Source organism: Sporosarcina sp. P29, assembly GCF_002743265.1.
In the GTDB taxonomy this organism is placed as follows: Bacteria; Bacillota; Bacilli; order Bacillales_A; family Planococcaceae; genus Sporosarcina.
Window position 1 is genome coordinate 1 of the sequence record NZ_PDYX01000011.1, and the last position, 57671, is coordinate 57671.

62 protein-coding genes, 2 pseudogenes and 1 riboswitch (1 of these 65 running past the window's edge) are annotated in these 57671 nt (G+C 41.2%); of the genes and pseudogenes, 56 read left to right on the forward strand and 8 right to left on the reverse strand.

Annotated elements, in window-relative coordinates:
- Window positions 1-116 (forward strand): annotated as a pseudogene (locus CSV68_RS10520) (chemotaxis protein CheV); the annotation flags it as partial.
- Window positions 117-211: 95 nt separating this feature from the next.
- Here CSV68_RS10520 and CSV68_RS10525 read toward each other — a convergent pair.
- Window positions 212-391: a hypothetical protein gene (locus CSV68_RS10525; protein WP_099635405.1), complete on the reverse strand. Its 180-nt coding sequence runs from the start codon at window positions 389-391 to the stop codon at window positions 212-214.
- Between the two features lie 465 nt (window positions 392-856).
- On the opposite strand from CSV68_RS10525, the gene CSV68_RS10530 reads away from it, so the two are divergent.
- From CSV68_RS10530 to CSV68_RS10715, 34 genes and pseudogenes are all read left to right on the forward strand, one after another.
- Window positions 857-3118 carry a sensor histidine kinase gene (locus CSV68_RS10530; protein WP_158233510.1) on the forward strand — a complete coding sequence of 754 codons (2262 nt, stop codon included), beginning with the start codon at window positions 857-859 and terminating at the stop codon, window positions 3116-3118.
- A 127-nt stretch (window positions 3119-3245) separates the two neighbouring features.
- Window positions 3246-3815, forward strand: a complete 570-nt coding sequence (locus CSV68_RS10535; RefSeq protein ID WP_099635403.1) for a hypothetical protein — start codon at window positions 3246-3248, stop codon at window positions 3813-3815.
- Between the two features lie 129 nt (window positions 3816-3944).
- Complete coding sequence (locus CSV68_RS10540) at window positions 3945-4538, forward strand: hypothetical protein (protein WP_099635402.1); 594 nt, start codon at window positions 3945-3947, stop codon at window positions 4536-4538.
- A gap of 357 nt (window positions 4539-4895) precedes the next feature.
- A complete protein-coding gene (locus CSV68_RS17335; protein WP_199175025.1) occupies window positions 4896-5072 on the forward strand; it encodes a hypothetical protein in 177 nt (58 codons plus the stop codon).
- A 59-nt stretch (window positions 5073-5131) separates the two neighbouring features.
- Window positions 5132-5509: an LptM family lipoprotein gene (locus tag CSV68_RS10550; protein WP_099662097.1), complete on the forward strand. Its 378-nt coding sequence runs from the start codon at window positions 5132-5134 to the stop codon at window positions 5507-5509.
- Between the two features lie 82 nt (window positions 5510-5591).
- On the forward strand, window positions 5592-6149 hold the full coding sequence (locus CSV68_RS10555; protein ID WP_099662098.1) for a GNAT family N-acetyltransferase: 558 nt from the start codon (window positions 5592-5594) through the stop codon (window positions 6147-6149).
- A gap of 80 nt (window positions 6150-6229) precedes the next feature.
- The gene (locus tag CSV68_RS10560; RefSeq protein ID WP_233192903.1) at window positions 6230-6538 is read left to right on the forward strand and encodes a hypothetical protein; all 309 of its coding nucleotides are present in this window, start codon (window positions 6230-6232) and stop codon (window positions 6536-6538) included.
- A 238-nt stretch (window positions 6539-6776) separates the two neighbouring features.
- A complete protein-coding gene (locus CSV68_RS10565; RefSeq protein ID WP_099662099.1) occupies window positions 6777-7676 on the forward strand; it encodes a DMT family transporter in 900 nt (299 codons plus the stop codon).
- Between the two features lie 201 nt (window positions 7677-7877).
- Window positions 7878-8210, forward strand: coding sequence for a cell division protein FtsK (locus tag CSV68_RS10570; protein ID WP_099662151.1), 333 nt, complete (start codon window positions 7878-7880; stop codon window positions 8208-8210).
- 1114 nt (window positions 8211-9324) lie between these two features.
- Window positions 9325-9645 carry a PadR family transcriptional regulator gene (locus CSV68_RS10580; protein ID WP_099662101.1) on the forward strand — a complete coding sequence of 107 codons (321 nt, stop codon included), beginning with the start codon at window positions 9325-9327 and terminating at the stop codon, window positions 9643-9645.
- Between the two features lie 19 nt (window positions 9646-9664).
- Window positions 9665-10003 (forward strand): DUF1048 domain-containing protein, encoded by a 339-nt coding sequence (locus tag CSV68_RS10585; protein ID WP_099662102.1) that lies wholly within the window; start codon window positions 9665-9667, stop codon window positions 10001-10003.
- A 432-nt stretch (window positions 10004-10435) separates the two neighbouring features.
- Window positions 10436-11827 carry an L-cystine transporter gene (locus CSV68_RS10590; protein ID WP_099662103.1) on the forward strand — a complete coding sequence of 464 codons (1392 nt, stop codon included), beginning with the start codon at window positions 10436-10438 and terminating at the stop codon, window positions 11825-11827.
- 233 nt (window positions 11828-12060) lie between these two features.
- Entirely contained in the window at window positions 12061-12759 is a 699-nt protein-coding gene (locus CSV68_RS10595) for a CPBP family intramembrane glutamic endopeptidase (RefSeq protein WP_099662104.1), read from the forward strand.
- 962 nt (window positions 12760-13721) lie between these two features.
- Window positions 13722-13964, forward strand: a complete 243-nt coding sequence (locus tag CSV68_RS10610; protein WP_099662106.1) for a phosphatase — start codon at window positions 13722-13724, stop codon at window positions 13962-13964.
- A 102-nt stretch (window positions 13965-14066) separates the two neighbouring features.
- Window positions 14067-14228 carry a hypothetical protein gene (locus CSV68_RS17185; RefSeq protein ID WP_158233511.1) on the forward strand — a complete coding sequence of 54 codons (162 nt, stop codon included), beginning with the start codon at window positions 14067-14069 and terminating at the stop codon, window positions 14226-14228.
- 120 nt (window positions 14229-14348) lie between these two features.
- Window positions 14349-14555, forward strand: a complete 207-nt coding sequence (locus CSV68_RS10615) for a hypothetical protein (protein WP_099662107.1) — start codon at window positions 14349-14351, stop codon at window positions 14553-14555.
- Between the two features lie 216 nt (window positions 14556-14771).
- Window positions 14772-15236, forward strand: a pseudogene (locus CSV68_RS17640) (SMI1/KNR4 family protein); the annotation flags it as partial.
- 763 nt (window positions 15237-15999) lie between these two features.
- Window positions 16000-16290 (forward strand): hypothetical protein, encoded by a 291-nt coding sequence (locus CSV68_RS10625; RefSeq protein WP_099662109.1) that lies wholly within the window; start codon window positions 16000-16002, stop codon window positions 16288-16290.
- Window positions 16291-16421: 131 nt separating this feature from the next.
- Complete coding sequence (locus CSV68_RS10630; protein WP_099662110.1) at window positions 16422-16652, forward strand: ATP-dependent Lon protease; 231 nt, start codon at window positions 16422-16424, stop codon at window positions 16650-16652.
- 700 nt (window positions 16653-17352) lie between these two features.
- The gene (locus CSV68_RS10640; protein WP_099662111.1) at window positions 17353-17553 is read left to right on the forward strand and encodes a hypothetical protein; all 201 of its coding nucleotides are present in this window, start codon (window positions 17353-17355) and stop codon (window positions 17551-17553) included.
- A gap of 446 nt (window positions 17554-17999) precedes the next feature.
- On the forward strand, window positions 18000-18242 hold the full coding sequence (locus CSV68_RS17190; RefSeq protein ID WP_099662112.1) for a hypothetical protein: 243 nt from the start codon (window positions 18000-18002) through the stop codon (window positions 18240-18242).
- Between the two features lie 134 nt (window positions 18243-18376).
- Window positions 18377-18796 carry a YrvL family regulatory protein gene (locus CSV68_RS10655; RefSeq protein ID WP_158233512.1) on the forward strand — a complete coding sequence of 140 codons (420 nt, stop codon included), beginning with the start codon at window positions 18377-18379 and terminating at the stop codon, window positions 18794-18796.
- 111 nt (window positions 18797-18907) lie between these two features.
- Window positions 18908-19246, forward strand: coding sequence for a hypothetical protein (locus tag CSV68_RS10660; protein ID WP_099662114.1), 339 nt, complete (start codon window positions 18908-18910; stop codon window positions 19244-19246).
- A gap of 97 nt (window positions 19247-19343) precedes the next feature.
- Window positions 19344-19646: a hypothetical protein gene (locus tag CSV68_RS10665; protein ID WP_039044266.1), complete on the forward strand. Its 303-nt coding sequence runs from the start codon at window positions 19344-19346 to the stop codon at window positions 19644-19646.
- An 84-nt stretch (window positions 19647-19730) separates the two neighbouring features.
- Window positions 19731-19994, forward strand: a complete 264-nt coding sequence (locus CSV68_RS10670; RefSeq protein ID WP_099662115.1) for a hypothetical protein — start codon at window positions 19731-19733, stop codon at window positions 19992-19994.
- Window positions 19995-20092: 98 nt separating this feature from the next.
- Window positions 20093-20335, forward strand: coding sequence for a hypothetical protein (locus CSV68_RS10675; protein WP_099635397.1), 243 nt, complete (start codon window positions 20093-20095; stop codon window positions 20333-20335).
- A 117-nt stretch (window positions 20336-20452) separates the two neighbouring features.
- Window positions 20453-20860, forward strand: a complete 408-nt coding sequence (locus CSV68_RS10680) for a hypothetical protein (RefSeq protein WP_099662116.1) — start codon at window positions 20453-20455, stop codon at window positions 20858-20860.
- A 369-nt stretch (window positions 20861-21229) separates the two neighbouring features.
- Window positions 21230-21406: a hypothetical protein gene (locus tag CSV68_RS17340; protein WP_199175026.1), complete on the forward strand. Its 177-nt coding sequence runs from the start codon at window positions 21230-21232 to the stop codon at window positions 21404-21406.
- A 100-nt stretch (window positions 21407-21506) separates the two neighbouring features.
- Window positions 21507-21722 (forward strand): hypothetical protein, encoded by a 216-nt coding sequence (locus CSV68_RS10690; RefSeq protein WP_099662118.1) that lies wholly within the window; start codon window positions 21507-21509, stop codon window positions 21720-21722.
- A 619-nt stretch (window positions 21723-22341) separates the two neighbouring features.
- Window positions 22342-22833 (forward strand): DUF4825 domain-containing protein, encoded by a 492-nt coding sequence (locus CSV68_RS10695; protein WP_158233513.1) that lies wholly within the window; start codon window positions 22342-22344, stop codon window positions 22831-22833.
- 106 nt (window positions 22834-22939) lie between these two features.
- A complete protein-coding gene (locus tag CSV68_RS10700; RefSeq protein ID WP_099662120.1) occupies window positions 22940-23986 on the forward strand; it encodes a threonine aldolase family protein in 1047 nt (348 codons plus the stop codon).
- 71 nt (window positions 23987-24057) lie between these two features.
- Window positions 24058-24324 carry a hypothetical protein gene (locus CSV68_RS10705; protein WP_099635377.1) on the forward strand — a complete coding sequence of 89 codons (267 nt, stop codon included), beginning with the start codon at window positions 24058-24060 and terminating at the stop codon, window positions 24322-24324.
- A 611-nt stretch (window positions 24325-24935) separates the two neighbouring features.
- Complete coding sequence (locus tag CSV68_RS10710) at window positions 24936-25589, forward strand: VTT domain-containing protein (protein ID WP_099662121.1); 654 nt, start codon at window positions 24936-24938, stop codon at window positions 25587-25589.
- A gap of 317 nt (window positions 25590-25906) precedes the next feature.
- The gene (locus CSV68_RS10715) at window positions 25907-26509 is read left to right on the forward strand and encodes a protein kinase family protein (protein ID WP_099662152.1); all 603 of its coding nucleotides are present in this window, start codon (window positions 25907-25909) and stop codon (window positions 26507-26509) included.
- A gap of 79 nt (window positions 26510-26588) precedes the next feature.
- On the opposite strand, the gene CSV68_RS10720 is transcribed toward CSV68_RS10715, so the two are convergent.
- On the reverse strand, window positions 26589-27434 hold the full coding sequence (locus tag CSV68_RS10720) for a DegV family protein (RefSeq protein WP_099662122.1): 846 nt from the start codon (window positions 27432-27434) through the stop codon (window positions 26589-26591).
- 255 nt (window positions 27435-27689) lie between these two features.
- Window positions 27690-28742, reverse strand: a complete 1053-nt coding sequence (locus tag CSV68_RS10725) for an FUSC family protein (RefSeq protein ID WP_099662123.1) — start codon at window positions 28740-28742, stop codon at window positions 27690-27692.
- A gap of 243 nt (window positions 28743-28985) precedes the next feature.
- On the opposite strand from CSV68_RS10725, the gene CSV68_RS10730 reads away from it, so the two are divergent.
- On the forward strand, window positions 28986-29240 hold the full coding sequence (locus CSV68_RS10730) for a GlsB/YeaQ/YmgE family stress response membrane protein (RefSeq protein WP_099635373.1): 255 nt from the start codon (window positions 28986-28988) through the stop codon (window positions 29238-29240).
- An 81-nt stretch (window positions 29241-29321) separates the two neighbouring features.
- On the opposite strand, the gene CSV68_RS10735 is transcribed toward CSV68_RS10730, so the two are convergent.
- Window positions 29322-30056 (reverse strand): MerR family transcriptional regulator, encoded by a 735-nt coding sequence (locus CSV68_RS10735; protein ID WP_099662124.1) that lies wholly within the window; start codon window positions 30054-30056, stop codon window positions 29322-29324.
- A gap of 166 nt (window positions 30057-30222) precedes the next feature.
- Here CSV68_RS10735 and CSV68_RS10740 point away from each other — a divergent pair, with 166 nt between their 5' ends.
- The 3 genes from CSV68_RS10740 to CSV68_RS10750 all read left to right on the forward strand — a co-directional run bounded on the left by CSV68_RS10740 (window position 30223) and on the right by CSV68_RS10750 (window position 31793).
- Window positions 30223-30732 carry a YfiT family bacillithiol transferase gene (locus CSV68_RS10740; RefSeq protein ID WP_099662125.1) on the forward strand — a complete coding sequence of 170 codons (510 nt, stop codon included), beginning with the start codon at window positions 30223-30225 and terminating at the stop codon, window positions 30730-30732.
- Between the two features lie 249 nt (window positions 30733-30981).
- Window positions 30982-31308, forward strand: a complete 327-nt coding sequence (locus tag CSV68_RS10745) for a YnfA family protein (RefSeq protein ID WP_099662126.1) — start codon at window positions 30982-30984, stop codon at window positions 31306-31308.
- A gap of 62 nt (window positions 31309-31370) precedes the next feature.
- The gene (locus tag CSV68_RS10750; RefSeq protein WP_099662127.1) at window positions 31371-31793 is read left to right on the forward strand and encodes a PaaI family thioesterase; all 423 of its coding nucleotides are present in this window, start codon (window positions 31371-31373) and stop codon (window positions 31791-31793) included.
- Between the two features lie 30 nt (window positions 31794-31823).
- Here CSV68_RS10750 and CSV68_RS10755 read toward each other — a convergent pair whose 3' ends face one another.
- On the reverse strand, window positions 31824-32657 hold the full coding sequence (locus CSV68_RS10755; protein ID WP_099662128.1) for a cytochrome c oxidase assembly protein: 834 nt from the start codon (window positions 32655-32657) through the stop codon (window positions 31824-31826).
- Window positions 32647-33150 (reverse strand): DUF2243 domain-containing protein, encoded by a 504-nt coding sequence (locus CSV68_RS10760; RefSeq protein WP_099662129.1) that lies wholly within the window; start codon window positions 33148-33150, stop codon window positions 32647-32649. Before CSV68_RS10760 ends, CSV68_RS10755 begins: the two co-directional genes overlap by 11 nt.
- Before the next feature lie 553 nt (window positions 33151-33703).
- Here CSV68_RS10760 and CSV68_RS10765 point away from each other — a divergent pair.
- The 5 genes from CSV68_RS10765 (at window position 33704) to CSV68_RS10785 (ending at window position 40675) form a co-directional block, all read left to right on the forward strand.
- Window positions 33704-34825, forward strand: a complete 1122-nt coding sequence (locus CSV68_RS10765; protein WP_099662130.1) for a glycerate kinase — start codon at window positions 33704-33706, stop codon at window positions 34823-34825.
- 64 nt (window positions 34826-34889) lie between these two features.
- On the forward strand, window positions 34890-36311 hold the full coding sequence (locus tag CSV68_RS10770; RefSeq protein WP_099635068.1) for an alanine/glycine:cation symporter family protein: 1422 nt from the start codon (window positions 34890-34892) through the stop codon (window positions 36309-36311).
- A 364-nt stretch (window positions 36312-36675) separates the two neighbouring features.
- Window positions 36676-36852: riboswitch (cobalamin riboswitch) on the forward strand.
- Between the two features lie 198 nt (window positions 36853-37050).
- Entirely contained in the window at window positions 37051-39234 is a 2184-nt protein-coding gene (locus tag CSV68_RS10775) for a ribonucleoside-diphosphate reductase subunit alpha (protein WP_483315679.1), read from the forward strand.
- Window positions 39222-39659: a flavodoxin gene (locus CSV68_RS10780; protein ID WP_085428032.1), complete on the forward strand. Its 438-nt coding sequence runs from the start codon at window positions 39222-39224 to the stop codon at window positions 39657-39659. The genes CSV68_RS10775 and CSV68_RS10780 overlap by 13 nt, the downstream gene beginning before the upstream one ends.
- Window positions 39638-40675, forward strand: a complete 1038-nt coding sequence (locus CSV68_RS10785; protein WP_085428033.1) for a ribonucleotide-diphosphate reductase subunit beta — start codon at window positions 39638-39640, stop codon at window positions 40673-40675. The genes CSV68_RS10780 and CSV68_RS10785 overlap by 22 nt, the downstream gene beginning before the upstream one ends.
- 557 nt (window positions 40676-41232) lie before the next feature.
- Here the strand turns inward: CSV68_RS10785 and CSV68_RS10790 are convergent.
- A complete protein-coding gene (locus tag CSV68_RS10790; RefSeq protein ID WP_369823537.1) occupies window positions 41233-42777 on the reverse strand; it encodes a succinyl-CoA:acetate CoA-transferase ScpC in 1545 nt (514 codons plus the stop codon).
- Window positions 42778-43175: 398 nt separating this feature from the next.
- On the opposite strand from CSV68_RS10790, the gene CSV68_RS10795 reads away from it, so the two are divergent.
- From CSV68_RS10795 to CSV68_RS10845, 11 genes are read left to right on the forward strand one after another with little or no spacing between them, the layout of a single operon-like run.
- A complete protein-coding gene (locus CSV68_RS10795; RefSeq protein ID WP_099662132.1) occupies window positions 43176-46850 on the forward strand; it encodes a nitrate reductase subunit alpha in 3675 nt (1224 codons plus the stop codon).
- Window positions 46840-48456, forward strand: coding sequence for a nitrate reductase subunit beta (gene narH, locus CSV68_RS10800; RefSeq protein WP_099635074.1), 1617 nt, complete (start codon window positions 46840-46842; stop codon window positions 48454-48456). The genes CSV68_RS10795 and narH overlap by 11 nt, the downstream gene beginning before the upstream one ends.
- A complete protein-coding gene (narJ, locus tag CSV68_RS10805; RefSeq protein ID WP_099635075.1) occupies window positions 48449-49018 on the forward strand; it encodes a nitrate reductase molybdenum cofactor assembly chaperone in 570 nt (189 codons plus the stop codon). The genes narH and narJ overlap by 8 nt, the downstream gene beginning before the upstream one ends.
- Complete coding sequence (gene narI, locus CSV68_RS10810; RefSeq protein WP_099635076.1) at window positions 49011-49706, forward strand: respiratory nitrate reductase subunit gamma; 696 nt, start codon at window positions 49011-49013, stop codon at window positions 49704-49706. Before narJ ends, narI begins: the two co-directional genes overlap by 8 nt.
- A 30-nt stretch (window positions 49707-49736) precedes the next feature.
- Window positions 49737-50216: a GAF domain-containing protein gene (locus CSV68_RS10815; RefSeq protein WP_099662133.1), complete on the forward strand. Its 480-nt coding sequence runs from the start codon at window positions 49737-49739 to the stop codon at window positions 50214-50216.
- Window positions 50197-51279 carry a sensor histidine kinase gene (locus CSV68_RS10820; RefSeq protein ID WP_099635078.1) on the forward strand — a complete coding sequence of 361 codons (1083 nt, stop codon included), beginning with the start codon at window positions 50197-50199 and terminating at the stop codon, window positions 51277-51279. Before CSV68_RS10815 ends, CSV68_RS10820 begins: the two co-directional genes overlap by 20 nt.
- Window positions 51260-51910, forward strand: coding sequence for a response regulator (locus CSV68_RS10825; protein ID WP_099635079.1), 651 nt, complete (start codon window positions 51260-51262; stop codon window positions 51908-51910). Before CSV68_RS10820 ends, CSV68_RS10825 begins: the two co-directional genes overlap by 20 nt.
- A gap of 14 nt (window positions 51911-51924) precedes the next feature.
- Complete coding sequence (locus tag CSV68_RS10830; protein ID WP_233190486.1) at window positions 51925-52458, forward strand: hemerythrin domain-containing protein; 534 nt, start codon at window positions 51925-51927, stop codon at window positions 52456-52458.
- 57 nt (window positions 52459-52515) lie between these two features.
- A complete protein-coding gene (locus CSV68_RS10835; RefSeq protein ID WP_099662134.1) occupies window positions 52516-54027 on the forward strand; it encodes an MFS transporter in 1512 nt (503 codons plus the stop codon).
- 42 nt (window positions 54028-54069) lie between these two features.
- Window positions 54070-55089, forward strand: a complete 1020-nt coding sequence (locus CSV68_RS10840) for a ThiF family adenylyltransferase (protein WP_099662135.1) — start codon at window positions 54070-54072, stop codon at window positions 55087-55089.
- Between the two features lie 12 nt (window positions 55090-55101).
- Entirely contained in the window at window positions 55102-55620 is a 519-nt protein-coding gene (locus CSV68_RS10845; RefSeq protein ID WP_099662136.1) for a MogA/MoaB family molybdenum cofactor biosynthesis protein, read from the forward strand.
- A 256-nt stretch (window positions 55621-55876) separates the two neighbouring features.
- Here the strand turns inward: CSV68_RS10845 and moaC are convergent, their stop codons facing one another.
- Window positions 55877-56368 carry a cyclic pyranopterin monophosphate synthase MoaC gene (gene moaC, locus CSV68_RS10850; RefSeq protein WP_099635084.1) on the reverse strand — a complete coding sequence of 164 codons (492 nt, stop codon included), beginning with the start codon at window positions 56366-56368 and terminating at the stop codon, window positions 55877-55879.
- Between the two features lie 71 nt (window positions 56369-56439).
- Here moaC and CSV68_RS10855 point away from each other — a divergent pair, with 71 nt between their 5' ends.
- Window positions 56440-57671: the 5' portion of a molybdopterin molybdotransferase MoeA gene (locus CSV68_RS10855; RefSeq protein WP_099662137.1), read on the forward strand. The gene runs 25 nt beyond the window's last position; only the first 1232 of its 1257 coding nucleotides appear in the window; it begins with the start codon at window positions 56440-56442; its stop codon lies beyond the right edge, outside the window.

Below are 57671 nucleotides of genomic sequence, written 5' to 3' on the forward strand. Positions count from 1 at the left end.
CTTCACTCATCACAGATGACCTGAAGCATAAAGGGGACAGTGTCGGAGCGGACGATCAAGTCAGTAAGCCGGAAATCGCAGAATTGGTATTGAAGATTGATAAGTATATATTGTAAGAATGAGAGACTTCCGTTGGATACGGGGGTCTTTTTTTCATGCGCAGAGTAAAACACGCCACTTTCCGGTACTGGAAAGTGGCGTGTTGAGGATGTTATTTATCGTTGTCTTTTTTCACTTGATCGTCTATCGGAACATATTCTCCCTTAAGTCCATCTTTCTCGATGTCGTAGTACTTGTCTGCACCTACTCCACCTTCATCAATCATTCTTGAAATACCTTTCGTGCGCATTTCATGTTCTTTAACAATTCTTTTACGGTCGTCTTTAGTCATGTTCGTCTCCACCTTTTATTAAAATGTATTTTTCAGGATAAATGTGTACATTTGCAGGTGTGTCTACCTGTTAATTATTCTTCGTTGATTTGCCTTCGGGTACTTCGATGACTTTTTCTGCTGGCGGCACTTTTTTAATATCATAATACTTATCCGCGCCCATCCCGCCTTCACCGATCATTTAGGAAATCTCTCTCGTGCGCATTTCGTTTGTCTTCATAATTTCTTTTCTGTCGTCTTTAGCCATTTTTAATTCCTCCTTTAAAATAAAATACGCTTTTACTCTTTGGGGAAATAGAATGTGTGACTGTACTCTGTGTTGAATCTTCTCTTCTATTTTAACACAAATACGTCAAGGATTGGTGAAATGGAAGCACTCCACTAGAATATTAACAGAAGATTGTGTTACCAGAAGACAATGGAATGAAAGTAATGATATATTTAAAGGGAAATGGGGTGCTTATGATGAACAATATACAAAGAAAAAAGAGTATTCCTCATATATATGTTAAAAACAATGAAATCTCTAACGTAAGTGATGGATTCCTGGAGTTAACTGGATACGAGGAAAGGGACTTCGTCGGATTATCCCTTATAGATTTAGGAGTATTACTAAAATCAGAACATCAACTATCCATCCAAGCTATTGAAGATGTAGCACGTGGCTATATTTATACACATGATTTATTGCCGAAAGAAGTGGCAATAAGCGTTAGTACGCTGGATTCTGGTGTTGAATTATATTATTTCGAGAACTTGGAAAGTCCTTCATTGTATTTCACGTTAGATAATTTCGGTAGCGAGGCAGCCAATAAGAATGGTTCTGTCGCGATTTTTAGCTATCCCGAAGGAATTCTTCTGCAGCATGATGAGAACTATATAGATGTCTTATCGTCGATGAATAGTAATTCCGACAACGTATTAGGTAATCACGCCGAATTTCCAGCCGCCATCATGGATGTACTTTCTAAGGGCGTGTCCCTTCATGAATTTGAAGTAGAGGCTGTCGGGGATGGGGGAATGTCGACGTATTGGGATATCAATATAAAAATGATTAACGGAGAACGGGATCGCCAATTTACCGTCATTTCCTTTTATGATGTAACGGAGAGGGCCAATATGAGAAAGTGTTCCGAAAAACAGCATGCAGATGTGGAACTGGTTCTGGGGAATATGTCAGATGCGATTAATATATTGGATAAGGACGGAAACTACGTGTATGTAAACAATACGGGTAAAGACTTCCTATCTCGATATCTACCGTCGTATAACATGAATATACAATCTATTTCGAGTAAAGTAATATGTGTGGCGCGTGAATTAAATGATGAAAATGGGGAAAGGATACTGTTTGAAAATACCCCTGAACAGCGAGTATTACGTGGTGAAAGGTTAAGCAATCATAAAATTATTGAAACGAGCGAATGGCCTACGACGTATTATTCATGTGAGGGCCTACCCCTTTATGACAAGCAAGGGAATATAGACGGCGGTATTCTGATTTACAAAGATATAGAGCTTAATCATAAAGTCGCGGAATATCAAGCGCTACGAGAGAACATGGACGTGTCTCCAATTTTTTATATGTCCTTTTCTCCGGGTGACTATAAAATCAATTATATTAATCAACATACATTCCAATTTTTAAAGAAACAACGAAAAAATATCTCCACAGAACTAGATATAATCGGGAGATCTCTTTTTGATTTCTATAGAGTAGATAATTTACAAGGCGTGAAAAATGGAATTCAGACTTCTATAGAAACTAAAAGTCCTTTTGTACACAAACATCAAGCCATGTTAGGTGGAGTGGTGAAGTACACAAAAACCATATTCCATCCTATATATACTTGTGACAATATAGTAGAGAAGATTGTCGCGATAGGGTTTGATATTTCAGATGAGGAAATCGCAAAAGAAAACATGGAGAAACTACTCACAATGCAAGAAGAAATCTTCATTAATATATCTCATGAACTAAAAACACCGTTAAGTGTCATATTCAGTAGCGCACAATTATTGAACTTGTATTTGGAAAATGATTCTCTCGAAGAATATAGGGAAGAAATACTCAATATCAATAAGGCGACGATACAAAATTATTATCGACTCATAAAATTGGTGAATAATATTTTGGACATTTCCAAGTTGGAATCGGAAGTGTATGAATTGGTCACATACAATCATAATATAGTAGAGATTATTGACGAGATTGTAGAATCGGTTTCAGACTATACGAGTTCTCAAGATATTCAACTCCTGTTTGACCCCGATGTGGAGGAGGTAATTATGGCATTGGATGTCTATAAATTCGACAGGATTCTACTCAACCTAATTTCAAATGCAATTAAATTTTCTGCAATAGGTAAACAGATACTAGTGAAATTGGCAGTAACCGACCACCATACTGTCAGGATCTCCGTCATTGACGAAGGAATCGGGATCGAGGAAAAAGATTTACAGGAAATCTTTAAAAAGTTCATCCAATTAAATCAGAATTTCAATCGTCTATCTGAAGGCACGGGACTTGGTTTACCTTTAGCAAAATCTTTAGCTGAACTACATGGCGGCACACTGCATGTTGAAAGTGTTTTCGGTGCGGGCGGTACATTTATTGTTGAGCTACCCATCGAGAATTCTACCTATAACGGAAGTGTATATGAGCTAAATAGTGAGATGGATAGGGCGGAGAGAGTGAGATACGAATTCTCGGATATTTATTTCTAGAAGAATTCGTTTTTTAGTAGCTTTAAATTCTTTAGTAATGAGTCTGTGTTCTATACTCTAGAATGTATAAAATATCTCGCTAATGATTAAGTTGATTTCATGAACAGGGGCAATTCTTTAACGAGGATTGCCCCTTTTTCAGCTACAGGAAAAGTTTTGGAAGAGTGAAACGAAAGCAAGAGCTGATTCGTCTAAATTTCAAGAGGTGGAAACCAAAATTTTACTATTTGGAAAGGATGAAAAAATGAAATCCAAATTTATCATGATAGTTCTATCACTTGGTCTTTTACTTACAGGGTGTACTAAAAGTAGTCAAAGCGTCGTTAACAGTCCGGAAGATGCTTTAAAATCAATAGAGAGTGGGAACGAAGAAAGAGAAATACATGTGTATGGTTCATATAAAGTTAGCGAAGAATTGGAGTTACTTATTTTTAGGGGTGTAATGAATGATCAGGATATTTGGGTAGCTGACGTTCATAAAGTGGACGGTCAATGGGTAGCTAAAGGAATCGTTCAAATGAATGGCCCCTTTAAGGAAAGTGATGACATTCAAACTCTGCTTCTACGTGACGAATTTGGACTTCCTTTGGATTATGAATTGGGGTATATCAAAAGCAATGTACCCGTCCCTGAGGATTTACATGTGTTTGAGATCGAAGGGATCTCTGATTGGAAAATATGGATTAAAGAAATTTAAATAACATTGAAACGAATAGGTGGTAAACGGCTTTGATAAACGAATACGATCCATGCTGCGGTCAGGACGAAATATACTATAACCATCTGAATAAACAAGTGCAATAGTGTGAAGATAAAGGGGATTTATATGAATACAAAACGTAAAAGGAAGGTATGGGGGATAGGTTTCGGAGTATTTATTGTACTTGGTATAGCTTTCATATCTTGGTATTATCCATTATCACCTTTTAGCATCCATCAAAGTTTTACCTATCATCCTAGTTCGGAAACGCATAATGGTAAAACCTACGAAGAAGAGGTTGGTCAGTTTAAAGCCGCCTATGAGAAAGATCTAGATAAGGATGTAAAAAGTGAAAATCACAATCCTACGGTATATCGAACTCAATATATTCTTCCGACTTTTGAACAACAATGGTTGCTTGGGACCGAATCCAAAACAATTGATAAAGATCAACTGGATCAAATACTTCTCGATGTACAACAGGCAAGAAATACCCTGTTAAGCCTTGTTTCTGAAGGAGATTATTCCAGAGAAGAAAGAGTATACCTGGTGGATAGCATAAACGCACTCCTTAAATTGGAAGATAGTGTTAGAATGATAAGAAACGGAAAGTATTTTTCCAGAAGCGATTTGCAAAGGATGTTAGGTACTGTACGTGGAGATTTTCGAGCAAGTTTTAATCACTATACCACCGTTTTTTATGATGTATCTCACAAGTGAGAGTACGAAGCAATCGGCCAGGTTAAAGAATTTCTTTTATATAAATGGAGCAGAAGGTGTATGAGTAGTGGAAATCTTTAAACAAAGAATTAAAGCAAGCTTTTTTTATGTAATCATATTTTTGGCAATCTATATTCCATATAATTTTATAGCAAATAATGTTTTGATAGAAAAAGAGGTTTTGATGTTAGCGATTTCAACGGGGCTGATATATAACTTCATTATAATTCCATATATAGTAAATGAACGCCCCCCAAAAAAATGTGAATAGGATAGAAAATTACTCTGTTCGGGAACATTTCATTAATAAGATTTGTGCTTCAAGCGGGCCAATTAATCTACTTGGGGGCGTTATTATTGAGAAGAGGAAGTATAGGCATGGCTTTATTTACAGGTGCATTTGTACTGATAGTCATGCTTGTTATGGAGTATTTAATCCCCAATATCCATACGATAATAAAGATTATCGTTGTTGGTTTATCAGCTATGATAGGTGGCATGATCGGCAATAAGTTTTTTCCTAATAGGCAGTAATATTGTGTAATTGGGCTAGGTTCTTTAAATAACACTAAACTAATGAGGGAGTGAAATTGGTGAAGAAATTATTTTTAATAATGTTCTTTGCTTTTGCAATCTTATCTCTATCAGCCTGTGCACAGAAAAAGTTAAGCTTTGAGGAAGTGGATACTGTTCCTCAAAAAGTAAAGAAAGCAATAAACCCTGATGATCAACTTCAAATGATTAATAAAAATGGTAAAATATCTTACATTGTTTTTCAATCACAAGAAGATGTTAAAGCTAGTTTGGAAGCAGTAGATAAAACAGCACTTATCAAGTTGGATGAAGTGGATGCGAACGATAATAAACTAAAGCAATATATATACACGTTAACAACAGACGAGTCCGTTGATACTATTGATATCCAAGTTAATGGTAAATCAACGCCTTATCCTATGACTAGTATAGACTAATGGGGTTTTAACAGCACAATGCTTGTGCTTCAATCGGGCAAATTTACTTAATTATATATTTTCCATTCAGGGGTGTTTAAAAATGATAGAAGTAGATGAATTCCCAGTGCTTGAAACAGATAGATTGATTTTAAGACAAGTAACTAACGATGATGCAAAGAACCTTCTAACGTATTTTTCTGATACTGATGTGATGAAGTACTATGGATTAGAACCATTTAAGTCAATTGACGATGCATTGGCTGAAATTTCATGGTATCAGTCAATTTTTGAAAAAGGAACTGGCATTAGGTGGGGAATCTCGTTAAAGGGATCGGATGAGATAATCGGTAGTTGCGGTTTTTTAAATAAATCTGTTGAGCATTCTCGGATTGAAATCGGTTATGAGTTAAGCAAAGAGTATTGGGGGAAAGGTATTGCAGGTGAAGCATTGGAATCGGTAGTTAAATATGGATTCCAAAACTTACAGTTAGAACGAATTGAAGCACTAGTCGAACCTGCTAATTTAGCATCGCTGAAATTGCTAGATAAATTGGGTTTTGAAAAAGAAGGATTATTAAGACATTATGAATTTACTTGTGGCAAATTCGATGACTTATATATGTATTCCATTTTAAAATCTGATCTTGTCACTACTTAAAGAATATTAATTTCAATAATCGGGCCAGATTGAGAAAAAAAGATTCTTAAAAGGATTTCTATACTTTAAGGGGTGAAAAAATGAAAAAAGGCTTGGGAGCAGGCTTGGAAATGATTCGTATCGCATTTATATTATTAATTATTGGAGCTCTATTAAGTGGCCTTGTGAAATTAATCTATACAAGTTTTGGAGCAAGTGTAGATGATACTAATGGCGCTTGGCTAGTAGGAGTAGCCATCCTAATTATTCTTTTTGTTTTGTATAGAAACAAGCTGCAGTTCTCTGGATTTTACAAAGGCGATAAAAATGTAAAACTACCAAGAAGTATAAGCGCCATTCTAGTTTCAAGCTCTATATTAATGTTAATTATTGCTCCCATTATCCGCTAACGGGCGCGTTTGTGTTATAAGCGATTTCGTCTATATCATAATCGGGCCATTTTATTCGTTAATACAGCTATAAATGGCTTTATTAATTTATTCTAGAAGGAGTTGAGACAGATGTTTTACGCTCCACTTTTTGAAAATGATGTACCAGCTGCATTCTCCCGCTCTTGACGGAGAGAATGTAAAGTGTACTTCTCTCCGTTAAGGCGCTTATAAAAAGCTTAAAAACGGAGGGTGCGGAATGAAAAATACATTTATTGGTTCATTATATCTAATTTTAGCCTCTAGCATTTGGGGAGGCATGTATGTTGTCGTTAAAGTTGTGGTGGCAGTCATACCACCGGTTGAACTTGTTTGGATAAGGTATGTGATTGCTCTTCTTGCTTTAGTCACGATTGGACTGTTAACCAAACAGAATTGGAAGATAAAAAAACAGCATATTGGCCTTATAGTTGCGATTGCAGTTATAGGGTATGCGGTCTCTATTGTTGCCCAGGAAACAGGAACAATGCTTACTACTGCACAAATGGGCGCGATTATAACCTCTACAACACCAGCATTCATGGTTGTATTCGCTAGTTTAATCCTGAAAGAGCGCCTGACTATCAGAAAATTTGTTTCGGTGTTTCTGGCGACTGTTGGTGTGATTGTGATTGTTGGGGTCGATAATCTGGATATGTCCAGTATGCTTGGTGGTCTATCGCTTATTATAGCAGCGTTGACATGGGCACTCATGTCCGTGCTTATAAAACGTCTGCCCCATGATTATTCTCAAATCGTTGTCACAACATATGCGACTTTAATCGCTGTGATTATTTTAACTCCCTTTGTTATTCCAAGATTGCCTGAGATTAATATGAGTGATCTGGTCAGACCAGAGATTTGGGGAGGTTTAATTTATCTGGGGATTATATCTACAGCCATTGCATTTCTGCTGTGGAATCGTGGTCTACAAAAGTTAAATGCATCCAGTGGTGGTCTCTATTTTTTCTTCCAACCAATTGTGGGAGCTTTACTAGGATGGCTGATACTTGGCGAAACGCTTACTTTCACCTTTTGGATTGGATCCATCTTAATTCTCTTTGGTGTCTTGATTGTTATTAAAGACGAACATGGAAATCATCCTGAGAAAGCTTATTAAAAACGGATAACTGGGAACACAGATATTTAAAGGTATCTGTGTTCTTCTAGTTAATCTTTATCAGCTGAGTATTTATAGCTTTTATTCAATTTCACTATCGGGTGCGTTTGTGAGATGAGGATTGTGCCTGAATCGGGCCAAATTGTGTAAAATGGTTATTCAATGATAGAGGTTGAAGTAACGGGAAAGCAGGATCGGTTTATGAAGGCATTTAAAAAAATAATTAAATTCCTAAATAGAATGAAAGACATAGATAGAGAAGGTCTTTCGGATAAAGAAAAAGAATACTTGGACAGAATTCCAACACAAAATCCATATGGACTAATAGGAATGATTCTCGGAGGAATTGCTTTTACTTTTGGATCACAGTACGGCTTTATTCCCGTTATTACATTGGCCTTTTGTGTAGTGACTATATTTACTTTTGATAAAGAAAAAGAAGATAATCCTTGGCCTTTTTATGTAGGCATTATACTTTCATTGATCGGCTTAAATATGTTTATTAATGGGGAATTACATGAGCTGATATTTTAATATCTTTTTTCCGAAAGGCTTCTTTCCCATAGGTCATGCCTATCTTATTTAGGTACACTATTGGCTAACGATGGACTAACAACTTATTAAATAAACGGGCTCGGTTAAATGAATAAGAATCGTATCATAATCGGGTGATTAGATGGTTGATAAAAATTTAAGCTATATAACTGACTAGCAATCAGTCTGATTATTTTGATTATTAATATAGACGGTTATTACCATCAAGTTTTAGTTTCAGGAAAGAAATGCACCAAACGACAATTAAGAGAAAAGTATAAAAAAGCAAAAGAATTAACGTATGACAGTAGGGATTTTCCTGCAATATTTTGTACGCTCCATAACTTTGAGGGAATCTTTTTTGATGTTAAGTTGGAAGTCGATTTTGTTATTGATACCGATACAGATAGAATTTATTCACCAACGTATTAGATCAACGGGTTCAAACCACTATCCCACCTATGGGTGCGATTATAACACGAGGTTTATTTTTGTCACTTAGTTGTTCATTAGCAGTTGGAGGAACGTTTGTGACTATAGGTAGCGTGCTGATTGTCTATACCGTCTTAAACCTAATGTTCTTCGTGCAATAAGGAAATACAGAATTCCTTATTGCACGAGGTGGAGAGCATGCAAGTGAGACACTGAAGCAGATAGAACGGTGGAGTGTTGGGATTACAATTAAGCTGTTCATTGTCGCGTTCGGTTACGTTTTCTCTCTAGTGGATATGATACGAAATGCACCGCCAGGATCAGCACCATTTATCACCAGGTAAGCGCTATAGGTGTCCTGTTTTAGTCAATGAGTTAGACACTTCATTATCAATTATATAAAGTACATGAAGAAATCCGGCCAAATCAATAATTGGCGGGATTTTTTCATGGATTTAATACCGTGGCTGCTCATCGTGAGAAGGAATAGTTTCAAGTGTTCGTTCATCAATAAAGATATCGTGAAATTCAAAGAGTTAAGGGGAAGCAAAATAATTAATAGGAGAATTACGATATTCATTTGACGAAATACACTATTCTATATTAATATTAAGGTAGTTAGTGGTACCGAATACCGGCGATACAGAGTACTGAAATAATAACTAATCAAGTGGAGGTAGGGATGGGAAATATTACCGAAATGTTAAAAGGTGTTCTTGAAGGGTGTGTGCTGGAGTTCATTAGCCGTGGCGAAACGTACGGATATGAAATTACGCAACAGCTTCGGGAACTGGGATTTACTGATGTAGTTGAAGGCACGGTGTATACGATTACTATGAGACTTGAGAAAAACAACTTGGTGAACATCGAGAAAAAACCATCCAATATGGGACCGCCTAGAAAGTTTTACACACTCAATGATGCGGGTCGAGAGCAACTTACACTATTTTGGGCTAAGTGGGAATTTGTCTCGAATAAAATGAACGAACTACAATCAAACTAAATTAAAAAGGAGATAGAAGATGAATATTTTTGAGAGAATTATTGGCAGTTTTGATGACAAGAGAGAATGGAAGGCTATGAAGGCGCGTGTGAAGGAACTACCGAGTGAGTACCGTAACGCTTACAAAGCAATCGAAAAATATCTATCGGCGTGTGGTGGCCTGACTGACTGGAAAGATATCAGCCGTATTTTTGGTAGCATTCTCGATCTCTTCGAAGAAGGTGCAGCGCAAGGAAGGAAAGTTACGGAACTCACTGGTGAGAATGTAGCCGATTTCTGCGATGAATTAGTGAAGGACGCAAATACTTGGACGAACAAGTATCGAACGAAGTTGAACGATACGATTCATCGTGGTTAACGTAACACATTAGAAAAAAAGATTAGTGACACTTTGAGATGGAGCTTCACATCTTATTCATATGTAATTCGATTAACGTGCTACGTATCTACTTTTAACAACAAGTCGTAACTTCTTCCACAATTCAAGTTCGAGTCAAGCTGTTGTAACTATGTCGATTTCGATTCAGTATTTGAGTAGCCAGACGTTTATGGTCAATGTATAAACTTTCAAGGGGATGCCGACGTTGGTATTTCCTTTTTTATTGGATTTTTCGATGAATCCCATACATAACATAAAGTGCTTTGTCATGTTGCTAAACTGTTGTGAGTAGTGCAAAGGATTGTCTAATTCAATTACCCTTAAATCATACTTGACGAATAAGGATTAAGGGGATAAAGTATAATTTATAGTAAATTCTACAATAATATAAAAATAGAGGAGCATGGTATGATGAATACTTTTTTACTCATTGTGAACATTGCGGGCCTATTATTACTAGTCGGCCTATTATATAGAATGAATCGCAAAAAGGTTTCATTTTCAAAACGTGTTTTTACGGGGCTAGGGCTCGGGATTGGCTACGGACTTATTTTACATTTTGCATATGGTACAGAATCTGAGATCCTCAAGCAGTCGATGCCGTGGTTTAACTTAATCGGGACCGGCTATGTTAAATTACTGCAAATGATTGTTATGCCACTTGTTTTTATTTCCATCTTAGCAGCCTTTACGAAAGTGACGATTGGAAAAAACTTTGGTAAAATGGCGGGGACGATTTTAGGTATGCTCGTCGGTACAACTGCGATTGCTGCGATTGTGGGAATTTCAGTCACGCTTCTATTTGGACTGGACGCTTCTGAAATTGTACAAGGAGAAGCAGAAGCGGCGCGTGGGCTTTCTATGGAAGAGAACTACGAAACTGTAGCTGATCTTTCATTACCTGAAAAACTCATTGATTTATTACCTGCCAATCCTTTCCTAGACTTCACGGGAGCGCGTCCAACTTCAACAATTGGCGTCGTTATTTTTGCGGCATTCCTTGGGTTTGCTTACTTAGCGATTACAAGAAGAGATGAAGAAAATGCGGTCACGGTAAAAAAAGGAATTGACGCGATGTACGCGTTGATCATGGGTGTTGTACGAATCGTTCTTCGTTTGACGCCATATGGTATTTTAGCGATCATCGCGCGAACTGTAGCGACGTCTGACTTTATGGCGATTTACAGTCTCGGGAAGTTTGTTCTTGCTTCGTATGTCGCCTTACTCGTGATGTTCGGCATTCATTTGCTCATTATTACATTATCGGGATTAAATCCAGTGACGTATGTGAAAAAAGCAGGAGAAGCGTTGATATTTGCTTTCACATCACGCTCAAGTGCGGGCACATTACCGTTAACGATTCATGCACAAACCAACCGTTTAGGCGTACCTGAAGGAATCGCAAACTTTTCTGGATCATTTGGTTTATCGATCGGGCAAAATGGTTGTGCAGGGATTTACCCAGCGATGCTCGCTGTCATGATTGCTCCATCGGTTGGTATAAATCCACTGGACCCAACATTTTTAGTAACATTAATCGCGGTCGTTGCGGTTAGCTCATTTGGTGTAGCGGGTGTTGGGGGAGGCGCGACATTTGCCGCAATTCTAGTATTGTCGGCATTAAATCTTCCTGTTGCACTCGCAGGGTTATTGATTTCGGTTGAACCATTGATTGACATGGGCCGTACTGCGGTAAACGTCAGTGGTTCGATGACAGCGGGTGTCACAACAGCCCGCGTGACGGGTGAACTTGATACGGAAATGTATAATGAATCACTTGAAAAACAAACAGTAGAAGCGTAATTTAAAGTAATCCCGCAGGAGACGGCATTGTCTCCTGCGGGATTTTTTTAATGAAATGAATATCGGATTAGAACGCCAGGTCGAACTGGATAAAATGGAATTATTTGATTTATGTAAGATGTTTTTTGGGAAATTCTGTTATACTAGTAGAAAAATAAGTGTAGATTCACAGATCCGCAAGAGTGCCAGGACCGTGTATTAAGAAAAACAAGCTGTTTAAGGGGAATTAGGTTATGAATACACCAGAGTGGAAACAAAATGATGCATGGACATGGAAGGAATTTATTTTGCTATTATTACTCGAATTTGTATTCGTCATGGTAGCTGTTAAATATGGTATGCAGTCACTATATCAATTCTGGTTTGATCATACACTATACTCAGGAACGGTGACTGGATTAACAATTGCAGTTGTGCTCATGTTAGGTTTATATTTTATTGCGTTGAAACCACAAAATTTGTCATGGAGAGATGTTGGAGTAAAAGGGTTTCCTGCATCGTATTGGTGGAGGATTCTAATGTGGCTATTCATAACCATTGTGTTAAGTGTGGCTGTCGTACTTTTAACTAGCCTGGTCGGAAATGATGTAGATAACAGTAAAACGGAGAGCCTGCAACAAAATGTAAACGTAATTACGGTTTTTATAGCCTTTGTTTCCGCTGGTATCATATCGCCTATATACGAGGAGATTTTTTATCGAGGGTTTATTTATCGTTGGCTAAGAGTCAGACTTGGAATGGGCTGGGGGATTGTGTTCAGCTCACTGATCTTTACGGCTGCTCATTTTCCAACGTTAAATGCGATGCCTGTAAATTTTATCACTGGTGTTGTATTTGCTTGGACCTATGAAAAGACAGGTTCTATTATTCCGGCAATAATTATTCATGGCATATTTAATACAATTGCAGTTTTACTAACAGCAATGGGCTGAATTATGGTTTTACTAGTAACTGGGGGGAATTCTCGAAGAAGGATTGCACTTGTTTTCGGTAATTGGTCCAGATTAGTAAGTTATGGGAGGATATATCTTGAATACAATAATACTAGTTACATTGCTTGTTACTCTGCTAGTCTCCACCATAACTGGTATATGGATATTTAAACTAAAAAGTAATAAGTGGTTGAGTGTTTTAACAGCATGGGTTATAAATACTGTGATCTTACTAATAGCGACCGTCCTTTTTTGTAAATTTGATGTACAAGCTTTTCATAAACAAACAGATGGTGTCTTTAGTAGTTTGGGAGTACTAGTATTCGCATTTTTTATTCCAGTGCTAACACTTATAAATTTCTATACTCTAGAATTTCTAAGATACCAATATAAGAAAATGTCTTACTAATGATGTATTCTATTTCGTCAACGGGGCGTTACCTGAACAACCATTACGCATCAAACGGGACAAATTCTTAAGTACTGGAGAGATTAAAATTAAACATATAATGACAGAGTTGTTTGGAATACCTATAGCTTTTTTATTTTTGGGTGTCGTGTTTTTAATATTTGGAGCTAATGGAGAAGGGATGGCAACCACGTTCTCACGACCTGCGGGGGCATCAAGTTGGACTACTGAGGGTAGCACTATACATGCATTCACATTTATACCACTCCTTTTGGGTGTTTCTTTTCTGATATTGTTCATTAGCACTTTTTCTATATCTTTTTACAAATGGCAAAAGGGTGGTTAATTACGTTATCGAGTACTAATTCTTGAAGAAGCATTTGCATCCTTTTCAGTAACTGGGCCAATTTTTAATAGTTGAGCAACTAGAAAATGAAGATGAAATGGTTAATTAAGGATATTGAAAAAACAATTAACGAGGATATTTATTGCACAAATATGATGCCAATAATTTGCTAGTTAGTATTAAAAACATAATAGGAGGATGTTTGAAATGAAAAATACAAACATAGGGTTGGTTTTAGTTCTATCGAGTGCCCTTATCTACGGCTCTGCTTTAATATCAGCATCCATCTATTCTCTTACTCTTGGGGGTGTTGATGGACAAGGCTGGAACAGTAATTATGGAGTTTTTGGAACTGCACTGTTAAAAGTAGGGTTTATCCCATTGATAATATCCATTTTGTTGGTAATAACCGGCATCAGGTTTTTAGTGACTGAGGATAGAAAAGCATAATAATATTGGCGGGCGAACGAACGAACGAAGCGAATTCCAGTACAGAATTGCAACAGGTTTACATAAGGACCGAATTTCAACCAACTAGAAGGAGAGAATTTCATGGGAAGAGTTCTAACAGCAATTATTTCAACTATTATCTGTGGTGCAGCTGCAAGTTTTATAGAACCATTAGTATTTGCAATGAGTTTGCCTGTTGCGTTAATGGGAGGATTTATTTTGTTGGAAATTCAACGTAAAAAAGAAAAACAAAATGCACTTTGAGTTAGGGATCTAATGCTTTAAAAAACAAGCACCTCTAAAATCGGTTGCGGTTATCGCATATGCATTATGCCTAAAATGAACCAAATGATTGATTAATAAGGATTGAAAGAAGGGATTTGTATGAAGAGTAATAATAAGAAAGTTTACATTCTAAGTTTAAGTATTGCCTTTGTTATTCTCTTTTCTTTTATTCCTAGTTTCGGATTGAGGATTGATGATGGTTCTCGATTTTTGGGATTTCCTGCTGAGTGGCTAGGTATATATGAATACGGTGGCTTTAGTTTTATGTGGTTAGGTTTTTTGTTAATACCGGATTTTTTTATTTGACTTTTTCCTTCTTGAATACAGTTTTAGTTAGATTAAACAATTCGAGAAGTAATAAGTCGGATAATGTATAGAAGAATGGTTATGATCTAGTGGTTAACTATCAAATGCGTTAAACAAATAGAGTGATTTCGGAACAGAGCCATAATAACCACCAAACCAAACCAAACCAAACCAAACCAAATACAAAATAGAGGAAAGTAAAAAAACTACTGTTTCATGGGGGACTTGCGTGTGGAGAATATTTGGCAACAAGACAATAATTACGGCAGATTAGAATCATTAACAGTTGAAATTGTAAAACAAGCGGAAGAAAAATTGAAAGTTAAGTTACCGGATTCTTACATAAGTGTTTTGAACCAACAAAATGGTGGTTACATTAAATTTAATTCATATCCTTTAGATGTACCGACTTCGTGGGCTGATGATCATGTTCATGTTGATCACATATTTGGGATTGGTGTGGGAAAGGAAAGTGGAATACTAGAAAGTGAATATTTAATTCGTGAATGGGGTTTACCTAAGAATGTTGTACTAATTTCTGGAGATGGGCACTCTTTTGTTGCACTTGATTATCGGAATAGTAAAGTGGACCCTCCTGTAATTTTTTTAAATGCTGAACAGAATCAAGAAATTAGATTAGCGAAGAATTTCGAAGAATTTATGACTGGACTTGTTGATTACATTGAACAAGAGGGAATAGATACATTTAATACTGGACTTACCAAACAAGAAATAAAAGATTATTACGCTAAAATAGATGACTTAATTCAAAAGGGAACACCAAAAGAAATTGACCGTTTATTTACAAATATACTCTCAACTAATAACGAGTTGATACGATATATGGTCGAAAAAATGAGATGTCATCAAAATCCAAAAGTACATTACAATTCACTTCTTTTTTTAAACTGCTGTGCAAGAGGCGATAATAACGGGATTTTAGAAGATGATTATTTACTTGAAGTTTTACAGGGATTCTCCAAAAGTGAAAATAAGAATGTTTTAGAATTTGCTCTATCTTCATTAAAACTATTACAAAGTAGATTTAGTATATAATTTAGTCGATTTTTCAACTAATGGTCCAGATTGAAGAAAATCTTTTATTATATGGGACAGAGGGTGTATGAGTAGTGGAAACGTTTAAACAACGACTTAGAGTAAGCTTTATTCATGTAATTATATTTCTGGTAATCTATATACCATATAATTTTATAACAAATAATGCTTTGATCGATAGGAAGTTTTTGTTGTTAGTAGTTGCAGTAGGGTTAATATATGGTTTTATTATAAATCCATATATAGTAAATGAACGCTCTCAAAAAGACCGTGAATAGGGTAGAAGATTACCGAGCTCGGGTGCAGATATTGCAAAATACTTATGCCTAGAATGGGCTACTTTGTTGGAGGATGTTTTCACATATTCATGTAGATAGGAAGGGAATATATGTATGATAAAACAAGCAAAAATATAATGATAGGTATTTTAGTGTGTTTGGCAATAATTGCATTAAAACCGACGCCGTCTTTTCAATCTGACTTTCCATCCTTATTAGAAGTAAGTGATTATAGTGGTGAAACAGTTGTTCAACTTGCAGAAAATAGAATAGCAATTGTTGATACTAACATAGACTCAGGAATGCGTGGAGAAGTATTGGTAGTCGAATTTGATGAATCGAATAAAAATTTTAAAGTGCTTGGTCGATACAATTACATCAATGAATTATTTAATGAGTAAAAATAAAATTAGGTGAAACGGAACTATGCTCAAGTATCGCGGGCGGATTCTTTCACAAGGAATTGCGGCTTTTTTCAGCAACTGGGCCAATATTTAGTTGAATATAAGTAGGCAGATTAAGGGGGAGTTTTGTGAAGTTATTATTATCCATTCTATTAGCTGGACTTTTAGGTATCTTGGCTCTCTTAGATCCTATTGGAATTTATATCTTATGTGCAGTTATTATAGGAGTCGTTTTCAGGACATTTATTTTAATTAATGAGATCCATAAACAAGTAGTAACAGCCAATGGCAATGATAGGATGAAAGCGGCATACGAAAGATATATAAAAGAAAGAGACAAAAAAGAAACGGAAAACTAATAGAAGACGTTTTTAATAACCGGGTGCGGTTGATTCACGAACAATCACTCCCAATACCGCAATAGGGCCGGTTTAATAATAGTTATAGCTTGTTATAAACAGTGGATTTTCTTGAAAAAGGGATGAATAAAATGAAATCTAAAATCTATTTATTAATTTTGATTTCTCTTGTATTGGCTGTGGTTACATCCAATTTAAATATTCATACTGACATTAAATCTGTTATTTATGGATTGTCAGTGGAGGTTTAATTTTAGGGGCATATATCAGTGTTGAAAAACCAAAAGAAACTAAAGAATTTTAAAAAGGATAGTGATAGAATGTTTTTAAGTTTTTTTTACATATTGGTGTTATCAATTTTTGTGAGTTCAGTTGGTGGCTTTATTTTTTATAAACTAAGTTATAAATTTTTGTTACCAAAAACAATTAGTTCTGTTTTGGGTGGGATATTGACTTTCCTTCTAAGCTATCTATTTGTAATGATATTTATCGAGATCAAATTATTATATGGCGTTATAACTGCATTGGCTATATATATTTGGTTCCTCAAAATGCCAGAGAGACATTTGGAATGAAAACTACTATTAACAGGCGTATTTAATTCATAAGGACATGGCTGCAATCGGACCATTTTATTGAATGACCTTTAAGATAAATTAGAAAAGGCGAATATGCCAAAAAAAGCGGGGAGGGAAATTGTATGCTGATTAGCTTGATGCAGGGGATAGGCATTTTTTATTATTGGACTTGGTTTTTCTGGCCATTTGTATTTGTTTTTTCATTGGTTTATACGATTTCTTCATTAGTGAAAGACGAGAAAACATCAATGAAGCCTGCGATAGTCGCTTCTATATCACTTTTAATAATCTTAGCTGGAGTGACTTCCCCGACATTTAATTAGGCACTCAACGGATGTGAATCCTGTGTAAGGTATCTTCACTCTATTTGGTAATTGGACTATTAAGAGGCGAAAGGGGAGGATGTTTTGATAAACATTTTCTTAGGGTTAATAATGTTCATGTCAATTACTTTTCTTTTACTCGGAATAAAGAGAAAATCGAAATTAACTATATTTTTTGGTGCTATCGCTTTTATTGCGCCTCTACTTTATTTGGGCTTCAGAAATTGGATAGTTTTGTTGCCATTAGTTCCTGCAATATCATTTGTAGTCTCAGATTTAGTAATTAAAAAAAGGGATTCTGCACAAGGGTAGTGGGCATGGCTTTAGATATTCCATTCCATTCCGTAACTGGTGCTGATTGCTTAGCAAAGCATTCTCCAAACGGACTATTTTGAAGAGTTATAGTCGGTGCATTATTGTGTCAGATGGTAAGGGGGGCGCGTGGAATGGACAACCAGAATTTCAAAGTAATATCCTTGGCTTGTTTATTAATTTGTATACTAGCTTGGATTCCTAATATAGTTTTCCAAGTAGCCAGTCCTTTATTTTTAGTGACTTTTATTATTGCTCCAGTGGGAATTTTATTCGCAGCATTGGTAAGAAAATATTGGTTAATCGTAGCTAATATTTTTATGTTTTTCAGCTTTTTCATATTTATGTTTGTGGTTTATTTTGTGAACGCCAACTGACGTCAAAATTCAAGGATATATTATTCACGAACAAAGGGGGCGTATGTTCGCAAAAGGTTTGTGTCTTAAATGGCCCAAATAATAGAGGATTGATTTTTATAATTTAAATTTTGTTTAAGGAATTAAGTGAAAAGGTGATTGTGTTGCAATTAAGGGATAAGATTATTATTGGGGTGGCAATGACTCTACTGGTTGCAGTGTCGATTGGTATAGTTTTTGGTGGAATTATTTTTGGTCTAGCAGGTTTTTTCTCTTTGATTGGTGTTTCTTATGAATCAATTGGATCTTTACTACTATTCATATTCTTTGCTTTTTTGGTTGGCATTTTCTTTGAAATATTAGAGCAAATCACTTTATTTTTTATAACGAGAGCAAACCTAACCAGTAAAGAAAAATGGATTTGGATAGCTCTAATTAAATTTATTTTAAGCTGGATTGTTATATATATAGTTAATGAATTAATGACAACAGTAGTTTTATCAAGCTTAGCAGTATTTTTAACAGCACTTCTTATAGTTAGCATTGACATAGTGTTTGATGATAAAAAAAGGTAGTAAATAATATTAGACCTCCTTTAACGGGGACGATTGCTCTACAAGAGGCGCGCCAATACCGCAATAGGGACGTATTATGATTGATTGAAATTCAGAAAGAGGGTGAAACTAATGGTTAGCAGTAGTATTGAAAATGTTAAAACTCATAAAGAAATCGGATGGGGTTCATTGTCGTTATTGCTATTTATATTGGGTTTATTATTTTCTGTCTCCTTTGGAACATACGATGCTCTTGGCGATTATATCTTGCGTCTCATGCGTGTGAAGCCTTGGTCAAATGTTAATACAGGTATGCATTATACAGTGTTTTATTCTCTTGCTTTTTATATACCAGCACTAATTATTGGTTATAAATTCAAGAGTGATTGGGGAGCAAAAGTAGGTAGAATTTTATCAACGATCTTGGTTGTTTCTATTCTGGTAACACTATTGTTTTTCGTGGTTATTTAAAACCTTCAATAATCGGGGGCATTAACCGAACATAGTTGTGCAAGAATAGGGCCAAATAATCGAATAAAATATGTAGAAAATCAGGAGGGATGTCAGTATGGGGTTTGATTTAATATGGATTGCTATAGGAATTGCAGCTGCAGGGTATTTTATAGGCAATGGGCTTAAAAACTTTAAAAATCCTGATGCTAAAGACAGTCTTAGTGAACTCTTTGAAGATGATGACAATGAACACGAATTGATAAAGGAAAATAATGTTCATTACTTTATAGGGATTTCTAAAGAAGATGCGAAAAGCTTAATTCAAGAATATCCAGACATACCACATGTCCTTATAAATAATAAAATTTATTATCCTAAAGCAAAACTTCGTAAATGGTTATCTGAGTTGGGAGAATAGACTATGTAGCACTCGGGTGCGATTCTTTAATAAGGATCAGCGCCCATTCTGTGATAGGGCCATTTTGTGAAAGGAGGTTAAAAGATGGATTGGAACGCTCTGTTTGAAGTTTTAAGAAATATATTCATGATTCTATTCATTATGTTTTTTGTAATAGACATTTTTTCAAAAAGGTCTTATAAAGTTCTATACCATATAGCATTAACATTTGGAGTCATTTTCTCGGCTTTCATATGGAATTGGGCAATAGGATTCAAAGTGGGGTTTATTGCTCTCTTTTTAATTGTGGCTGTAAAGACAATTTCTGATGTTAGAAAAAGAGAAATAGATACTAAAACAGAAGCGTGAATTTTAGTGGAAACTGTTATAGCAATCGGGCGCGAATGCTTTATAAGCAATTTCGTCTATATCGCAATCGGGCCATTTAACGAAAAAGGAGTGAAGATATGAAGAATTCTATACGATTCTCATTAGGTTATTTAGGATATTTCTTGATTGGTTTTATGGCTCTGCGGGCATTAATTGTTCAAGAGGATAAAATAGGGTTTGTTATATTAATAGTTGGATTAACTTTACTTATTGACTATGTTGCCTCTTTCGAAAAAAAGTACGGAACTCCGAAATACAGTGGATATATAAAATCTATTCTTGTTGTTGCATTTATCTTTTCGGGATTTTCAATGGTTTAATTTATTAAACCAAAGGGCGCGATTGCTTAAAAAAGTGATTGCGTCCAGATCACGTAAACGGGCCAGATTGAGAAAAGCTGAAATTAAATTTTTCAAGTGGGAACGGGGCGATCGGAAATGAGTCTAGCAAGTTATCTGGGAACTAACGTAGAGATTCCGTTAAGTGATGGAGATTCCAAAAATCGAATTATTATTGGTGATTGTTTTTCAGATGAATCTCATCGCCAAGAAGTTCAACGGAATCACTTTACTACACCTTTTATGTACGAGATTTCCAGTGATTGGGGAATTGAGATTACTAAATACGTATACAAACCAATGCTGATTGAATCTAAAGAAAAATTATTAGCCCTATGTGAAATGATGAATAGTTATATAAAGAGAGATGATTTCTTTGAACTATATAGTTGTTGGGTGGGGGATGAGTCTTCAAAAAGAGAAGGGAAAATCATTCTACAATTAAATAATTTCGACATTGATGAAATTGAGTTGCCAGAAAAGACAGTAGTTAAATTTGAAAAATGAAATTACTTGAACCATTCGGGCGCATAAACTGAACAAGGTTGTGCAAGAATTGTGTTGGATTACGAGGTTAAAGAGGTGACAATGTGGTGTTCTTCAAAAAGATGAGCGATAAAGAATCATTCAACTCGAAAAAAGGAGTAATCTTCGGTTTTTATACTTACATGCTAGTGTCAGCGGCGAACTATTTTTATTATTTATCAACAGATAGTGGCTTGTTCTCTCCGAGTTTTATCATTTGGAGTGGTTTGTTAGCTTTCTTTTTGTTTGAGCTTATTTTAAATCTAAAAGACAAATTCGTTAAAAGAATATAGATGATTAAGTTTTACTTATTCTACAGTCGGGCAATTTGGTAAAAGAGAGGTTTCACATATGAATAGCAAGTGGTACGGAGTATATGCCATGATATTAGGTATTGTATCTTTTTTCACAGGTGAAATTGTCACTTTCATCATGCTTAGTTTTATATTAATAGCTTTAATTAATATTAACACTACCTTGAAAATGAATTTCGAAAAAGACAATGACCAGAAAGAAAAAGACGAATAAATCGTTTTTAAAATGTTTTTAGACGTTCAGTTAACGTGAGCAGTAGTTTAATAGTGTAATTACTACTTTTACCATCCAGGAAAATTGGAGGTGGGTTATTTTGAGTAATGACAGTTCCTCAAAACTAGAAAAATGGCGAGCAAAATATGCTGCTTTAGTTATTGCGTTAGGTTGCTTATACAGTGTAATCATTGGTTGGGGAGAAAATTGGATTCTAACAAGTATTTTAGGACTCGGTGTAATCGTCTGTGGAATAATAGGGTTTTGTGATATAAAGCGATTTATAACTAGCAAAGCTAAGAATGGAAATTTTTAATTCTCTAAGCAAATGGTGGGCTTTACTTGAAGATCATTGAGCTGCTAAAACAGCTCTTTTTCTAATTCAACTAAAGGGACATTGAGTAGTAGTTAAAAAATTTTGGGACTTTGCCTGTGGATAAATATATGTAGTAAAGTAGGAATTTTTATGGCGAACCATATATTTATTGCACCAAATAGTAAATTGGGATTCAAATAAGTGGGGTATTGAAGTGTAGAAGATGAAAAATAATAGAAAATAACGAAATGGCTTTTTTAAAAATATCCTAAATGAACTTAGGGATTCAATCTTATTTGAAGTGGCTTGGAACGTCTTGATGTTTATCCCGAAAATGATGATTCGCTTAATAAAAAACATTTGGTAAAGTAGTCAGTCAAAATGTTGATCTTCGCTACAATCGGCGACTGGGTAAACCAATAAGAGACGTAACGAAGAACAGCTTTTGCGAGCGAAGCAAGGGGTGTGGTTCACCGCCCGTAAGACACACGTCCGGTTGCAACGCAGATCAACGGTTTCAAACCACTATCTCAACTTTGGGCACTAAATGTATCCAAGTAACGTCTATCGTCATGTTCATTGCGCGAAAGAGAAAAACATTTTACCAAAGGAGAATACCATGAAAAACATCACAAAAGACTTTTTGTCTTCATTCATACTAGTGTTCCTCCTAAGCGGCTGCAGTTCCACTACCGATGCACCAAATGAAGATCTATTTGAGTACAAAAAATCATTTATTGGCGATAACAGTGCAGTAATTCATATAATTGAGCAACTGCCTTATGCTGATCAGTTTGAAGGAGTTTCACTGGAAACCAAAACAGAACCTTATGGAATGACGATCCAATATGAACATATGGGTGCTTCAATGGAGGAAAGTGAGTATAAAGAGGCGGCAGTATATAATGCTAGCTACTTATTCACGCTAATCGATAATGCACAGTGGGTTGTCTTTGATTTTGGAGACACTACCTATACAATCAGCAAATCGAAATTGCAGGACTGGTATGGTAAAGAGTTACACGACTTTACGAATGAAGAAGAATTGAATGTTTTCATTGCAGACAAGTTACAGGATGTGAACGGAGTACACCAGCTGTTCATTGAATAAAAATCAAAATATTCATCATTATGAGAACAATTTGAGTTACAACAGAAACCCATCATTCTATGGTATAATTGCAGAAAAAATCAGGCATATTTGGAGATGGACAACGATGATACGATTTGAAAATGATTATACGGAAGGCGCTCATCCACGGATTCTGCAACGATTGATTGAGACAAACGAAGAACAAACTCCTGGATACGGTATGGATGAACACTGCGAAAAAGCTAGAGAGTATATTCGGAAAGAGTGCGAAGCTGATGAGGCGGATGTGCACTTTTTAGTAGGGGGAACTCAAACGAATACTACGATCATTGCGTCCATTTTACGTTCATATCAAGGAGCTGTTGCTGCGGAGAGTGGACATATCGCGACACATGAAACGGGAGCGATTGAAGCTACTGGACATAAAGTGCTCACTTTGCCTAGCGAAGACGGGAAAATCACGGCCGAGCAAGTAAAGCAATTAGTGGATGCTCACTTGAATGAAGCGAGTCCTGAGCATAGTGTGCAGCCTGGACTTGTGTATATTTCTAATCCTACAGAAAATGGAACGACTTATACGAAGGTGGAATTGGAAGCTTTGAGTGAAGTCTGTGGACAATATCAGTTGCCATTAATACTCGACGGCGCTCGATTAGGATATGGTTTGGCTTCGGCCGATAATGATATCACGTTAGCGGATTATGCACGACTTTGTGATGTGTTCTATATTGGCGGAACGAAAGTCGGTGCGATGTTTGGTGAAGCGGTTGTCATTACAAATGATTCACTGAAAAAGGATTTTCGCTATTACATTAAACAAAGAGGCGGCTTGCTCGCTAAAGGAAGACTGTTAGGGATCCAGTTTGAAACGTTGTTTGAAGACGGTTTATATTATGAAGTGTCAAAGCACGCTGTGGAAATGGCGTCTATTCTTCGTCAAGCATTTGTCGAGAACGGATTTGCGTTGCGTTATGATTCCACAACTAATCAGCAATTCCCGATTCTCCCAGAGTACGTCATGACGGAGTTAAGCAAGAAGTATTCATTCTCCTTCTGGGAAAAGATCGACGCTACACATAGTGCGGTTCGTTTTTGTACAAGCTGGTCTACTAAGAAGGAACATGTGGATATGTTCGTGAATGATTTGCACCTGCTATGTATTACTACCTAATACTGTCTGGATGGCGTTGAATTACGACTGATAGTAAATCAGGCCCCGCTTCTACTAGGAGAGATTTGTTTATGAATATGGATGAACTAGTAATTGTAGGACTCACTTTTGCGAATGTAGGATTTATATTGCTCATTCTAGGACAAGCCAGACAAATTAAAGTATTGAAGGCAGAGAATCATAGATTGCGTCCAGTCGAAAGTCAGAATGAATTGATCACTGATGCGCAAGAAAAATTAAAAACTCTCGGTGTCGTAAATACGGTGAAGTACTTGAGGGAATTTAAAGGCATGTCGATGGTAGACGCCAAACGACTTGTGGATACTATTAAAGAATAACTACTCGTGATTTTTGCCATGTAAGAAGGTTGGTTTTAAGTGAATATCTAGTACTATGCGTTTAACTTTCATTAAGCGAAGTAGTTATTCTAGTGGAATTTGACGCTACAGGATGAAGAACTTTGGCTCTATTGGCAATTCACGTTGGATGCGAGACCTTACCCGTTTTTTTTGGTGAGGTCTCTTTTTGTGTTTATATGGCATCCTAGAGAGTGAAAATAGGGAAGGCAGATGAAGCGATTTCAGCATGTCAATTGGCGGTGATGCTGTTTTGGCGCTACTTATGCTTGTTATATGGGCTGTAACTGGAAGTGAAGCACTACTCTTACAAATCTACGCTAGTAGGTGTACTAAACAGAATACGACCTGATAGCATTACACAAACTACAAGCTGACTCTATACGGATAGGTCTTCTCAGTGCTTATATGACGGTGAACGTCTAGTCTGTTATGGAAAACATAATGAAATGTATCCTATTTATTTTACCGACTTAGCACTTTTTAAGGATAAATACCATTCGCCGAACGTAAAGTAGATTGACGATGAATAAACATCTGGTATCCTCACTTGCATAGCGACAAAGTCATTTTTCCCAAAAAGGAGCCTTTACATGAACCTCATTCAAGGACTAATCAGCTTCATCTTGCACATTGATGAGCATCTGGTCGATATCATTCAAATATTTGACGGCTGGTCGTACGTCATCTTATTTCTAATCGTTTTTATTGAAACTGGGGTAGTGATATTTCCATTTCTACCTGGGGATTCCCTGCTTTTCGCAGGCGGTGCATTTGCGGCTCTAGATGCTTTTAATATTTGGTTCCTTGTCGCCGTCTTCTTCGTTGCTGCTGTTCTGGGCGATACAGTGAACTACCATATTGGTCGTAAAGTGGGGATGTCCATTTCTCCTAACAGTTTGCTAGGGAAAGTCATAAACCAAAAGAAAATGAAAGCTGCGGAGACGTTCTTTAATACGCATGGCGGGAAAACCATCCTGATTGCTCGCTTTATGCCGTTTGTTCGGACATTCGCTCCGTTCGTTGCAGGCGCGAGCCGCATGAATTACCGGTACTTTGCTTTCTATAATGTCGTTGGAGCGGCATTTTGGGTAGGTATATGCACCATGTTGGGGTATTTATTCGGCAATATTCCTATTATTAAAGAAAACTTTTCTACGGTATTGCTTGTGATTATCTTTTTATCTGTCTTCCCAGCGTTAGTTGGTATTATGAAAAGTAAATTTAGCAGTCAAGCTGTGCGGTGAGAAGAATCAGTCGATTTATACTGAAATCATGTCGACAAATAGCAATACGTTCGTAGTTAGTTGACATATAAGCCGATTCGTTTTAAAGTGAACCTATAGAATTATACGAACACTTCCGTTAAGGGGAGTAGCTAGTACAGTAAAAGTCGTCAATACAGGATGTGAATCCTCGGCTCTACTGGCAACTTATGTTGTTTGCGAGACCTTACCAATTATTTGGTGAGGTCTCTTTTAGTTGTAGAGAGACATCAAAGCCGTTAATTGGTTTTGATGTCTCTTTTTTATTTTTGAAAACTACTGGAGGTTACATTTTGAGTATGTATCAGGAACTTGTACATTCCATTGTCATAAATAAAAAGAATCGTCTGGTGGACTTCCATCCATCTTTGCAGCTCGTCGGAACAGGGAGAAGTGCGTTTGTTTTCCGAGTCAAATGCTCGAACAAGGCAATTAAAGTATTCTTTCCTAATTCTGTGTACATCGCGAAGGAAGAAGCCGAGATTTATCAAACACTGAAGGATATTCACTATTTTCCATGTATTTATGAAACAGGAGCGAATTATGTAGTGATGGATTACGTCGAAGGAAATACACTTTTTGATTGTATGACAAATGGGCGAGTCATTACAGACGCTCATATTACAGAAATCGATTACGCCTTATCGCTAGCAGCCGATACAGGATTAAATCCTTCTGATATTCATTTGCGCAATATATTTATTACACCTGATGATCAAGTGAGACTGATCGACGTGGCGCGATATAGACAGAAAAAGGACTGCCAGCAGTGGCGCAATTTAAAAAGAGCCCATCGACAATTTTACCGGAAACGATTTTTTTGGAAGAAAGTCCCGAGCACGTTCTTGAATATTGTGGCGTTCTTGTATAAAAGGGGACTCATACCGTCCTATCGGTTATGAAGGATGCATACACTAACGAGTTTTAGTGTGTAATAAAAAAAGGGACCGAAATCACAATGGATTCGGTCCTTTTATATATTCAATAGGTGACCCAGCTCAATCCTGTCGTTCCTTCACCTGCGTGCACCGCTACACAAACGCTCAGTGAAACAACTTGAACATGTACTGTCGGAAATTCTTTCAGTAGCTCGTCCTTCCATATGTTAGCGTCCTTTAAATTATGGCAATGAATAACCGCTACTTCTGGCACAGAGCCTTTCTCCATATCGGTACGGAGTAGGGAAGTAACATGTTTTTTTGCCCGCTTCATGGACCGCACTTTTTCCGTCATCACGGCTTTTCCGTTCTCAAAACTAATGAGAACTTTTATATTTAGTAAATTACTTAAGAATGCTTGTGTTCCTGATACCCGACCGCTTTTATGCAGTTGGCCTAGACCGCCTGGGATAAACGATAACTTAGAATTTGAAGTCATAGCAGTAAGGGCTTCCACGACTTCTTCGGGTCCTTTACCTTCTGCAAACAGTTCATTCCCCATCTCAATCATTTTGATCATTGGAAACGAACCAATTTTCGAATCAATAGGATACACGGGGAAGTCTGTCATCTTAGCTGCAGATTGAGCGCTTTCAAATGTACCTGAAAGTCCACTGGATAAATGCACAGCAATCGCAAAATCATATTCTTCTGCCTGTAGTTTTTCATATAACGAAGTCATCTCACCAATGGTAGGCTGGGAGGTTTTAGGTGAACCTTTAGCTGCACGTAATTTATCGTAAAACTCATCTTTTGTAAGATCTAGTGATTCTCTATAGCATCGATCTTCAAACACTACGCCAAGGGGAAGTACTGATACACGATGTTGTTGAATGAAAGCCTCATCTAATTGCGCTGCCGAATCCGTAATCCAAGCTATCTTCTTCATTAATAAATTTCTCCTCAAACTATAAATTTCGTATAGGGACTAGCAAACATCTATTCATAACGTACACTACGGATTGGCCAAGACCTAGTGACAGTTGTCATATCTTGTCGAATTATAGTGTGTGCAGTCATAAATTGAACATATGTTTAAGAGGAGAATGAATGAAAGTGTAGGGATTAACAGAGAGTCTTACAGATATGGTTTATGAAGGCTGAATTTACCATCCGTCCGAAGAAAAAAGTAGCTTTAGTAAAGCTACTTTGATTCTTTAGCGGTAGGCGTTAATTTTACGCTGGAAGGTTCGTAAAATTGATCCACTAAGTTATAAATAGTGATGAGTTCATACAAAACGACAAACTCTGGTGGGAATTGACTTGGATGTCTATCCTCACTATTGGTGATTTCTTTATTGTCGTCCCAGAAAATGTCGGTGACGTTTTTTAATTGGGACCCATGCTTCTTCGGATCGTAATCGATGGAATGTTTCAAGTCATCGGCAAGCTCCGTTACAGCCTGCATGATCCGGTCGCGTTCCTCCGACGTCCAAGAGATATGTTGTTCCGGTATATTAAGTAAAGCGCCGAGATGAAATTCGAGATTATGTAAAAATAATAGCTGCTTTTCTGCCATAAGCAATTCATTTTCTTTTCCTCTGACCCATGGATACAATTTCGATTCATTCCGTTGAAAATGAATCAATGTTTCCGTTTTCTTAATTTCCTTCGTCAGTTGCTTAATGGTCTTTAGCTCATCTCCGCGGTTTGTGTGTGCGTCATATAAAATCGTTCGAAATGTCCGCTCCATTATAGTTCCAGCTCGCTCACTAATACGTTGGATGTTTTCTACAATATCTCTTCGGTAGTTAGGTGGGAAGACCAACATATTTACTATGGTGGACACGAGCAAGCCGATAGTAGTCGTGCCGAGTCGAATGAAAAAGGCGAATAAATAGTTGCTGTGAATAACTTCGACCATGGCGACCGCTGTCAATGTGGCAACGAGTAGACCAGCATGTAAGTTTAATCGGTAACAGACTAAAATGGTGGCCACCGCCGCTAATGTATAGGTAATCGGGGAATTCCCGAAAAGCGTGATAAAGAAGACGGCAAATGCAGAACCGATAGCCGATGCAGGAAATCGAATAAGCCCTTTTTTAATGGAATCACTGACAGTGGGCTCAATCGTCACAATCGCCGTGATCACAGCAAATACTGGTGGCCAATTAAACCATTCACAAATAATTGCCGTTAAAAAGATGGCTATCCCCGTTTTCACTATTCGACTGCCATTGAAATGAAAGGATCGCATACGGTTATAACCTCCAGTTCTAACTACGTATATTTAGTACTGTAGTACATTCTATCATCCTCGACCACCGGAACGTACGAGCGGAACTTTTTGCATACATGCACCTACACAGATTTTTATTTGAGGAATACAATACTGTAATTAGGAATAGATTATGAATAAGGGTAGAACTCGATCACTACATTAGGATGTTCGGAAATAGAGTATTGAATACGTGGGAAAATAGGAGAAGGGGTGTGTGAAATGAGTATCCTTTTATATTTAATAATTGGCGGTGTAATTGGCTGGTTTGCTAGTTTAATCATTGGCAAAAGTGTTCCAGGCGGTATCGTTGGAAATATTATTACAGGAATTATAGGTGCGTGGATTGGTGGGAATTTATTTGGCAGTTGGGGACCGCGCTTAGGTGACTTTTATGTCGTACCGGCTATTGTAGGGGCGCTGATTTTTGTCATCATCGTAAGTTATATTATGAAAGCAGCACAGAAAAGAAGGTAACTAGATAGAAAAGAGGGCTACCCGAATTGTTGTGGGGGAGCCCTTTTTTTATGGAGTACTATACGTTATGCAAGCGGATATTTATTGTTCATTATTATCTGCGAAGAATGTCATGGCTTCACACATAAATTGAGCCAAACCAGCACCGAATTGATCGATATTCGTCGTGAAGCGTTCGTCAGCTACGTACATTTGTCCCAAACCTTTAAATGCTTCTAATGAGTAATGATGGCCTGTTTGCGTATTCAAAAACTCATACCATTCCGAAATAGCTGTTTGTGCTTCCGTGGATTCAGGCGGAGTGTTTCTGAGATCAGCCAATTTCCGATAGATATCATTCATCTTTTCTCCGACTGCGTTATTTTTGAATGAAGCGTTTGATTGATCGACCGCTTTTGCTCCCCATAATTTTCGCGCTTCTTCTTCATATGGGTTATGACTAAAATTAAATCCTTTAAATTTCTCTTCGTTCGACATGTGAATCTCTCCTTTTACATATTGTGTGGTTTTATCGATCGTCGCAATCATTTGATCGATCCGTTCGCGCTTCTCGAGCAATAGTTTTCGATGCAGTTGAAGAGCTTGCTGGCGATCGAATGACGGATCACTGAGAATTTCCTTTATTTCCTTCAACGGAAAGTCGAGTTCTTTGAAAAAGAGTATTTGCTGCAAAGTCTCAAGGTTTTGTTCGGAGTAATAGCGATACCCCGCGTCTGTCGTCTCCTCGGGTGTTAATAATCCGATTTCGTCGTAGTGATGAAGCGTGCGCACACTAATACCGACTAACTCCGCGACTTGCTTTACCTTCATTTTCATCCTGAGCACCTCCTTATACTATGTAGTATAAAGTGTGACGTAACGTGAGGGTCAATACATTCAGTAGGATTTTCGAAAATAATTGGAATTACTTTTTTATCGCTCAATAAATAGAATAGTTAGATAGTTTATGGGATAATGAGGTAATGAAAAGGGGGGATTCGTCATGGATAGTCGATTTCCGATCGGAGAATTACATGTTCCTGAACATGTAACGCTGAAAGATATTCAACAGTGGGTACAAGAAATTGAAACCTACACAACTCGATTGAGGGAAACTGTAGATTCATTGAATGACGAAGAGTTGAATAAAACGTATCGCGAAGGTGCGTGGACCGTTCGTCAATTGGTGCATCATATTGCAGACTCGCAGTTGACGATGTATCAGCGACTAAAGCTTGCGTTAACAGACGACAATCCAACAGCACCCGCGTTTGATCAAGAGAAGTGGGCTGTACTACCTGACACGGAGCTACCGGTTGAGCCTTCGATTAAAATGCTCGAAGGAATCAATGAGCGTATTGTAGCGTTAGGCAATAGTCTGACGGAAGCGCAATTGCAACGAACATTTATTCATCAAGTAAACGGCGAGATCGCAGTAGCGAAAAAAATCGCGAAGCTAGCTTGGCATGAAGAACATCATTTAGCGCATATTGAAATGGCTTTGGCGAAATAAGCGCGTTTTACATCGTATGAACCCCGCCACTTCTTCACATTGAGGGAGTGGCAGTTTTTTTATTGACTCCATGCTAAGTCATCTGCTCAAAATGAAGTCAACCTTATTTTTAAATTGTCAGAATTATGCTGTAGTGCGTACTAGTTTTCAAGAAAAGATCTTATATAATTCATTTGGTGTTTACATATTACATGGCTAGGACTGTAGTTCAAGCTTGGTTACCCGAAGTGAGTAAATGGAGGTTTACTAATGTTAAAGGTCGTGGTGATATTTCTGCTGGCCGGCTTGGCTGAAATCGGTGGAGGTTATTTGATTTGGCAATGGTTGCGCGAAGGAAAATCCGCAATGTTCGGATTAGTTGGGGGCATTGCGTTAATTTTATATGGCGTAGTAGTCACATTCCAAACATTCCCGACTTTTGGCAGAGTGTATGCGGCGTACGGAGGCGTGTTCGTCTGTCTATCCGTTTTATGGGGATGGGGAATTGATAAAAAAACTCCTGATTTGTACGATTTCCTAGGGGCGGGTATTTGTCTAATTGGCGTGTCCGTCATATTGTTTGCACCGAGATCGTAACAGTGAATGGATAACAGAGTATGAAAATGATGAACATCATTCGATAAGGGGAGGACGATCACATGACGCAAAATGAAATTTTTCATATCGGCGAACAAGCGCTAGAAGCCCAATCTTTCAGCAAGCTATTGGGAACGAATTTGCTGGAGTTTACTACAGGGGAAGTAGTTTTGGAAGTTCCCATCACGGAACACGTCCTACAGCAACATGGCTTTGTACACGGTGGGGTTATTAGTTATGCAGCGGATAACGCGTTGACTTTTGTAGGTGGTTCCGTTCTAGGTCCGAACGTATTGACCGCTGAATACAAAATCAACTATGTACGGCCCGCAATAGGTGAAAAAATAATTGCTCGGGCGACAGTTATTTCTGCAGGTAAACGTCAAGCCGTCTGTCGCTGTGATGTTTTCGCTGTCAAGGATGGGGAAGAGAAGATTTGTGCCACTGCCCAAGGGACGATTATGACGGTTGTATCAGAACAATGAATGAAAAAGCTAGAAACTAAAACGCACCCATTAGCTAGCGGGTGCGTTTTGTGTTGTTTCATTTGCATACGTCTGACTAGCGGGAGTAGATGTACCGTGATGATGTTGACGTTTGGTCAAGTGATACCAGCTGTTAAACAATAGAATGATGATCACGAGATCCACCGCATCGCCACCGTAATACATCAGCATCGCTCCTGCTCGCGCCTCTTCAATCGGCACACCGGCAGGCGGATAAGCGTATAATAATTTGGATAAAATACCGTGTCCCGCAAGAGCTACAATAAAGACTGTCGTACGGTAGCGGAAACTATAGCGGCGAGAGACGGGATCAATGTATAACAGAGAAATCGTAAATAGATAACCCGCAACAAACACGTGTATATGGATCACGATATGCAGCCAGAGATGGTGGTGCATGGACTCAAACAAACCCGACGTGTATAACAACCAAAGCCCACCGATGTTCAAAACGGAAGCAGTGACGGGATGTGTATAGAACCCCGCGAGTCGGCTTTTTAACAAGTGGCTTACCTTCCTAGCCTGCCGAACGGGAAGTGTCCGCAGCGCTAACGTCATAGGAGCAGCGAGAGCCAATAGGAGGGGACCGAGCATGCCGAGCAAGAGATGGCCCAACATATGCCAAGTAAAATGAGCATGCGACAGTTCGGCAAGAGGTCCGACAACAGCGCTTACTGAAGCGAATACGCCTGCGATCCACAACACGCTCCGTTTGTATGGCCATTTTCGCAAACGTCTTTGCCGATTGGAATAAAATACTGCGCCCCCGTATAACAGAATGGCCAACACCGCAAGCGTCCCAAACAGCCAATCGGTTGCACTGAGATAAGCATCATGTGGCATGAAGCACCAGCCTGTCCGCCGATCGGGCATCCTGGTGCGCTGATTTGATTAACAACAGACCCGCCGCAATCATCACAATCGCAGCGCCGTTCCACACGACATCATATGGAACGATATCTACATGATAACGAATCTGATGAATGCGCATGACCTTATGTTGAATGGTTCCATCATACAATTGGAACGCGCCGCCACCGAGCAACTTACCACCCCAGAACATCTTATGCCATAACGCGTTCCTCCTACGCAAATCCGCTACCAAAAACAACGCGCCCACCGTCGCAAACCAGCTAAACGCATGAAACAAACCATCCGACACCAAGCCAACCGCCACAGTAGATTTATCATAAAACTTGTGCCAATGCAGCAGCTGATGAAACAGTGTCTCATCCAAAAATGCCACAAACCCGAGCCCGAATAATATACCCGCCCAGAGATTTCTCTTTTGATATGTTTTTCGATTCGACCAATTTTCCACTTTCATGACCGCCATTTATATACTGCTCCTTTCCTCACATACGTAGTGTTCCCTGAGGATGGGGGAATTAATACATTGATGGATGTTGTGGGCTGTAGGACAGGCTCATAGGGCGGATGTATTGCGTAGCCTTGTTTAGAGCGCTCGTTCCCGAAGTATGAGCGTATCCAGGTTGACATAGAGCGTGAATCCATCGTGATAGAGCGGTTAACGTCCAACTATGAGCGGAACGACGGCCTGATAGAGCGGATGCGTGAGTTCATAGAGCGCCGACACTACGTAAGCCTTGTTTAGAGCACTCGCCCTCGAAGTATGAGCGTATCCAGGTTGACATAGAGCGTGAATCCATCGTGATAGAGCGGTTAACGTCCAACTATGAGCGGAACGACTGCCTGATAGAGCGGATACAGACTCACATAGAGCGAATAAGCTCCCCCTTAGAGCAAAAATCCCCCAACAAAACAACATCTCTAAAAGCCTTCATTATAAAAATACTTTAATCATCCACTATTTAACGGTAACTTTTCCCGCAAAATCTGCTAGAATACGAGTAAAGGGAGTGTGAGCCGTGAAAATTGTCATTTCGCCTGATGCATTTAAGGGGAGTTTGAGTGCGGAAGAAGCGACCAAGGCTCTATCTAATGGAGTAAAAAAAGTGTTTCCGCACGCAGAAATCATACGTTTACCTGTTGCAGACGGAGGTGAAGGGACGCTTGATGCACTGATTTCGTCTACTGGTGGGACAATCGAAACGGTATCTGTGCGAGATCCGCTCGGCCGAGTAATCGATGCGCATCTAGGTGTGCTTGGTGACGGAGAGACGGCGGTTATTGAAATGGCCCAGGCATCCGGGTTGATGTTGCTTACAAAAAAAGAACTCGATCCGATGAAAGCGTCTACATATGGTACAGGGCAATTGATCCTCCATGCGCTCGACCAAGGATATCGTAAATTGATCATTGGGCTTGGGGGCAGTGCGACGAATGATGGAGGCGCAGGTCTGCTTGAAGCTCTTGGAGTGAAATTTAAAGCAGCCGGGTGGCCGTTGGAAATGAATGGCACTACGCTTTCTGTATTCGACGAAATCGATATATCAAAACTGGATAAGCGGTTGTTGGAGGCGGACATTCGCATTGCGTCTGACGTGGAGAATCCGTTCGTAGGAGAACAAGGAGCGTCGGTTATTTTCGGCCCGCAAAAAGGAGCGAATCCGGAAATGGTCTTGGATTTGGATGAAGGCTTAGAGCATTTTGCGGATGAGACTGAAAGCGTCACAGGCGTACGTTTGCATGAGCTGCACGGAGCGGGTGCAGCAGGTGGAAGTGCGGGTGCGTTAATTGCCTATTGCGGCGCACGTCTAGAAAGTGGAATCGGTGTCGTGCTTGAGGCGATAGATTTTGCAAAGCATCTATCAACTGCAGACCTTATTCTGACAGGTGAAGGGAAGACGGATCGACAAACGCTTGCCGGCAAAGCATTAATGGGCATCGCGAAGCTTGCGAAAGCAGAGGGTGTTCCGGTCCTGGTCATTTCAGGGACTATTGATGAATCGGCACGTCAAGAGCTGCTCGGATGGTTCTCTGAATTGCATGCGTTGGATGACGGAGAGAAGTCATTGGCCGAATTGATGGCTAACGCAGCAAGTTTATTGGAGGATCAAACTTCTGTAGTTTTGCAAAACAGAAAATAGTATGTATTATGCTAAGCATAGTAAATAGGCAAGTAGGGTATAGAATACACAAGGAGGTGGTCAGATGTTTCAAAATGCGATCGACTGGCTTGTAGGGCCGGCGAATAATTTCATTTGGACATATGTTTTAATCGGACTTTTATTGGCAGCAGGTTTATATTTCACAATTCGTACGAAGTTTGTGCAAGTACGCTTGTTTCGTGAGATGTTCCGTCTAATTGTAGAGAAAAAAGATAGCAATGACGGGGTATCTCCGTTCCAAGCATTTACAATCAGTGCTGCATCACGCGTAGGAACTGGTAACGTAGCAGGGGTAGCCCTTGCGATCGGAATCGGTGGTCCTGGTGCAGTATTTTGGATGTGGGTTATTGCTCTAATCGGTATGGCAACTGCATTCATTGAAAGTACATTGGCACAAGTATATAAAGTGAAAGATGGCGATACTTTCCGTGGAGGGCCAGCGTATTACATGCAAAAAGCACTCGGCTGGCGGAAACTTGGAATTGTCTTCGCGATTTTATTGACAATGTGTTTTGGATTTATCTTTAACGCAGTGCAATCGAACACAATCAGTCAATCGTTCACGGACGTATTCGGCATTCCACATTGGGCTGTAGGGGTTGGACTCATTGTCCTGACGGCAGTGATCGTCTTTGGCGGTGTGCAACGTATTGTTAAAGTAACGCAGACAATCGTCCCTGTCATGGCAACATTTTATATTATCGTAGCATTGTATATTGTAATATTGAATATTACAGAAGTTCCAGCGATGATCGCATTAATTATCGAGCACGCATTCGGTATTAAAGAGGTCATGGGTGGCGGAATTGGAATGGCTATGATGCAAGGTGTACGCCGAGGTCTCTTCTCCAATGAAGCAGGTATGGGTAGTGTGCCAAACGCAGCAGCGACAGCGAACGTATCGCACCCAGCAAAACAAGGACTCGTACAATCATTAGGCGTATTTTTCGATACCATCATCATCTGTTCAGCAACTGCCTTCATTATCTTACTTGGCGGCTTGTACCAATCAGGCGAAACAAACGGTATCTTATTGACACAAGCATCCATGGAAGTACACGTAGGCGCATGGGCACCATACTTCATCGCTGTGGCGATCATGTTCTTCGCCTTCAGTTCCATCATCGGTAACTACTACTATGGCGAAACGAACATCGAATTCATCAACGCCAACGTCATATGGAAACGAATCTATCAAGTACTCGTACTCGCAATGGTCTTTTTCGGAGCCGTTGCAAAAGTACAAATTGTCTGGGATATGGCTGACCTATTCATGGGACTAATGGCCATTATCAACCTAGTCGTCATTCTACTCCTAGGCAAAATCGCCTTCAAAGTACTCGACGACTTCACCAAACAACGAAAAGCCGGCAGAAACCCCGTCTTCAAATCAGCTAGCATCCCTGGCCTAAAAGGCGCAGAATGTTGGGAAGAAACAGCTGAAAGAGCAGAAGATCGTTTGTAATATCGATAGAAATTCTCGGGCTTTTGAGGTTTTGATCTTGAACTACTATTAAAATGAGTAATGAACTGACTAAGTGTTAGGTGTTTTATGTAGGATGAGGGCGGAAGACGAGGGCCCTTCGGAACGCGTCCCCCGGCTGGAGCCCTCATCCCTTCTCCTAACTAATTTCACTATCTAAATAAAACGTTCAGACAAACAATTTAGTCAAGAAGTAAAAAGTTTGATATACTATAAAATACTGAATAAGAAAAATCGAATCGTAGTTCAGAAGAAGGATTCTGAACATCGGTTCGATTTTTGTTTTGCATGTTTGAACACAACATGTTAGGGTTATATATGAATCAACACACTATATATAGTGTATAACAGCATTTAGATGAATTGGTACCCACCACGTTTAAAAGGGAATCCGCCACGAACGGAGCTGCCCCCGCAACTGAGGGCACGGACGACTATCTTATGAAAACCACTGCTTCGGCGGGAAGGAAAGATGGAAGAACGATGTGCCAGCCAGTAGACCTGCCAGTCATCTCAGCAAAACATTCTTCGGGGTTGGAGAGTGAAAGCACAAAGCAGTCTTTTTTCAGTCTGCCTAAAACTTTCCGCTATCTACTACACGTCAATCGACGACTCCCGATTATATCGGGAGTTTTTTTATTTAGTACATAACCGAATTAATTAACTAAAGGGAGCGGATATAATGGCTATTATTCAAGAATCTGTGGGACTTCATTTATTGATGGAAAACTTACAACAGGAATTCGGCAAGAAACAAATCGAACCGTTGATCGAAGCGAGTGAGAAATTCCAAGAGCGTCACCCAGCGAGCTCAGCAACTGAATGGACGAACGCCATGGTGCTAGAGTCTTTAAGCCGTATTGATGAAGCGAATGCGTATTGGACGTTTGTAGCGGCGCGTATTTATTTATTCGACGTCTATGCAAAGCAAAAAGCATTGCGTGGAGCGGATGTCTATACCGATTTTGCGAAAAATGTAGAACGCTTGGTGGAACAAGGTTTATATACACCCGTTCTGACAGAGAAATATAGCCAGGACGAGCTTCAGGAAATCGGTAAGCTGCTTGATCCTTCTCGTGACCTATTATTCACATATATCGGATTGAAAACATTGGTAGACCGCTATGTAACGGTGAACTTTAAGAAACAGTCCGTGGAGCTTCCGCAAGAGCGCTGGTTGATCATCGCGATGACGTTAATGCAAGATGAAACGGTAGACCGTATTCATAAAGTCAGCGAAGCGTATTGGGCGATGAGCAACTTGTACATGACGGTTGCGACGCCTACATTGTCGAACGCAGGCAAGATGCACGGTCAGCTATCAAGTTGCTTTATCGATACAGTAGATGATTCACTGCAAGGGATTTACAACAGCAACACCGATATTGCGAACTTGTCGAAATTCGGTGGCGGTATCGGAGTCTATATGGGAAAAGTTCGTTCTCGCGGTGCATCGATTCGTGGTTTCGAAGGTGCGTCAAGCGGTGTTCTTCCTTGGATCAAACAGCTGAACAACACAGCAGTCAGTGTTGATCAACTCGGACAACGTCAAGGTGCCGTAGCCGTTTATCTCGACGTATGGCATCAAGATATCTTCACGTTCCTCGACCTCAAGCTCAATAACGGGGATGACCGTTTACGCGCACATGACATTTTCACAGGCGTATGCTTGCCGGACTTGTTCATGGAGAAAGTCGAGTCCCGTGAAGACTGGCATTTATTCGATCCACATGAAGTCCGCACGAAAATGGGCTATTCATTGGAAGATTTCTATGATGAAACAAAAGGACAAGGAACATTCCGCGAGAAGTATGAAGAATGTGTCCGCAATGAAGATTTATCAAGAGAGACGGTTTCAGCGATTGAAATCATGAAGCGGATCCTACGTAGCCAGCTGGAGACGGGAACGCCATTCATGTTTTACCGCGACGAAGTAAACCGTATGAACGCTAATAAGCATGAAGGAATTATTTATTCTAGTAATTTGTGTACAGAAATATTACAAAATATGTCAGCATCTACACATGAATCGGTTACACTCGAAGACGATATGGTCGTCACACGCACAAAACCAGGCGATTTCGTTGTATGTAATCTATCATCGATCAACCTTGGAAAAGCTGTGACAGCAGACGTTTTAGACCGCTTGATCAAAATTCAAGTACGTATGCTCGACAACGTTATCGATCAAAACCAAATTCCAGTTGTACAAGCACAACGCACAAATGCACGCTACCGTGGAATTGGACTCGGCACATTTGGTTGGCACCATTTACTCGCATTGAAAAACATTCAGTGGGAGTCAGACGAAGCGGTGAATTTCGCAGACGAGTTATACGAAAATATCGCGTATTTGACAATTAAAGCTTCAATGGAATTATCAAAAGAAAAAGGCGCGTATCCATTGTTTGATGGTTCGGATTGGCAAACGGGAGAATATTTCGAGCAACGCGAATACGATTCCAATAAATGGCGTGAACTGCGCATGGACGTGGCAATGAACGGTATGCGTAACGGCTACTTGATGGCAGTTGCGCCGAACAGCTCGACGTCGGTTATCGCAGGCTCAACAGCATCGATCGATCCAGTGTTCAAGCCGTTCTACCATGAAGAGAAGAAAGACTATAAATTACCGGTTATTGCACCGGATCTAGATCACAATACGTATGACATTTACCGTCGTTCTGCTTACATCGTCGATCAGCGCTGGTCTATCAAGCAAAACGCCGCGCGTCAGCAACACATCGATCAGTCGATTTCATTCAACATCTATGTACCGAACTCCATCCGTGCATCTGTTATTTTGGATCTGCACTTGCAGGCATGGAAATCCGGCATGAAAACGACGTACTATATGCGTTCAACCGCAGCAGAGATTGAGGAGTGCGAGTGGTGTCATTCTTAATCGCCTATGCATCCTGGAGCGGCAACACACAGGAAGTAGCGGAATTGATTACGGAACGTCTACAAAATGAAGGTGTCGAAGTCGATACCTATCGCATCGGCATCGGCCTCATCCCAAATGTTAAAGAATACGACGCGTTGTGCATCGGTTCATTCACATGGGAAAAAGGGGCAACGCCGGATGAAGTCAAAGATTTCGTGGCGGACGTCGGCTATAAACCGGAGCTCGTCTACGTCTTTGGCACAGGGGATACCCAGTTTGGCGGCGATGATTTATTTTGCAAAGCAGCAGACAAGCTAGCGAAATTTTATCATTCCCCATTTGAACCATTGAAGATTGAGCAAAGCCCACGCGGCATGCAAGAACAAATCGTTACGAATTGGACGAAAGGAGTGCTCGAACATTGGCGACACTTACACGAGTAAAAGTACTGAATCCTGCAAACCCGAATAAGGCAACAGCTATTTTCGGAGGGGAAGCAAGCGGCATCCTGAACTGGAACGACATCGCGCACCCTCATTTCTATACACTACGTCAGCGAATCCGGGCTCTTTTCTGGACAGCGAATGAAGTGGACATGACACAAGACGTCAAGCAGTTCTCAAGCTTGACCAAAGAAGAGCAATCCGCATTCCTGAAAATCATTGGCTTACTCGCTACACTTGATGGTCCACAAACCGTCATTGCAATGAAAATCGCAGACTTCACAACGGATCCTTCCGTCAAGTCGATTCTTGCGACGATCGCAGACCAGGAAAGTGAACATAATCACAGCTACGCATACGTACTTTCATCTGTCACGAACTTGGACAAGCAAATGGAAGCCTTTGAAATGGGGCGTACAGACGAAGTATTAATGAAGCGAAATGAACGAATTGTAGACGTCTACAATGAATTTGCGGAGAACCCGACAATCGAAACGGTTCTAAAAGCGATGGTCTACACGACGTTATTAGAAGGTCTATTCTTCTACAGTGGCTTCGCATTCTTCTATAACTTGGCGCGCCACCAGAAAATGGTCGGTACATCGACGATGATTTCGTACATCAATCGTGATGAACTGCAACATGGTAAAGCGATCAGCGATATCTTCCGAGCAGCATTGGCTGAAAATCCAGAGTACAACACAGACGAATTCACGGAATGGATCTATGACCAATTCCGCCACTCCGTCGAGCAAGAAGTCATCTGGAGCCGCTACGTATTAGGAGGCATCGATGGCCTGGAGCTGGAAGAGATGGAAGGCTACATCAAGTATCGCGCAAACAAAATGTTGCGCATGCTCGGCTTGAGCGAAATCTACCCAGAGTTCACGGACAATCCAATGAAGTGGATCCGCGCGTACGTTGATAACTTCGACGACACGAAAACGGATTTCTTCGAACAAACTAGCCGACAATATGTGAAGACTAGTGATTTGAATGGTTTTGATGATTTGTAATGGGTAAAAGGGGAGGGGAATCCGTTATGGGTTCCTCTTTTTTATGCATGGGGGAAGGGGGAGTGCATTGTTTTTAAGAGAAGATGCTTATATATATGGCAGAGCGCTCATAATTCCACGCTATCCGCTCAAACATCTTCCCAACCGCTCAATGAACCCTCCCAACCGCTCTATCCATCCATTTATCCGCTCTATGTATCACGGCATCCGCTCAATCTTCTTGTTTAACCGCTCAATGTCCATCACGGCAGTCATCTCTATTCATGTTCGGAAGGCAAGTCGCTCACACATCTGGCTAAGTGCTCATAGTTCCACGCTATCCGCTCATACATTTCTGCAACCGCTCAATGAACCCCCGCAACCGCTCTATCCATCCATTTATCCGCTCTATGTATCTCCACAACCGCTCAATAAACCCCCGTCCCCGCTCAATCCCCACCAATCAAAGCATCCGCCTACAACACCAATCAACCTCGCCACCCAAACCAAACCAAACAAAATCAAATCAAAAAAACCAAGCAGATCAATATCCGCTTGGTCATGTCCTACCTATAAAATTACTTCTGAGCTTCTGCAGTCTTGTGCATTGTCTTGTTTTTCGCAAGATTTACGTGCCAAGATAGAGCTTCTTCCAAGATGTGTGGAGTTTGTCCGCCAACTTGTTCACATGCTCTGTTGTAATAATCGCGTAGCTCTTCCTTGAAATCAGGGTGAGCACAGTTCTCGATCAACAACTCCGCTTTTTGTCTTGGAGCCAAGCCGCGAAGATCCGCATAGCCTTGTTCCGTAACAATTACGTCTACGTCGTGCTCCGTGTGGTCCACGTGAGAAGAGAAAGGTACGATAGATGAAACGTCTCCGCCTTTTGCGTAAGACTTCGTAACGAAAATCGCGATGCGTGCGTTACGTGCGAAGTCACCAGATCCACCGATACCGTTCATCATACGTGTTCCGCTAACATGTGTAGAGTTCACGTTTCCGTAGATGTCTAGCTCAAGCGCTGTGTTGAATGAGATGATACCCAAACGACGGATAATTTCCGGGTGGTTTGAGATTTCTTGTGGACGGAATACCAACTTGTCGCGGTATTTGGCGATATCGTCTTCGAAGCTGTCCAAACGCTTTTTGGATAGAGTCAATGAAGTAGCAGAAGCGAATTTCACTACACCATCATCGATCAAGTCGAAGATTGCGTCTTGAAGTACTTCAGAATATACTTCGATATCTTTAAACTCGGAATTTCTCATACCGTCAAGTACTGCGTTCGCAACTGAACCAACACCTGATTGAAGAGGCATTAGCGTTTCATCCATACGGCCCAATTTGATCTCGTCACGGAAGAAGTTCAACAAGTTGTTTGCAATCTCTTGTGTTTCTTCGTCTGGAGGAACGATAGGGGAAGGAATATCGCCTTGCTCTGTAAGAACGATTCCAACAACCTTTTCAGGGTCTACTTTGATACCTGGTGTACCGATTTTATCTGTTGCGCTGTATATAGGAATTTCTTTACGTTGGTTTTGAGCATCTGGGATGTAGATGTCATGTAGGCCTTCAAACTCCATAGGTGCATTTACGTTCAATTCGATGATGACATGCTTCGCTTCTTGAACGAAGATCGGAGAGTTACCAACAGAACCAGTCGGGATGATATATCCTTCTTCTGTAATAGCTGCTGCTTCGATGATTGCATAGTCAACTGGTCCGATTACGCCTTGGCGAATCCATTCAGCTGTATGAGAAAGGTGCTGGTCGATGTAGAAAGAGTCACCTGAATTGATTTTGCCGCGCATTGCTGGGTTGCCTTGATAAGGAACACGTAAATTGATTACATCTGCATTGGCCATCAATTCGTCAACGTTCGGGCCCATTGAAGCGCCAGTGAAAACGTTTACTTTAAAATCTTCAGTTTTTCCTCGTTCTGCCAATGCCAATGGGACCGCTTTTGCGTCTCCAGACAAAGTAAATCCACTCAGACCTAGAGACATTCCATCCTCGATCCAAGACGCTGCTTCTTTTGCTGTAACAATCTTGTCTTTCAGTGCTTCACAACGAAGTACCTTGTTTAATTCGTTTGCCACGGTATCATCCACCTTACCTTTCATTTTGTATATAATTCTATCATTTATATAAATAAAATCAACATAATATTATGAGAACTATACTAATTTTCCCACTCATGCAAGAAAAATACTAAAAATTATGAAAGTTTTAGATGACATGTAGAAGCTAGCATAGAGAGTTTTCCCTTACGCTAAAATTAAAACCAGGGATTTGCGAAGGGATAATAGGGAATTCCCTGATAGAAACAAGTGTAGAAACACGTATACTTGTATAATATAAAGATATTTTATGAGAATTGAACAAAAAGACCTATGATTAACGGTGATTAATAGGGAATTCCCTTAGATTAAATTCAGACTACTTAGTTTATTTTGGGGTAAGAAGTTTAATAGGTTGGATTCATTTACAGCTACATTCTGAGAAGGAGTGGAAAATTTCGATGAAAAAAAGATTCGGATTGAATTATTTTAAACCCGTCGAGAGTTATTCTGGAAGTTGGTCAGTGCTGGAAGAGAAAAATCGTGATTGGGAAAACATGTACCGTCAACGCTGGTCGCATGACAAAGTGGTGCGTACGACGCATGGCGTAAACTGTACAGGCTCTTGTAGCTGGAAAGTCTTCGTCAAGAACGGCATCATCACATGGGAAAATCAGCAAATCGATTATCCTTCCTGTGGTCCTGATATGCCAGAATTCGAACCGCGTGGTTGTCCGCGTGGCGCTTCATTTTCTTGGTATGAATACAGTCCTTTGCGTGTGAAGTATCCTTATATACGCGGCAAGCTGTGGCGCATGTGGAACGAAGCATTGCAGGAAACGAAAGATCCAGTAAAAGCATGGATAGCGATTGTTGAAGACCCTGAGAAATCCAATGAATACAAAAAAGCGCGGGGCAAAGGCGGTCACGTCCGGATTCATTGGCGTGATGCGACGATGCTCATTGCAGCTCAACTCATCTATACGGTACAAAAATACGGTCCGGATCGCGTAGCTGGATTCACACCGATTCCTGCGATGTCGATGGTCAGTTATGCATCGGGCGCACGTTTCATTTCATTGCTCGGTGGCGAAATGCTTAGTTTCTATGACTGGTATGCAGACCTTCCGCCGTCCTCTCCACAAATTTGGGGTGAGCAGACGGACGTTCCAGAGTCGAGTGACTGGTTTAACGCGGGCTACATCATCATGTGGGGCTCGAACGTTCCACTCACACGGACACCGGATGCGCACTTCATGACAGAAGTCCGTTATAAAGGAACGAAAGTCGTTTCCGTTGCACCGGATTATGCGGAAAGTGTCACGCATGCGGATGACTGGATTGCGGCGAACCCGGGAACGGATGCAGCAGTTGCTCAAGCGATGACCCATGTCATTTTGGATGAATTCTATCAAAAACGTAAAGAACCGACATTTATAAACTATGCCAAACAATACACGGACATGCCGTTCTTGATTCTACTTGACCCGCATGAAGATTCGTATAAAGCAGGACGTTTCTTGCGTGCAAGCGATCTTGGACAGCAGTCGCCACATGCTGAGTGGAAACCCGTGTTATTTGATGAAGCGAAAGATGAAATCATAGTTCCGAACGGCACGATGGGGCAGCGCTGGGAAGATGACGTCAAGTGGAATCTGCAACTGGAAAACGCAGATGGCACACGCGTTGAGCCTGCATTATCCATTGAAAAGCACGCGGAGAAATGGCAAGAAATTCATTTCCCGTACTTTGATAACCGAGGAAATGGCACATTCAAGCGCCCGATCCCTACGATGAAGGTTCAATTTGCAGACGGCACAGAGCGTTTAGTTGCGACAACGTACGATGTCATGATGAGCCAGTACGGTGTCAACCGAATCGGTAGTGAGCTAGAGGCGACAGGTTATGACGACGTGACGTCTATCTATACACCGGCTTGGCAAGAAGCGATCACGAACGTTAAACCGGAACTCGTTACACAAATCGCTATGGAGTTCGCACAAAATGCGATCGACACAGGCGGACGATCCATGATTATTATGGGAGCGGGAATCAATCACTGGTTTAACAGTGACACGATCTACCGCGCAATCCTCAACCTCGTTACGCTAACGGCTTCACAAGGAGTCAACGGCGGAGGCTGGGCGCATTACGTAGGACAAGAGAAATGTCGTCCGATTGAAGGCTGGAGCACGATTGCCTTTGCGAAAGACTGGCAAGGTCCGCCACGTCTGCAAAATGCGACTTCATTCTTCTACTTTGCGACCGATCAATGGAAGTACGAAGAAGCGGGTACGGATACACTCATGTCACCACTAGGCGGAGAAGCGCGATACCAGCACCCGGCAGACTATAACGTACTTGCAGCGCGTCTCGGCTGGTTGCCATCGTATCCGCAGTTCAATAAAAACAGTTTAATGCTTGTGGAAGAAGCGGCGAAGCTTGGGAAGACCGATACAAAAGAAGTCGTTTCACATGTTGTCGATCAGTTGAAATCAGGCGAGCTACAATTTGCGGCAGAAGATCCAGGTGCACCAGAAAACTTCCCACGTTCATTATTTGTCTGGCGTTCGAACTTGATCTCCAGTTCGGCAAAAGGGCAGGAATACTTCATGCGGCACTTACTCGGCGCATCCGACGGCTTGCTTGCAACGCCGAACGAAGATATGAAGCCGAAAGAAATGGTTTGGCGCGATGATGTGGAAGGAAAGCTTGATCTACTCGTAGCACTCGATTTCCGTATGACAGCGACTCCACTGTATGCAGACATCGTGCTACCAGCTGCGACGTGGTATGAGAAAGTGGATCTGTCTTCAACAGACATGCACCCATTCGTCCATCCGTTCAACCCAGCAGTCAATCCATTATGGGAATCCAAATCGGACTGGGATATTTACCGTGAGATCGCGAAAACATTCTCGACACTTGCGGAAACGCATCTGCCAGGCGTCTATAAAGACTTAGTCACATCTCCGCTAGCACATGACTCCGTTCAAGAAATTGCGCAGCCGATGGGCGAAGTGCATGACTGGAGTAAAGGTGAAATTGAAGCGATCCCCGGTAAAACGATGCCAGGTATGACCATCGTAGAGCGCGACTTTACGAAAATCTATGATAAATACATTACGCTCGGACCGCTGTTATCGACAGGGAAAACCGGCGCACACGGCGTCAGCTTCTCGGTAGCGGAAGAGTATGAAATGATGAAAGGCATCAACGGTATTTATGAAGACGATACCGTGAAAGACGGCTTGCCTAAATTGTACACGGCGAAACACGCAGCAGAAGCGATGTTGACATTGTCTTCTGCAACGAACGGCCGCGTTTCACAAAAAGCATTTGAAGCGGCAGAGCACGATACAGGTATGGAACTAAAAGATATTTCAGCAGACCGCGCAGCAGAGCGATTCACATTCGCAGGGATTACCGCGCAACCGCGTGAAGTCATTCCAACACCGGTCTTTAGTGGTTCGAATAAATTAGGACGACGCTACTCGCCATTTACGACGAATATCGAACGTCTCGTACCATTCCGAACATTGACAGGGAGACAGCATTTCTACGTTGATCACGAATTATTCCTTGGATTCGGCGAAGCATTGCCTGTCTATAAACCAACACTTCCGCCATTCGTCTTTGCGGATCGCGATGCAGAAATTAAAGGCGGACAAGATGCACTCGTTCTTCGCTACTTAACACCACACGGTAAGTGGAATATCCACTCGACCTACCAAGACAATCAGCACATGCTGACATTGTTCCGCGGTGGTCCGACCGTCTGGCTATCGAATCTCGATGCAGAAGAGCACGGAATCGACGACAATGCTTGGCTTGAAGTGTATAACCGAAACGGTGTTGTCAATGCGCGTGCCGTTGTCAGTCACAGAATGCCTAAAGGTACGATGTTTATGTACCATGCACAGGATAAGCATATTCAGATGCCCGGCTCGGAAATTACCGAGCAACGCGGAGGAAGCCATAATGCACCGACGCGAATTCACATGAAGCCGACTCAAATGGTAGGCGGCTATGCACAGCTCAGTTATGGATTCAACTACTACGGACCGATCGGTAACCAACGTGATGTTTACGTCGCAGTTCGTAAGATGAAGGAGGTCAACTGGCTTGAAAATTAAAGCGCAGGTAGCAATGGTAATGAACTTAGACAAGTGTATTGGGTGTCATACGTGTAGTGTGACGTGTAAAACGACATGGACGAACCGTGAAGGTGCCGAGTATATGTGGTTCAATAACGTAGAAACGAAACCGGGGATCGGCTACCCGAAACGCTGGGAAGACCAGGAACTCTATAAGGGCGGCTGGCAGTTGCGTAAAGGAAAGCTAGAACTGAAATCAGGTTCAAAGCTTTCGAAAATCGCACTAGGGAAGATCTTCTACAACCCGGACATGCCGGAAATGAAAGATTACTATGAGCCTTGGACATACGACTATGAAAAGCTAACGTCCGCACCGGACCAAGAACATACGCCGGTTGCACGTGCAAAGTCCGTCATCACAGGCGAATACATGGATCCTGAGTGGGGCCCGAACTGGGAAGATCAGTTAGCAGGCGCTCATATCACTGGACCAACTGACCCAAATATCGAGAAAATTGAAGAAGAAATCAAATTCAACTTTGAACAAGCGTTCATGATGTACTTGCCACGACTATGCGAACACTGCTTGAATCCAAGTTGTGTAGCTTCTTGTCCGTCAGGCGCCATGTACAAGCGTGACGAAGACGGAATCGTTCTTGTCGATCAAGAAGCCTGCCGCGGCTGGCGTTATTGTATGACCGGTTGTCCGTACAAGAAAGTGTACTTTAACTGGAAAACGAATAAAGCGGAAAAATGTACATTCTGTTTCCCACGCGTAGAATCCGGTTTGCCGACCGTTTGTTCTGAGACATGTACAGGCCGAATCCGCTATCTAGGTGTCTTGCTTTATGACGCAGACCGCGTGCAAGAAGCCGCGTCTACACCGGATCCAAAAGACTTGTACCAAGCGCAATGTGATCTATTCTTAGATCCACATGACCCGGAAATCATCGAACAAGCAATCAAAGATGGCATTTCTGAAGACTGGATTGACGCAGCACAAAACTCACCAGTGTACAAATTAGCAATCGAGTACAAGCTAGCATTCCCATTACACCCGGAATACCGGACATTGCCAATGGTTTGGTACGTTCCACCGCTTAGCCCGATCATGAACTACTTTGAAGGGAAGGACTCCATCAAAAATCCGGACATGATTTTCCCGGCTATTGAAGAAATGCGAATTCCACTTCAGTATTTAGCCAATATGCTAACGGCTGGAGATGTGGATATCGTCAAGGGAGGCTTGCAACGTATGGCGATGATGCGTTCATATATGCGTGCGGTTTCTTCCGGCAAAGACTTCGACGAATCCAAACTAGAGCGCGTTGGATTGACTGCCAAACAGACGAAACAAATGTATCGTTTGCTGGCGATTGCGAAATATGAAGATCGTTTCGTAATCCCGACTTCTCATAAAGAAAGTCAAATGAACGTGTACCGTTCCCAAGGTTCAGCAGGGTACGACGGCATGGGTACCTACGGTGAACAAGCACCAGCTCAAAATCCGTACTCTTCATTCTCTGTAATGGGCTCGGACGGAGGGTGTGACGGTTGCGGACCTGTAACTCCGGGAGCAGCTCCAGTGAAAACAGGCAAGGAAATCTATGAAGAGAATTTCTATGGGGGGATCTGGCGTGATTAATCTCGACCTCTTATATGATAAGAAGCATATCTTCGGCTTTTTCTCCCATCAACTGAACTACCCGGAAAAGCTGACGTTTCATCCAGATATGTGGAATGAGTATGTAACGGAAGATGCTGCAGGTTACGAAGACCTGCAGCTGTACTGGGAAACGATGCAAACGTACAGTTTGGATGAAATACAAGAGATGTACACCTACACATTTGATTTCCAAAAAGACGCTACGCTGTTCATGACCTATGTGAAGTTTGCGGACTCAAAAGAGCGTGGTCAGACGCTGGCGCAGTTAAAAGTGTTATACGAAATGTTCGGGCTCGAAATGCCGGATGAAGAACTATCCGACTTGCTTCCGTTAATGTGTGAATTTATTTATGCGGCTGAATGGAAGGGAGATCCGCGAGCGCAGCAGAGCTTTTCGATGTTGCTCGCAGTCATCGAGGACGGTTCCTACTTTTTAATGAAAGCACTTGAAAAGTATGAAAGTCCATGGCTACATTTGATCCGTGCACTGCGTGAAACATGTAAATCATGTATTCAACGGGAGGTTTCCGCTAATGACTAGTCAATTTCTATGGGTCATTTTTCCTTACATCTGTATCGCAGTATTTATTGTAGGACATATTTTCCGCTATAAGAACGACCAATTCGGCTGGACCGCGAAGTCGAGTGAATTTATTGAAAAGAAGCAATTGATGATCGGTAGTTTGCTGTTCCACATCGGAATCTTCCCCGTCATTTTAGGTCATGTGGCGGGACTTGGGATTCCGAAAGAGTGGACACGCGCAATGGGTGTTAGCGACCATATGTACCATATCGGCGCTGTGTGGGGTGGCGGATTCTTCGGTGTCATGACATTAGCCGGTATGATTATTCTTACGTCACGTCGTTTCACAAAGAAAAATGTTCGTAAGTTGTCCTCGAGATCCGATTTAATCGTCAATACCTTTTTACTGTTTATCGTGTTCATTGGTGTTTACAGTTCGTTGATCACCAACACGATGACGCCGGGATTTGATTACCGTGATACGATTTCGGTCTGGTTCAGATCATTACTGATTTTCCAGCCAGAAGCGGCATATATGGCATCTGTTCCGATTGCGTTTAAACTGCATGTTTTAACGGGCTTCCTTATTTTTGCCATGTGGCCATTCACTCGACTCGTTCACGTCTGGAGTGTGCCATTGAATTATGTAGGTAGAAGTTATATTCTATATAGAAAACATCTGCCGACCAAACAATCACCTCGGTAAGCGAATGATGAATAATAGGAGATTAAGTCTATGACAGGACAAGTAAATAGTAATTTCCAACTGGCGATCGATGAATTGAAAGAGACGCTTCATGCGGATTTCATCGGCTTGGCGTTAGTGGATTTGAAGAAATATCATCATGAGTTAAAGTGGCGATATGTAACGGGGAATATCAGTTTACGCTATCGTAGAATTGTCCTTCAATCAGGAAAAGGCGTGGCAGGAATTGTGTTCAAGACAGGTAAGCCGATGAATATTGAGAATGTAGACGCCAATGTAATGGATGGAGATCTCTATAACTATCCCATCGTCGTCTTCGAAAAGCTGAAAAGTTTTGGCGCGATTCCACTATTTCGAGATGATCATGTGCAAGGCGTGCTTTTAATTGGCTACCGTGAAGTGGATCGGTTAACAGCTGACAAGTTTGAGCAATTCAAGCATGCGGTAGGACCTCAATTCGGACCGTTTCACATGAAGGAGCGATTGAAAGATGACTTTATTGAACAATGACCAACTAACGACTATGCTTCACAAACTATACGACCGTACGACAGAAGCGATGTTCTTTTTCGGCGCGAACGGCGAGATTCTATCCATGAATGAAGCAGCGAAACAAATTATGGAACCCGCGCTCTATGAAAAGATGCTGCAAGGCGAGGCAGACGCGATGTGTCTGACATGCCGCGGCTTTACGAGCGAAGACGAACAGATGACGTGTGTTTCGTGTTTCATGGAGAAACCACAACAAACATTATCTTCATTCCAATTATATTTGGAGACGAAAGATCTTGGTTTGCAACCGTACAGCGCAACGTATCAGGTGTTGGATGAAGAGACTTATATGTCCGTATTGATGTTGCGTAATTTAACGCGGCAAACGCAAACGTCTGAAGTTCTCCATCAAAAATTGCGCATGCAACAAGTCATTTTAGCGCAGGAAAATGAACGCAAACGAATTTCACGTGAGTTGCATGACAGTGTAGCGCAGGAAATGCTTAGTTCGCTTGTGGATTTGCGTGTGTTGAAATACATGGGCATGAACGACAAGGCGCTTGAAAAGTTGCGTCAAACGGAAGGTTCGTTGATGCGCTTGCTCGATGAGATACGTCATCTATCTGTTGAACTGCGACCGGCTGTACTCGATGATTTTGGGTTAGAAGCCGCTTTCCGAACGCATATTAAAAATCTTGAAAAGAATTACGGATTGTATGTTCATTTCGAATCCGATTTGAAAGAAAGTCGTTATGAAGGCGCGATTGAAACAGTTGCCTATCGAATCGGTCAAGAAGCGATTCTTAACTCTATGAAATATGCCCAAGTAGAAGATGTCTTTTTAACGTTGAATGAAGTGGATGGACAGCTACACATAAAAGTATTCGATGAAGGTGTCGGCTTTGATGTCAATGACTTTACACCGCAAGGCACGGGACTCGGACTATATGGTATGAAAGAACGGGTGGAACTTGTAGGTGGTAATTTGACCATCATTTCAAGTCAGCAAGAGGGCACGACAGTACAAGCAACTATTCCACTGAAAAAGGAGAGAGCAACGAGTGAAAATCATAATAGCTGATGATCATGCAGTCGTCCGCACAGGATTCATGCATATATTGAATTTCCAAGACGATATGGAAGTCGTAGCAACAGCGGCAGATGGATTGGAAGCATATGAACTAGTTGCGAAGCACAGACCGGATATTATTTTACTGGATCTTAGCATGCCTCCTGGCCAAAGTGGGTTGATTGCGACAGGCAAAATCCATGAAGATTTCCCAGAAACGAAAATCGTCATTTTAACGATGTACGACGACGAGGAGTATATGTTCCACGTACTGAAAAACGGTGCAGCAGGCTATATCTTGAAAAATGCTCCCGACGAAGAATTGCTACACGCCATTCGTGAAGTGTACGACGGCGGCACATATGTTCATCCGTCCATGGCTACTTCGCTCGTGAGGGAGTTTGTCAAAAAAGGAACGAAAGCGGACGATGAAGACGATCCGTTCAAGATTTTATCTAAACGTGAAATTGAAATTTTACCGCTTGTGGCTAAAGGCTATGGTAATAAAGAAATTGCAGAAATGCTTTATATTTCCGTCAAGACTGTAGAAGCGCATAAGGCGAAAATGATGGACAAGCTACAATTGAAGAGCCGCCCGGAACTCGTCGAATACGCGCTGCGAAAGAAGTTTTTAAGTTTCTAAAGAAGAGGTGAAGGATGATGGTCAATACAGGACTTACGCATACGCTACCCGCACTACGCGTGCTTGAAAATGAACATCGCTTCCTAACGACTTTAATGGAGCAATGGCATGCGATTGTACTGGATTTTGAGAATGATAGATTCACGCGTGACGAAGGTCTAAAAGCACTCATGCGGTTGCGTGAACTAGTCGTCGAATTCATTGATCCGCTGAAAAATCATACGGAAAAGGAAGAAGCATTCCTGTTTCCAATGCTCGCGAAATATGTAGGCAGTGATCAAGGGCCGGTTCAAGCAGTACAAGAAGAACACGACGAGATCGATGCGTTTATCGGACATTTCCTTCATCACACAAGAGGGGATTTATCGGAATTTACACTCGCAATGATGCAAGACGTCGTAAAAGATGCAGGCGAGGCGTTTGAAGTCATCATGATTCACTTTGTTAAAGAAGAAAACGTCATTTTTCCGATGGTTCTATCGGTCTTACTTGCCAAAGAGCAAGATGAATTATTCGACCAATTATATACGTCGATTCTACCGGATTAACACATAACGAAAGTAATTGGTTAGCTTTGCAACTAATTTCAGATTGGATGGATTCCTATGACACAAAAGATTCAGTTGCCTCTACAGACGGCAAATCTAGTTGTCGGCTTCATGGTGTGGGTCTTGATCTCTTCTTTGCTACCATTTATCAGCGAAGATATCAATATTCCACCAGAGCGTGTGGCCATCATCACAGCAATCCCTGTAGTGCTCGGTTCGATTTTGCGAATACCACTTGGCTACTACGCCAATGTCTATGGCGCACGTATGATGTTTTTCATCAGTTTCATCGTATTGCTATTTCCTGTCTACTACATAAGTGAAACATCAACAGTGACAGGGCTTTTGATCGGCGGTACGTTACTTGGGGTAGGGGGTGCGATTTTCTCTGTTGGTGTTACGTCGCTACCGAAGTACTATCCTAAAGAAAAACACGGACTCGTCAATGGTATTTACGGGATGGGGAACATCGGGACAGCGATCACGACGTTTTCAGCGCCGGTCCTTGCGATGAAATTCGGCTGGTCGATGACTGTCAAAATGTATTTGATTTTATTGCTTGCGTTCATCGCATTGAATTTCTTCTTCGGTGATCGTAAGGAAGTTCGAGTGAAAGCACCGATTGTCGAACAAATTAAAGGTGTCTATAAGAACGAAAAACTATGGTTCTTCTCATTATTCTATTTCATTACATTCGGTTCTTTCGTTGCGTTTACCGTGTTCTTGCCGAGTTTCCTCGTTAATTACTTTGAACTCGATAAAGTCGACGCAGGACTTCGAACAGCTGGCTTCATCGTCGTCGCGACGCTATTACGTCCGGTCGGTGGTTGGTTAGGCGATAAGTTCCAGCCGTTATTCTTATTGATGGGCTGTTTCGCAGGCTTGACGATCTCGTCCATCGTCCTCGCATTTTCACCGGATATTGGACTATACACAGTCGGCAGCATTATGATTGCCGCAGCTGCAGGTCTCGGTAATGGTGTCATCTTTAAACTAGTACCGATGTATTTCAGTAAGCAAGCAGGTACTGTCAACGGAATTGTATCGATGATGGGTGGTCTTGGTGGATTTTTCCCTCCATTATTACTCGCGACGATTTTCTCCATGACAGGCTCCTACTCCATTGGATTCATGGCGTTTTCACAAGTATCATTAGTCAGTCTTGTATTGGCATTTTGGCTCTATTACATGGATCGCACGAGCTTGTCTAAAGAAGTATTTGATTCAACGGGGCAAGGTATTCTCGTGACCAATTCAAAGGGGCTCATTGTTTCGGTCAATCCGGCATTTACGAAACTAACAGGGTATAGTGAAGAGGAAGTGTTAGGTCAAAGCCCGAACATCTTAAGTTCAGGCAGACACGACCGGGAATATTATAATGAAATGTGGCGCACAATTGATGAACAAGGCGTTTGGCAAGGTGAAATTTGGAATAAGAAAAAGAGTGGCGAAGAGTACTTAGAGTTCCTTTCCATCAGTTCCGTAAAAGATGGAACGGGCGACGTCGTTCGCTACGTTGGTTCGTTCAGTGATATTAGTCCAGAAATAAGCGCAGGCAATCGGTCTTAACCGGTTGCCTCGCTTGTTGTGTAATGAAAGGAAGTAGATCTAGTGGAGAATCGCTATTCAAGGCAAACATTATTCCAGCCAATCGGTACGTCGGGACAGCGACAGCTAGCAGACGCACATGCGGTAATCATCGGCTGTGGCGCGCTCGGCTCTTCGATATCCGAGACGCTCGTACGTGCAGGAATTGGCAAAATAACGCTCGCAGACCGCGATTATGTGGAGGCATCCAATTTACAGCGGCAACAATTGTTCGTTGAAGAAGATGCGAAAAACAGTGTGCCGAAAGTAGTGGCAGCAGAGCGTCGTTTACATGCTATCCGTCAAGACGTAGACATTACGACAGTGCTCGACCATATCGACGGTCCGTTGCTCGAAGAAATCGCGGTTGGTGCGGATATCCTACTCGACGCAACGGATAATTTCGAGACACGTTTGCTGATTAATGATGTCGCATGGAAACTGAATATTCCTTGGGTCTACGGCGCAGTCGTCAGCAGTTCAGGTAGCGTCTTTCCTTTCATTCCAAGCAAGACACCGTGTTTCCGTTGTCTACTACCGGTCATGCCGGCAGTCAATGAAACATGTGATACAGTAGGGGTAATTGCGCCTGCTGTACAGATTTCGGCTGCACATCAAAGTGCGGAAGCGATGAAATGGCTAACGGGGAATGAACAAGCCATGCGCATGAAACTTCTGCATTTTGATGTGTGGAATAATACATCAGTTGAAGCGGGAATTAGCCGGATGAAGAATCCGCAATGCGAAACATGCGGTGAACATCCGACGTATCCTGCGTTGCATCAAGCAGCAGGCACGCAATACGCTGTGCTATGCGGACGTGATACGGTGCAAATCATACCGGATGCAGTACGTAAATTAACGGTGGCAGACGGTGTGAAAGTCGCGCAACAACTAGGATCAAAGTATCGAGAGACACCGTTTTTCGTAGAGTTTCAAGCGGAAGGCTATCGCTGTATTTTATTCGGCAATGGTAGATTGTTGATTCATGGACTGAAAGATATGCGAGAAGGACGAAAAATCTATCATTCATTATTCGGCTAGGAGGAATGGGAAATGGAAGAAGCTCATTTACCACAGAAAGCGCGTGACAAGTCGATCGCAGTTGCGGTGCTGACGATTAGTGATACGCGGACGAAAGCGGACGACAAAAGCGGCAAGGTGATTTGCGAGAAGTTGGTTGAAGCTGGCCATACAGTGAAAGCGTACGAAATTTGCTCGGATGAAGCGACGCATATTGTAGAGCGGTTATCCGCTTGGTCGTCCGATTCATCCATTCAGGCCATGATTTTCACGGGCGGAACGGGGATTGGTGCACGGGATATTACAGTAGAAACCGTATCACCTTACTTCACGAAACCGTTAGACGGATTCGGTGAACTGTTTCGCTTTTTGAGTTATAGGGAGGACGTGGGATCAAAAGCATTGCTCAGTCGCGCGACGGCTGGAGGGATTGGCTTGCAGGCGGTGTTTTTACTACCGGGCTCATCGAAGGCCGTGACGCTAGCGATGGATAAGTTGATCGTGCCCGAGTTGCCGCATATTGTGCATGAGCTTGGGAAGCATTTGGAGTGAGAGTAAGAGCGGTTTCTTGGTTTTATAGAGCGGTAGGTTTGGGGGAATGAGCGGATATGGGGCTTGATAGAGCGGTTGGCTTGGAAGTATGAGCAGTTACGTGGCCAGATAGAGCGGCTAGCTTGGGAGTATGAGCGGCAACGCGGTTTGATAGAGCGCTAACGCAGTCCAATAGAGCGGTCACTCATCATCCTTGAGCAGCCAAGCCAACCCAACCGACCCACCCACCAAATCCAATCAAAAAAACGCGTGACATTTAGTCCGCGCGTTGATAATCTCCATTTTTCCCGCCTGATTTATGCAGTAGCATCGTCGGTCCGATGACCATATCCTTGCCGGCAGCTTTACACATATCGTAAATCGTCAATGCGGCGGCAGAAGCGGCTGTCAAGGCTTCCATTTCGACGCCGGTGACGCCTTTCGTTTTGACTTCGGCTTGGATTAATACGTTGTAATGGGAAGATTCTTCGTTAATATCCCAATCAAATCGGACATCTACCCCCGTTAAAGGGAGTGGATGGCACATGGGAATGATGTTGGACGTGTTTTTCGCGGCCATGATGGCGGCGACTTGCGCAACTGCGAAGACGTCTCCTTTTTTATTTGTGCCATGCGTGATTTGCTCGTGAATTGATGCGTTAACCATAATTGATGATGTAGCGATCGCCGTTCGTAAAGTCGTTTCTTTGTCGGACACGTCGACCATTTTGGCGCGGCCTTGTTCATTGAAGTGTGTAAGTTCGGACATGATGATCATCCTTTCATTTCGTTTCATTTCATTGTACTAGTTAGTATACCAAAAGAAAGTAGGAGATGTACGTGGTAGAAATTCGAAAACCGATTCAAGTGGCGGAAGCTGTAGAGCGTGTGATGAAACATGTACATAAGCTTCAGACGGAAGTTCTTTCGTTAGAAGATACATATGGTCGAGTGTTAGCTGAGCCGATCGTGGCGAAGCATGATGTGCCGCCTTTTGATCGTTCACCGTATGATGGGTTTGCGATTCGTGCGGAAGATTCGACGGGTGCTTCAGGTGACACGAGAAAAGCCTTCCGTGTGATTGGAGAAATTGGTGCAGGGCATGTGGCAGATCGTCCGATTGAAAAGGATGAATCGTTCCGCATCATGACGGGTGCGTTGATTCCGGAACAGGCGGACGCAGTCGTCATGCTGGAGCAAACGGTGGAAAACGACAGTGGGTTTACGCTGCGTAAGCCGTTTGACGTGGGCGAAAATATTTCGCGTCAAGGAGAAGATGCGAAACAAGGAGAGACATTGATCGAAGCAGGAACGGTTATTCATCCGGGGACCATTGCGCTGCTTGCGACATTTGGTTATGCGCAAGTACGTGTTGCGAAACGGCCGATAGCTGGGGTGTTGTCGACGGGAACTGAATTGCTCGATGTCACCGATGAACTCGAACCGGGGAAAATTCGCAATTCCAATGGGCCGATGATTCGTGCGCAGTTGAAGCGAATGGGAATTGAATCTACGTCGTATGGCATGATGGAAGACGACTTGGATGCATGTACCGAAATCGTCGAGAAAGCACTTCAAGAAACAGACTTGCTCATTACGACGGGCGGAGTGTCAGTTGGGGATTATGATTATCTGCCTACGATCTATGAACGTCTCGGTGCGAAAGTATTGTTCAATAAAGTGGCGATGCGTCCGGGTAGTGTGACGACGGTGGCAGTTTTAGGGGATAAATTATTATTCGGTCTATCAGGAAATCCTTCCGCTTGCTTCACAGGATTTGAATTGTTTGCACGTCCTGCCATTTATTCAATGATGGGCTGTTCGGCGCCTTATATGCCCCGTATTCAAGCGGTCCTTGGAGACGATTTCAAGAAAGCGAACCCGTTCACTCGTTTTGTTCGTGCCAGCTGGTCGATGACGAATGAAGGTATCGTGGCAACACCTGCAGGTTTCAATAAATCTAGCGCGGTGTCTTCTATTGCGCGTGGTAATTGCATCATCGTCTTGCCGAGCGGAACGCGTGGTTTCGAAAAAGGGATGCTAGTGGATGTTTTATTGCTAGGAACGGAACA

Coding starts and splice junctions, on each gene's coding strand:
- CSV68_RS10755 (WP_099662128.1), bottom strand. CDS start 32,657: ATGCCACATGATGCTTATCTCAGTGCAACCGATTGGCTGTTTGGGACG.
- CSV68_RS10830 (WP_233190486.1), top strand. CDS start 51,925: ATGATGGTCAATACAGGACTTACGCATACGCTACCCGCACTACGCGTG.
- CSV68_RS10560 (WP_233192903.1), top strand. CDS start 6,230: ATGAAAAAAGGCTTGGGAGCAGGCTTGGAAATGATTCGTATCGCATTT.
- CSV68_RS10525 (WP_099635405.1), bottom strand. CDS start 391: ATGACTAAAGACGACCGTAAAAGAATTGTTAAAGAACATGAAATGCGC.
- CSV68_RS10585 (WP_099662102.1), top strand. CDS start 9,665: ATGAATATTTTTGAGAGAATTATTGGCAGTTTTGATGACAAGAGAGAA.
- CSV68_RS10675 (WP_099635397.1), top strand. CDS start 20,093: ATGAAGAATTCTATACGATTCTCATTAGGTTATTTAGGATATTTCTTG.
- CSV68_RS10715 (WP_099662152.1), top strand. CDS start 25,907: ATGTATCAGGAACTTGTACATTCCATTGTCATAAATAAAAAGAATCGT.
- CSV68_RS10555 (WP_099662098.1), top strand. CDS start 5,592: ATGATAGAAGTAGATGAATTCCCAGTGCTTGAAACAGATAGATTGATT.
- CSV68_RS10665 (WP_039044266.1), top strand. CDS start 19,344: ATGGGGTTTGATTTAATATGGATTGCTATAGGAATTGCAGCTGCAGGG.
- CSV68_RS10570 (WP_099662151.1), top strand. CDS start 7,878: ATGAAGGCATTTAAAAAAATAATTAAATTCCTAAATAGAATGAAAGAC.
- CSV68_RS10770 (WP_099635068.1), top strand. CDS start 34,890: ATGTTTCAAAATGCGATCGACTGGCTTGTAGGGCCGGCGAATAATTTC.
- CSV68_RS10615 (WP_099662107.1), top strand. CDS start 14,349: ATGAAGAGTAATAATAAGAAAGTTTACATTCTAAGTTTAAGTATTGCC.
- CSV68_RS10565 (WP_099662099.1), top strand. CDS start 6,777: ATGAAAAATACATTTATTGGTTCATTATATCTAATTTTAGCCTCTAGC.
- narI (WP_099635076.1), top strand. CDS start 49,011: ATGACTAGTCAATTTCTATGGGTCATTTTTCCTTACATCTGTATCGCA.
- CSV68_RS10530 (WP_158233510.1), top strand. CDS start 857: ATGAACAATATACAAAGAAAAAAGAGTATTCCTCATATATATGTTAAA.
- CSV68_RS10705 (WP_099635377.1), top strand. CDS start 24,058: ATGAATATGGATGAACTAGTAATTGTAGGACTCACTTTTGCGAATGTA.
- CSV68_RS10595 (WP_099662104.1), top strand. CDS start 12,061: ATGAATACACCAGAGTGGAAACAAAATGATGCATGGACATGGAAGGAA.
- CSV68_RS17340 (WP_199175026.1), top strand. CDS start 21,230: ATGAATAGCAAGTGGTACGGAGTATATGCCATGATATTAGGTATTGTA.
- CSV68_RS10680 (WP_099662116.1), top strand. CDS start 20,453: ATGAGTCTAGCAAGTTATCTGGGAACTAACGTAGAGATTCCGTTAAGT.
- CSV68_RS10590 (WP_099662103.1), top strand. CDS start 10,436: ATGAATACTTTTTTACTCATTGTGAACATTGCGGGCCTATTATTACTA.
- CSV68_RS10610 (WP_099662106.1), top strand. CDS start 13,722: ATGAAAAATACAAACATAGGGTTGGTTTTAGTTCTATCGAGTGCCCTT.
- CSV68_RS10730 (WP_099635373.1), top strand. CDS start 28,986: ATGAGTATCCTTTTATATTTAATAATTGGCGGTGTAATTGGCTGGTTT.
- CSV68_RS10775 (WP_483315679.1), top strand. CDS start 37,051: ATGGAAAACTTACAACAGGAATTCGGCAAGAAACAAATCGAACCGTTG.
- CSV68_RS10725 (WP_099662123.1), bottom strand. CDS start 28,742: ATGCGATCCTTTCATTTCAATGGCAGTCGAATAGTGAAAACGGGGATA.
- CSV68_RS10740 (WP_099662125.1), top strand. CDS start 30,223: ATGGATAGTCGATTTCCGATCGGAGAATTACATGTTCCTGAACATGTA.
- CSV68_RS10745 (WP_099662126.1), top strand. CDS start 30,982: ATGTTAAAGGTCGTGGTGATATTTCTGCTGGCCGGCTTGGCTGAAATC.
- CSV68_RS10815 (WP_099662133.1), top strand. CDS start 49,737: ATGACAGGACAAGTAAATAGTAATTTCCAACTGGCGATCGATGAATTG.
- CSV68_RS10750 (WP_099662127.1), top strand. CDS start 31,371: ATGACGCAAAATGAAATTTTTCATATCGGCGAACAAGCGCTAGAAGCC.
- CSV68_RS10700 (WP_099662120.1), top strand. CDS start 22,940: ATGATACGATTTGAAAATGATTATACGGAAGGCGCTCATCCACGGATT.
- CSV68_RS10580 (WP_099662101.1), top strand. CDS start 9,325: ATGGGAAATATTACCGAAATGTTAAAAGGTGTTCTTGAAGGGTGTGTG.
- CSV68_RS10795 (WP_099662132.1), top strand. CDS start 43,176: ATGAAAAAAAGATTCGGATTGAATTATTTTAAACCCGTCGAGAGTTAT.
- CSV68_RS10660 (WP_099662114.1), top strand. CDS start 18,908: ATGGTTAGCAGTAGTATTGAAAATGTTAAAACTCATAAAGAAATCGGA.
- CSV68_RS10670 (WP_099662115.1), top strand. CDS start 19,731: ATGGATTGGAACGCTCTGTTTGAAGTTTTAAGAAATATATTCATGATT.
- CSV68_RS10720 (WP_099662122.1), bottom strand. CDS start 27,434: ATGAAGAAGATAGCTTGGATTACGGATTCGGCAGCGCAATTAGATGAG.
- CSV68_RS17185 (WP_158233511.1), top strand. CDS start 14,067: ATGGGAAGAGTTCTAACAGCAATTATTTCAACTATTATCTGTGGTGCA.
- CSV68_RS10820 (WP_099635078.1), top strand. CDS start 50,197: ATGACTTTATTGAACAATGACCAACTAACGACTATGCTTCACAAACTA.
- CSV68_RS10710 (WP_099662121.1), top strand. CDS start 24,936: ATGAACCTCATTCAAGGACTAATCAGCTTCATCTTGCACATTGATGAG.
- CSV68_RS10735 (WP_099662124.1), bottom strand. CDS start 30,056: ATGAAAATGAAGGTAAAGCAAGTCGCGGAGTTAGTCGGTATTAGTGTG.
- CSV68_RS10845 (WP_099662136.1), top strand. CDS start 55,102: ATGGAAGAAGCTCATTTACCACAGAAAGCGCGTGACAAGTCGATCGCA.
- moaC (WP_099635084.1), bottom strand. CDS start 56,368: ATGTCCGAACTTACACACTTCAATGAACAAGGCCGCGCCAAAATGGTC.
- CSV68_RS17190 (WP_099662112.1), top strand. CDS start 18,000: ATGGACAACCAGAATTTCAAAGTAATATCCTTGGCTTGTTTATTAATT.
- CSV68_RS10760 (WP_099662129.1), bottom strand. CDS start 33,150: ATGGCGGTCATGAAAGTGGAAAATTGGTCGAATCGAAAAACATATCAA.
- CSV68_RS10835 (WP_099662134.1), top strand. CDS start 52,516: ATGACACAAAAGATTCAGTTGCCTCTACAGACGGCAAATCTAGTTGTC.
- CSV68_RS10540 (WP_099635402.1), top strand. CDS start 3,945: ATGAATACAAAACGTAAAAGGAAGGTATGGGGGATAGGTTTCGGAGTA.
- CSV68_RS10640 (WP_099662111.1), top strand. CDS start 17,353: ATGCTGATTAGCTTGATGCAGGGGATAGGCATTTTTTATTATTGGACT.
- CSV68_RS10625 (WP_099662109.1), top strand. CDS start 16,000: ATGTATGATAAAACAAGCAAAAATATAATGATAGGTATTTTAGTGTGT.
- CSV68_RS10695 (WP_158233513.1), top strand. CDS start 22,342: ATGAAAAACATCACAAAAGACTTTTTGTCTTCATTCATACTAGTGTTC.
- CSV68_RS10790 (WP_369823537.1), bottom strand. CDS start 42,777: ATGAAAGGTAAGGTGGATGATACCGTGGCAAACGAATTAAACAAGGTA.